The sequence below is a fragment of the Pseudomonas onubensis genome (assembly GCF_965653655.1).
Lineage (GTDB): Bacteria > Pseudomonadota > Gammaproteobacteria > Pseudomonadales > Pseudomonadaceae > Aquipseudomonas.
The window spans coordinates 57,672-115,342 of sequence record NZ_CBFHAZ010000004.1 but is presented as its reverse complement, the minus strand read 5'-3'; the positions used below and the strand labels follow the sequence as shown (position 1 = coordinate 115,342).

Annotated in this window: 47 protein-coding genes, 1 tRNA gene and 4 pseudogenes (2 of these 52 cut by a window edge); 32 read left to right on the top strand and 20 right to left on the bottom strand. The window is 59.8% G+C overall.

Annotated features, from left to right (window positions below; translation table 11 throughout):
- Both ACTD9P_RS02945 and ACTD9P_RS02940 read left to right on the top strand, forming a co-directional pair.
- A protein-coding gene (locus ACTD9P_RS02945; protein WP_438866618.1) for a transporter substrate-binding domain-containing protein crosses the window boundary here: on the top strand, window positions 1-2,652 show its 3' portion. 975 nt of this gene lie to the left of the window's left edge; only the last 2,652 of its 3,627 coding nucleotides appear in the window; its start codon lies off the left edge, out of view; it ends in the stop codon at window positions 2,650-2,652.
- 134 nt (window positions 2,653-2,786) lie between these two features.
- Window positions 2,787-3,209, top strand: a complete 423-nt coding sequence (locus ACTD9P_RS02940) for an ANTAR domain-containing protein (RefSeq protein ID WP_438866617.1) — start codon at window positions 2,787-2,789, stop codon at window positions 3,207-3,209.
- On the opposite strand, the gene dkgB is transcribed toward ACTD9P_RS02940, so the two are convergent.
- Window positions 3,206-4,024, bottom strand: a complete 819-nt coding sequence (gene dkgB / locus ACTD9P_RS02935) for a 2,5-didehydrogluconate reductase DkgB (protein WP_438866616.1) — start codon at window positions 4,022-4,024, stop codon at window positions 3,206-3,208. The two genes, ACTD9P_RS02940 and dkgB, sit on opposite strands and share 4 nt — an antisense overlap.
- 206 nt (window positions 4,025-4,230) lie before the next feature.
- On the opposite strand from dkgB, the gene ACTD9P_RS02930 reads away from it, so the two are divergent.
- Entirely contained in the window at window positions 4,231-4,626 is a 396-nt protein-coding gene (locus ACTD9P_RS02930) for a carboxymuconolactone decarboxylase family protein (protein WP_058420656.1), read from the top strand.
- A 6-nt stretch (window positions 4,627-4,632) separates the two neighbouring features.
- On the opposite strand, the gene ACTD9P_RS02925 is transcribed toward ACTD9P_RS02930, so the two are convergent.
- From ACTD9P_RS02925 to ACTD9P_RS02910, 4 genes are read right to left on the bottom strand one after another with little or no spacing between them, the layout of a single operon-like run.
- A complete protein-coding gene (locus ACTD9P_RS02925) occupies window positions 4,633-5,448 on the bottom strand; it encodes a PP2C family protein-serine/threonine phosphatase (protein WP_438866615.1) in 816 nt (271 codons plus the stop codon).
- Window positions 5,445-6,869 carry a serine/threonine-protein kinase gene (locus tag ACTD9P_RS02920; protein ID WP_438866614.1) on the bottom strand — a complete coding sequence of 475 codons (1,425 nt, stop codon included), beginning with the start codon at window positions 6,867-6,869 and terminating at the stop codon, window positions 5,445-5,447. Before ACTD9P_RS02920 ends, ACTD9P_RS02925 begins: the two co-directional genes overlap by 4 nt.
- Before the next feature lie 10 nt (window positions 6,870-6,879).
- Entirely contained in the window at window positions 6,880-7,758 is an 879-nt protein-coding gene (locus ACTD9P_RS02915) for a Tll0287-like and HAMP domain-containing protein (protein ID WP_438866613.1), read from the bottom strand.
- Window positions 7,759-7,788: 30 nt separating this feature from the next.
- Window positions 7,789-8,637 (bottom strand): FecR family protein, encoded by an 849-nt coding sequence (locus ACTD9P_RS02910; protein ID WP_438866612.1) that lies wholly within the window; start codon window positions 8,635-8,637, stop codon window positions 7,789-7,791.
- Between the two features lie 273 nt (window positions 8,638-8,910).
- Here ACTD9P_RS02910 and ACTD9P_RS02905 point away from each other — a divergent pair, with 273 nt between their 5' ends.
- The 3 genes from ACTD9P_RS02905 to ACTD9P_RS02895 all read left to right on the top strand — a co-directional run bounded on the left by ACTD9P_RS02905 (window position 8,911) and on the right by ACTD9P_RS02895 (window position 11,212).
- A complete protein-coding gene (locus tag ACTD9P_RS02905; protein WP_219268396.1) occupies window positions 8,911-9,609 on the top strand; it encodes a hypothetical protein in 699 nt (232 codons plus the stop codon).
- Between the two features lie 158 nt (window positions 9,610-9,767).
- Window positions 9,768-10,319: a DUF3455 domain-containing protein gene (locus ACTD9P_RS02900; protein ID WP_438866611.1), complete on the top strand. Its 552-nt coding sequence runs from the start codon at window positions 9,768-9,770 to the stop codon at window positions 10,317-10,319.
- Window positions 10,320-10,444: 125 nt separating this feature from the next.
- The gene (locus ACTD9P_RS02895) at window positions 10,445-11,212 is read left to right on the top strand and encodes an outer membrane protein (protein WP_438866610.1); all 768 of its coding nucleotides are present in this window, start codon (window positions 10,445-10,447) and stop codon (window positions 11,210-11,212) included.
- A gap of 15 nt (window positions 11,213-11,227) precedes the next feature.
- Here the strand turns inward: ACTD9P_RS02895 and ACTD9P_RS02890 are convergent, their stop codons facing one another.
- The 3 genes from ACTD9P_RS02890 to ACTD9P_RS02880 form a co-directional block, all read right to left on the bottom strand.
- On the bottom strand, window positions 11,228-12,055 hold the full coding sequence (locus ACTD9P_RS02890) for a hypothetical protein (protein WP_438866609.1): 828 nt from the start codon (window positions 12,053-12,055) through the stop codon (window positions 11,228-11,230).
- 310 nt (window positions 12,056-12,365) lie between these two features.
- Complete coding sequence (locus ACTD9P_RS02885) at window positions 12,366-12,944, bottom strand: cupin domain-containing protein (RefSeq protein WP_438866608.1); 579 nt, start codon at window positions 12,942-12,944, stop codon at window positions 12,366-12,368.
- Complete coding sequence (locus ACTD9P_RS02880; RefSeq protein ID WP_438866607.1) at window positions 12,932-14,887, bottom strand: oxidoreductase; 1,956 nt, start codon at window positions 14,885-14,887, stop codon at window positions 12,932-12,934. Before ACTD9P_RS02880 ends, ACTD9P_RS02885 begins: the two co-directional genes overlap by 13 nt.
- A gap of 132 nt (window positions 14,888-15,019) precedes the next feature.
- Between ACTD9P_RS02880 and ACTD9P_RS02875 the strand changes: the two genes are divergently transcribed.
- From ACTD9P_RS02875 to ACTD9P_RS02825, 11 genes are all read left to right on the top strand, one after another.
- Complete coding sequence (locus ACTD9P_RS02875; RefSeq protein WP_438866606.1) at window positions 15,020-15,778, top strand: class II aldolase/adducin family protein; 759 nt, start codon at window positions 15,020-15,022, stop codon at window positions 15,776-15,778.
- A gap of 41 nt (window positions 15,779-15,819) precedes the next feature.
- Window positions 15,820-16,458: a transcriptional regulator BetI gene (betI, locus tag ACTD9P_RS02870; RefSeq protein WP_438866605.1), complete on the top strand. Its 639-nt coding sequence runs from the start codon at window positions 15,820-15,822 to the stop codon at window positions 16,456-16,458.
- 150 nt (window positions 16,459-16,608) lie between these two features.
- Complete coding sequence (locus ACTD9P_RS02865) at window positions 16,609-17,400, top strand: enoyl-CoA hydratase/isomerase family protein (protein ID WP_438866604.1); 792 nt, start codon at window positions 16,609-16,611, stop codon at window positions 17,398-17,400.
- Between the two features lie 31 nt (window positions 17,401-17,431).
- Window positions 17,432-18,592: an acyl-CoA dehydrogenase family protein gene (locus ACTD9P_RS02860; protein ID WP_438866603.1), complete on the top strand. Its 1,161-nt coding sequence runs from the start codon at window positions 17,432-17,434 to the stop codon at window positions 18,590-18,592.
- Window positions 18,593-18,610: 18 nt separating this feature from the next.
- On the top strand, window positions 18,611-20,719 hold the full coding sequence (locus ACTD9P_RS02855; protein ID WP_438866602.1) for an acetate--CoA ligase family protein: 2,109 nt from the start codon (window positions 18,611-18,613) through the stop codon (window positions 20,717-20,719).
- A complete protein-coding gene (locus tag ACTD9P_RS02850; RefSeq protein WP_438866601.1) occupies window positions 20,709-22,316 on the top strand; it encodes a 5-guanidino-2-oxopentanoate decarboxylase in 1,608 nt (535 codons plus the stop codon). Before ACTD9P_RS02855 ends, ACTD9P_RS02850 begins: the two co-directional genes overlap by 11 nt.
- A 19-nt stretch (window positions 22,317-22,335) precedes the next feature.
- Complete coding sequence (locus ACTD9P_RS02845) at window positions 22,336-23,922, top strand: ABC transporter substrate-binding protein (RefSeq protein WP_438866600.1); 1,587 nt, start codon at window positions 22,336-22,338, stop codon at window positions 23,920-23,922.
- Between the two features lie 166 nt (window positions 23,923-24,088).
- Entirely contained in the window at window positions 24,089-25,048 is a 960-nt protein-coding gene (locus ACTD9P_RS02840; RefSeq protein WP_438866599.1) for an ABC transporter permease, read from the top strand.
- Between the two features lie 3 nt (window positions 25,049-25,051).
- On the top strand, window positions 25,052-25,879 hold the full coding sequence (locus ACTD9P_RS02835; protein ID WP_438866598.1) for an ABC transporter permease: 828 nt from the start codon (window positions 25,052-25,054) through the stop codon (window positions 25,877-25,879).
- A 2-nt stretch (window positions 25,880-25,881) separates the two neighbouring features.
- Entirely contained in the window at window positions 25,882-27,501 is a 1,620-nt protein-coding gene (locus tag ACTD9P_RS02830; RefSeq protein ID WP_438866597.1) for an ABC transporter ATP-binding protein, read from the top strand.
- A 9-nt stretch (window positions 27,502-27,510) separates the two neighbouring features.
- Window positions 27,511-28,212, top strand: a complete 702-nt coding sequence (locus ACTD9P_RS02825; protein WP_438866596.1) for an NAD(P)H-dependent oxidoreductase — start codon at window positions 27,511-27,513, stop codon at window positions 28,210-28,212.
- 122 nt (window positions 28,213-28,334) lie between these two features.
- Here the strand turns inward: ACTD9P_RS02825 and ACTD9P_RS02820 are convergent, their stop codons facing one another.
- Entirely contained in the window at window positions 28,335-29,414 is a 1,080-nt protein-coding gene (locus ACTD9P_RS02820; protein ID WP_438866595.1) for a 3-deoxy-7-phosphoheptulonate synthase, read from the bottom strand.
- Window positions 29,415-30,032: 618 nt separating this feature from the next.
- Between ACTD9P_RS02820 and ACTD9P_RS02815 the strand changes: the two genes are divergently transcribed.
- Window positions 30,033-30,782, top strand: coding sequence for a carbon-nitrogen hydrolase family protein (locus ACTD9P_RS02815; protein WP_438866594.1), 750 nt, complete (start codon window positions 30,033-30,035; stop codon window positions 30,780-30,782).
- A gap of 1 nt (window position 30,783) precedes the next feature.
- The gene (locus tag ACTD9P_RS02810; RefSeq protein WP_219268416.1) at window positions 30,784-31,230 is read left to right on the top strand and encodes a GNAT family N-acetyltransferase; all 447 of its coding nucleotides are present in this window, start codon (window positions 30,784-30,786) and stop codon (window positions 31,228-31,230) included.
- A 35-nt stretch (window positions 31,231-31,265) separates the two neighbouring features.
- On the opposite strand, the gene ACTD9P_RS02805 is transcribed toward ACTD9P_RS02810, so the two are convergent.
- A complete protein-coding gene (locus ACTD9P_RS02805) occupies window positions 31,266-31,505 on the bottom strand; it encodes a DNA-binding protein (RefSeq protein WP_438866593.1) in 240 nt (79 codons plus the stop codon).
- 81 nt (window positions 31,506-31,586) lie between these two features.
- Between ACTD9P_RS02805 and ACTD9P_RS02800 the strand changes: the two genes are divergently transcribed.
- From ACTD9P_RS02800 to ACTD9P_RS02775, 6 genes and pseudogenes are all read left to right on the top strand, one after another.
- Window positions 31,587-31,952 (top strand): helix-turn-helix domain-containing protein, encoded by a 366-nt coding sequence (locus ACTD9P_RS02800; protein ID WP_438866592.1) that lies wholly within the window; start codon window positions 31,587-31,589, stop codon window positions 31,950-31,952.
- Window positions 31,953-32,104: 152 nt separating this feature from the next.
- Window positions 32,105-32,746: a response regulator transcription factor GacA gene (gene gacA / locus ACTD9P_RS02795; protein ID WP_003190387.1), complete on the top strand. Its 642-nt coding sequence runs from the start codon at window positions 32,105-32,107 to the stop codon at window positions 32,744-32,746.
- Window position 32,747: 1 nt separating this feature from the next.
- Window positions 32,748-34,571 (top strand): excinuclease ABC subunit UvrC, encoded by a 1,824-nt coding sequence (gene uvrC / locus ACTD9P_RS02790; protein WP_138815548.1) that lies wholly within the window; start codon window positions 32,748-32,750, stop codon window positions 34,569-34,571.
- A gap of 32 nt (window positions 34,572-34,603) precedes the next feature.
- Window positions 34,604-35,164, top strand: a complete 561-nt coding sequence (pgsA, locus tag ACTD9P_RS02785; RefSeq protein WP_138815549.1) for a CDP-diacylglycerol--glycerol-3-phosphate 3-phosphatidyltransferase — start codon at window positions 34,604-34,606, stop codon at window positions 35,162-35,164.
- 63 nt (window positions 35,165-35,227) lie between these two features.
- Window positions 35,228-35,303 (top strand) — tRNA-Gly (locus ACTD9P_RS02780).
- Window positions 35,304-35,532: 229 nt separating this feature from the next.
- A pseudogene (locus tag ACTD9P_RS02775) lies at window positions 35,533-36,852 on the top strand (tyrosine-type recombinase/integrase); the annotation flags it as partial.
- Here the strand turns inward: ACTD9P_RS02775 and ACTD9P_RS02770 are convergent.
- Window positions 36,842-37,204 (bottom strand): conjugal transfer nickase/helicase domain-containing protein, encoded by a 363-nt coding sequence (locus tag ACTD9P_RS02770; RefSeq protein ID WP_438866627.1) that lies wholly within the window; start codon window positions 37,202-37,204, stop codon window positions 36,842-36,844. The pseudogene ACTD9P_RS02775 and the gene ACTD9P_RS02770 overlap by 11 nt on opposite strands.
- Window positions 37,205-37,228: 24 nt before the next feature.
- Window positions 37,229-37,654, bottom strand: a complete 426-nt coding sequence (locus ACTD9P_RS02765; RefSeq protein WP_219268432.1) for a LexA family protein — start codon at window positions 37,652-37,654, stop codon at window positions 37,229-37,231.
- Between the two features lie 474 nt (window positions 37,655-38,128).
- Between ACTD9P_RS02765 and ACTD9P_RS02760 the strand changes: the two genes are divergently transcribed.
- Together ACTD9P_RS02760 and ACTD9P_RS02755 are read left to right on the top strand one after the other, a co-directional pair.
- Window positions 38,129-38,461, top strand: a complete 333-nt coding sequence (locus tag ACTD9P_RS02760) for a hypothetical protein (protein WP_438866591.1) — start codon at window positions 38,129-38,131, stop codon at window positions 38,459-38,461.
- 136 nt (window positions 38,462-38,597) lie between these two features.
- On the top strand, window positions 38,598-39,509 hold the full coding sequence (locus ACTD9P_RS02755) for an ADP-ribosylglycohydrolase family protein (RefSeq protein ID WP_438866590.1): 912 nt from the start codon (window positions 38,598-38,600) through the stop codon (window positions 39,507-39,509).
- Between the two features lie 22 nt (window positions 39,510-39,531).
- On the opposite strand, the gene ACTD9P_RS02750 is transcribed toward ACTD9P_RS02755, so the two are convergent.
- The 5 genes and pseudogenes from ACTD9P_RS02750 to ACTD9P_RS02730 form a co-directional block, all read right to left on the bottom strand.
- Window positions 39,532-40,728 (bottom strand): hypothetical protein, encoded by a 1,197-nt coding sequence (locus ACTD9P_RS02750; protein ID WP_438866589.1) that lies wholly within the window; start codon window positions 40,726-40,728, stop codon window positions 39,532-39,534.
- Between the two features lie 13 nt (window positions 40,729-40,741).
- Window positions 40,742-41,629: a nitrilase family protein gene (locus ACTD9P_RS02745; protein ID WP_438866588.1), complete on the bottom strand. Its 888-nt coding sequence runs from the start codon at window positions 41,627-41,629 to the stop codon at window positions 40,742-40,744.
- 95 nt (window positions 41,630-41,724) lie between these two features.
- Window positions 41,725-43,686 (bottom strand): annotated as a pseudogene (locus ACTD9P_RS02740) (flavin monoamine oxidase family protein).
- A 135-nt stretch (window positions 43,687-43,821) separates the two neighbouring features.
- Window positions 43,822-44,124, bottom strand: a complete 303-nt coding sequence (locus ACTD9P_RS02735) for a type II toxin-antitoxin system RelE/ParE family toxin (protein ID WP_438866587.1) — start codon at window positions 44,122-44,124, stop codon at window positions 43,822-43,824.
- A complete protein-coding gene (locus tag ACTD9P_RS02730; protein WP_438866586.1) occupies window positions 44,121-44,432 on the bottom strand; it encodes a type II toxin-antitoxin system RelB/DinJ family antitoxin in 312 nt (103 codons plus the stop codon). The genes ACTD9P_RS02735 and ACTD9P_RS02730 overlap by 4 nt, the downstream gene beginning before the upstream one ends.
- Before the next feature lie 37 nt (window positions 44,433-44,469).
- Between ACTD9P_RS02730 and ACTD9P_RS02725 the strand changes: the two genes are divergently transcribed.
- Window positions 44,470-44,742 (top strand): hypothetical protein, encoded by a 273-nt coding sequence (locus ACTD9P_RS02725; protein ID WP_438866629.1) that lies wholly within the window; start codon window positions 44,470-44,472, stop codon window positions 44,740-44,742.
- Here ACTD9P_RS02725 and ACTD9P_RS02720 read toward each other — a convergent pair.
- From ACTD9P_RS02720 to ACTD9P_RS02710, 3 genes and pseudogenes are all read right to left on the bottom strand, one after another.
- Window positions 44,658-44,897, bottom strand: a pseudogene (locus ACTD9P_RS02720) (hypothetical protein). The gene ACTD9P_RS02725 and the pseudogene ACTD9P_RS02720 sit on opposite strands and share 85 nt — an antisense overlap.
- A gap of 291 nt (window positions 44,898-45,188) precedes the next feature.
- Window positions 45,189-46,175 (bottom strand): annotated as a pseudogene (locus tag ACTD9P_RS02715) (conjugal transfer nickase/helicase domain-containing protein); the annotation flags it as partial.
- Between the two features lie 100 nt (window positions 46,176-46,275).
- Entirely contained in the window at window positions 46,276-47,916 is a 1,641-nt protein-coding gene (locus tag ACTD9P_RS02710) for a methyl-accepting chemotaxis protein (protein WP_438866585.1), read from the bottom strand.
- Window positions 47,917-48,441: 525 nt separating this feature from the next.
- On the opposite strand from ACTD9P_RS02710, the gene ACTD9P_RS02705 reads away from it, so the two are divergent.
- From ACTD9P_RS02705 to ACTD9P_RS02690, 4 genes are all read left to right on the top strand, one after another.
- A complete protein-coding gene (locus ACTD9P_RS02705) occupies window positions 48,442-49,068 on the top strand; it encodes a response regulator (protein ID WP_438866584.1) in 627 nt (208 codons plus the stop codon).
- Window positions 49,068-52,724 carry a transporter substrate-binding domain-containing protein gene (locus tag ACTD9P_RS02700; RefSeq protein ID WP_438866583.1) on the top strand — a complete coding sequence of 1,219 codons (3,657 nt, stop codon included), beginning with the start codon at window positions 49,068-49,070 and terminating at the stop codon, window positions 52,722-52,724. The genes ACTD9P_RS02705 and ACTD9P_RS02700 overlap by 1 nt, the downstream gene beginning before the upstream one ends.
- Before the next feature lie 146 nt (window positions 52,725-52,870).
- Window positions 52,871-54,073, top strand: a complete 1,203-nt coding sequence (locus tag ACTD9P_RS02695) for an EAL domain-containing response regulator (protein ID WP_438866582.1) — start codon at window positions 52,871-52,873, stop codon at window positions 54,071-54,073.
- 342 nt (window positions 54,074-54,415) lie between these two features.
- Window positions 54,416-57,671 carry the 5' portion of a YadA-like family protein gene (locus tag ACTD9P_RS02690; RefSeq protein WP_438866581.1) on the top strand. The gene runs 2,693 nt beyond the window's last position, so 3,256 of the gene's 5,949 nt are visible here — the first part of the coding sequence; it begins with the start codon at window positions 54,416-54,418; the stop codon falls past the right edge of the window.

The following is a 57,671-nucleotide window of genomic DNA, read 5'->3' as shown; positions in this document are numbered from 1 at the left end:
CGATCAGAGGGTTTGAGTGCCGACGTTCTGACCCGGATCAGCCTGCGCACCGGTTTGAAGTTCGATGTAGTCCCAGGCGGCTCGATGCCCCAGCAAATCGAGACGGTCCGTTCGGGCAGGGCGGACATGATGGCGGTGGTTTCCCCTAGCATCGAGGGTTCTGATCAGGTGCGCTTTACACGGCCGTATCTGACCAATCCGCTGGTGCTGGTCACCCGCAGCGACGACCCAGGCACCCTGACCTTGGAGAATATGCTGGGCAAGCGTCTGGCGCTGCCCAGCGGCAACGCCCTGCGTGAGATCATCAACCGTGACTATCCCGGTATCCACTTCGTCGAGGCGAAGAACCCTACGGATGCCATGGCCCTGGTGGCTAACGGCAGCGCAGAGGGGGCCGTCAGTTCATTGATTTATGCGCGCTACCTGATCGCCTTTGAGTACCGCGACCGTTTGCAAGTGAGCAGCACCGTCGGCTCTGAACCCGTGCGTATGACGTTCGGGGTCAACCGGGGTCAGTTGGAGCTGTACTCGATACTGGACAAGGCGTTGCTGAGCATCCCGCCTCAGGAAATGGATGAGCTGGTCAGCCAATGGCGCACCGATGTCATCATCGAAGACCATTGGCTACGCCACCGCAGTGCGATTATCCAAGGGTTCGGCCTGGCGGTGATATTGCTGCTGATTACCCTGGGATGGGCGATTTACCTGCGCAGTCTGATCCGTAAGCGGGCTCAGGCGGAACGGGCGTTGAGCGACCAGATGCGCTTTATGGGCGTGCTGATCGACGGTACGCCGCACCCGATCTACGTGCGTGATCGCCAGGGCCGGCTGATGGCGTGCAACAGTGCGTACCTGGATGTCTTTGGCTTCAAGCTGGAAGCAGTGATCGGCAAGACGGTCATCGAAACCGATACCGGCAACCCGCCGCAGGCCCAGTCGTACCACGAGGATTACTTGCGGTTGATGGAGCGGGGCGAGCCGCAGATTCATGATCGGGTACTCAGGTTGCCCGCGGGCAAGGTGTTGACCATCTACCACTGGATGCTGCCGTACCGTGACGGCGACGAAAATGTCGTCGGCATGATTGCCGGTTGGGTCGATGTGAGCGAGCGCCAGCGGCTGTTGGGTCAGTTGCAGGAGGCCAAGGAAGACGCCGACGCCGCCAACCGCGCCAAGACCACGTTCCTGGCGACCATGAGCCACGAAATTCGCACCCCCATGAATGCGGTGATCGGCATGATCGAACTGGCGTTGGCCAATGCCGAACAGGGGCGTGCCGACCGCGATGCCCTGGAAGTAGCCTCAGTGGCCTCCCACGGCATGCTGGAATTGATCGGCGATATTCTGGATATTGCCCGGATCGAGTCCGGCCATCTGTCTTTGGCCCTGGAGCCCGCCAACCCCCATGAACTGTTGACGTCGGTGGCGCGGGTATTCGAAGGGCTGGCGCGGGCGAAGGGCCTGGCACTGCAGGTGAAGCTTGACCCGCAGATGGATTGCGCGGTGTTGATCGACCCGTTGCGATTCAAACAGGTGGTGTCCAACCTGCTGAGCAATGCCATCAAGTTTACCCATCAGGGCCAGGTACGCATGGGCGGGCGTTGTGGGCTGGGGTCGGATTCCAGCCAGTTGAACCTCAGTTTGTGGGTAGAAGACACTGGCATCGGCATCAGCGCTGAAGATCAGCAGCGGCTCTTCAACCCCTTTATCCAGGGCAGCAATACCGAGCAATCGGCGCGCAGTGGGTCGGGCCTGGGGCTGGTGATCAGCCGCACACTGTGCGAAATGATGGCGGGCAAGCTGCAATTGAGCAGTGCGTTGGGGCAGGGGACGCGCGTGGACGTGGCACTGACGCTGGCCAGGACGGCAGCAGTAGTGGACGAGGATTCGGCCACGCCGGCCCCCACCCGGCCCACACGAGTACTGGACATCCTGGTGGTGGATGACTACCCGGCCAATCGCCTGCTGCTGGCCCGGCAACTGAACTTCCTGGGGCATCGCATTATCACCGCCGAAGACGGTGCCCAAGGCTTTGAACGCTGGCAAACCCACCGGCCTGATGTGGTTATCACCGATTGCAATATGCCCCTCAAGGATGGCTATGCCTTGGCGCGTGAGATCCGCGCGCAAGAGCGTGAGCAAGGTTTGCACGCCTGCCTGCTGCTGGGATTTACCGCCAATGCCCAGCCGGAAGAAACCGAGCGCTGCCGGCAGGCGGGCATGGATGGCTGCCTGTTCAAGCCTGCCGGGCTTGAGGATTTGCGCTCGGCGCTGGGCGCCTATGCGCTCAGCCCGGGTTCAACCGCCGCTGAGCCGGGGTTTGATTTGAGAGCGTTGACCGTGGTGACGGGGGATGATCGCGCGGCGCTCAAGGAGCTGCTGAGCGCGTTGCTCGACAGCCTGGAGGTGGACCGCGCGATGCTGGCGTCGCTGCAACGCCAGCACAGTTTTGGTGAGTTGCACGACCTTGCACACCGCGTCAAAGGAGGGGCACGCATGGTCAAGGCCCAGACATTGATCGCCAGCTGCGAAACGCTGGAAGCGGTGTGTGAACGCCAGGAGCGCAGCGCATTGGCCGCCGCAGTTGTGGCGATAGACGTGGCGATTGGTGATTTGCATCAGCACATGGGTGAATATTACAAGCAGGCCTGACGGCAGTTGAGGGGCATTCGGTGGATTTGGGAGAACTCCTACATGAAGGGGGAACATGCCTGATTTTGTCTTCGGCATATGTCTGGAAAATGGACCAGGCTCACTGACGAGCGCTGCCAGCCCAGGGGTTCGCCATGCCGAACAAAGCACTGACTATCCTGATTGCCGATGAACAACACCTGCAACGACTGCACATCGAAAAAATGCTTAATCGGTTGGGTTACCACCGGATCGTGCCGGTGCAAACCTACCAGGAAGTCCAGATACTGACCGCTATCCCGGCCGAGCCCTTCGATGTGCTGATCATGAATGCGGGGCTGGCGGCGCAGGCCTGCGGGCCGCAGCCACAGGCGCGTCATGTGCTGCTCTATGACCATCAGGACCTGGGCAAGCCATGTGGCACAAAGCCTGGGGTGCTGGTGCGGTTGCCGGGCGTTCCGGACAACGTCAACCTCGAACACTTCATGGACATCATCGACCCACCCGAGGCCACGACGGGCCTGCGGGTGTTGCCATGGTTGCGGGAGTTATCGCGCAAACCGCTGACCGGGGTTTAGTCCCACTTCGGCGCGATGCCTTTTGGGCTGGTCAAACGATGGCCACGCTCCAGGGCGGCAATCTGCGCCATATCGGTGGTGCTTAAGGTCAGTTGCAGGGCCTTGAGATTGCTTTGCAGGTTGGCGCGTTTGGTCGACGACGGGATCACCGCGTAACCCAACTGCATGGCCCACGCCAGCGTGACCTGCGCCGGTGTGGCTTGATGGCGCTCGGCGATCTGCTGGATCACCGGGTCTTTGAGCACTTCGCCGTAGGCCAGGGTCATGTACGAAGTGATCTGGATGCCATGGGCGGTGGCGAAATCCACGACCTTCTGGTTTTGCAGATAGGGGTGCAGCTCGATCTGGTTGGTGGCGATGTTCTCGGCGCCTACCGCTGCAATGGCCTGCTTCATCAGGTCGATGGTGAAGTTGGAAATGCCGATCTGACGGGTCAGGCCCAGGCGCTTGGCTTCCAGCAACTGGCCCATGAATTCAGCAACCGGCACTTGGTCTTCCGGCGATGGCCAGTGGATCAATGTCAGGTCGAGGTAGTCGGTTTTGAGTTTGCGCAGGCTTTCGCGCAGGCTCGGGATCAACTGGCCTTCGGCGAAATTGGCGATCCAGATCTTGCTGGTGATAAACAGCTCATCACGCGCTACGCCGCTGGCGGTAATGGCTTGACCGACCTCGGCTTCGTTCTCGTAGATCTGTGCGGTGTCGATGACACGGTAGCCCAGCTCCAGGCCGGTGCTCACGGAGTCGATCACCACTTGGCCCTGCAGGCGGAAGGTGCCGAGGCCGAAGGCGGGGACGTTTTGGGTGGGGATAGACATCAGTAACTCCAGAGAGGGTGTGAACAATGGATTCGAGTATCCGCCCGTCGTTCACTCGGAAAAACCGTCGATTGCGAAAAGGACTCTTGACCACACGTCACGAATACCCCAAACCCTAAGCCTGTGGTTCTCGCTTACAGGCTTCACTTGCCAACAACAGGCGCGGCGCGGTATTCCAGAGGCTTTATGCCAGCCTTGGAACGACCATGACCCAACACCTCACCGAATACGCCGACGCCAGCCCTGAAGTGCGTGCGGTCTACGACGACATCATGCAAACGCGCAAGGTCGACCAGGTGAACAACTTCTGGAAATGCCTGGCCGCCCACCCGCCGACGTTGCGCCGCACCTGGGAAAGCCTCAAGGAAATCATGGCACCGGGAGCACTCGACCCGTTGACCAAGGAGCTGCTCTATGTGGCGGTCAGCGTGACCAACAATTGCCCGTACTGCATTGCTTCCCACACCGCCGCCGCACGCAAGGCCGGCATGACCGACGAGATGTTTGGTGAGCTGCAGGCTGTGGTTGGCATGGCCAACGAGACCAACCGCCTGGCCACCGGCTACCGCGTGCCGGTGGACGATATGTTCAAGTGGCCGTGAACACGCTCAGCGGTCGAACCAGGCCAGCAGCACAGTGACGTTATCGCGCCCGGCGTACTCGCGGGTGAGGCCCACCAGCCGTTGGCACGCGGTATCCAGCGTGTCGCGGCGGGCCAGGCTCAGCACCTGAACCATCTCCAGGTGTGGCACGCAACCGTGCAGGCCATCGCTGCACAGCATCAGCAGGTCGCCCGGCTGTGCCGGTTGCACACGCACTTGCGGCTCCACCTTGGGCCCTGGGCCAATGGCTTGCAGCAGCAGGTTGCGCGCCGGCAGCCGGTCGACCTTGCCGGCTTCGAGGGCTTGCTGGTACCAGGTCTGGTCGCGGGTCAGCAAGCTCAGTTCGCCGTCGCGATAGCGGTACAAACGGCTGTCGCCCACATGAAACACCAGCAGCGGCCCATCGGGTTGCGGGCGCCACACACCGGTGAGGGTGGTGCCCATGCCACTGCCTTCGCTCATATGGCGCGCCACATTCTGTTGGTAGACGCACTGGTTCACATGGTCGATGGCCGTGTGCAGCCTGCCAGCGGCTTGCATGGTCGGGTCCGTCAAGGTGGCGTCCGGATCGCTGTCGATGCCTGAAGGCTCGGCGCCAGCAGCCCTAAGGACCTGGCGCAGACTGATCAGCGCTTGCGCACTGGCCAGTGCACCGGCCTCGTGGCCGCCCATACCATCGGCCACGGCCAGCAGCCCGAGAGCAGGTTCCACGAGGAAATTGTCTTCATTACTCTGGCGCACCGAACCCACATCACTGATCCCGTAGGCAACCGCCGAGGCCAGACAATATGGCCCGCAGGCGCTGAGTGGGGAGTCGGTCATGGCAAGGGCTCAAAGCTTTGGAGGAATGCCAGGCGCTGGGCCTCGCTCTCGATATGCGCAGCCAGCAGGTGCAGGAACGGCGGATGCTGGGCGGTGGCGCGCAGGGCGCGGCTGACCACGATGCGGGCGATAGGGCCGATCAACACGGCCAGGCGGCGCTCGGCCATTTGCGCCAATTGCGTGTCGACCTGTGCCGGTGTGACTTCAGTCACCGCGGCGGGCGGCTCGATGGCCGTAGGTTCGGCGAGGGGCGCGGCTGTGGCCGGGTTGAGGCGCTGGAACAATGACTGGCTGGCGCTGGCGAACTGCTCCCGACCGCGTTCGGAAGGAATATGCGGCAACAGCGCCGCGCAAATCGCGTCGAAGTCATCGGTGCCAGTCAGGCTCTTGCGCACCAGAAAACGCGCCAGTGGCCCGATCTGATGGGACAGCAACGACTCCAGTTCAGGCATCACCGCCAGCTTCCAGGGCGTCAGGGTTTCCACCGCCTCGGTCATCGCGCCCGTGGCGGTTGGCAAGTGATTGACGCCACTGCTCAGCGGCTGGTTCGGGCGCATCAGTACGGTGCGGTCGTCGTCGATCTCGGCGTTGATCCAGGTGCCGATGGTGGTACCGAGCAAGGCCTCCAGGTCATCGAGAAACGCCTGGGCCGACGGGTAGCGTTCAGCCGGGCGCTTGGCCAGGGCGCGCACGATCACGGCATCGAGTGCCGGGTCGAGCGCCAGGTTCAGGCTCGACGGCGCCACTGGGGTCTGGTTGAGGATCTGTTGCATGACCATGGTCGCGGAGCCGGAGAACGGGCGCTCGCCCGTCAACAGTTGATACAGCACGATGCCGGCGGAGAACACGTCGGAACGGCCGTCGATCAATTCACCGCAAAATTGCTCCGGCGACATGTAGCTGGGCGTGCCGATCATCGAACCGGTCTGGGTGAGGGTCGACGAGTCGAGGCGGGCTACACCAAAATCGGTGACCTTGACCTGGCCTTCGGCGGTGATTAACAAGTTGGCCGGCTTGATATCGCGGTGTACCACCCCTTTGGAATGCGCATAGTTGAGTGCCGACAACAATTGACGCATCCAGCCGAGGCTGTGGTTCAGGTCGCGCGGTGTCTGCGCCGCGAGCACGGTATTGAGCGGCGTGCCTTCGACGAACTCCATGGCGATGTAGGCCGAGCCTTCGTCTTCGCCGTAGTCGTACACACCGACGATATTGGGATGCATCAGCCGGCCGGCGGCCTGGGCTTCGTTCTTGAAGCGGCTGACCAACTCGGCGTGCTGGCTGTCGCCAAACAGCTCCTTGCGGATGGTCTTGAGCGCCACGGTACGCGCGATATTCGGGTCGAATGCCTTGTACACCGTGCCCATGGCGCCTTTGCCCAGCACGCTGTCGATGCGGTACTTGCCCAGTTGTTCAAGCATGATCGCGGACCTATTCCTCAAGCATCTTCATGGCGCTGACCAGGCTGGTGCGCATGCGACCGAAGGATTGACCCAGGCGCGCCAGTTCATCCTTGCCGCTGATGTCCATCTCCGGTACATCGGTTTCTCCCAGGCTGACGCGGTCGGCCAGCGCCGACATTTGCCGCAGGCGGCGGGTGACAAACAGGTGCACGGCCACGTTCAAGGCCACGAACAACACCGCGAAAATGCCCAGCATCGACAGCATATAGCTGTGCAGTAAACTCCTGGCGCGTTGCATCGGCAGGTCGAGCGGCACCGTGACCAGCTGCGCGCCAATGGTATCGTTGAGTTTCCAGCCAAACCCGTTTACCGCACCGTAGATGTCGACCATGGTTTTCGGTGCCGCGTCCGGGGTGCTGTGGCACGCCAGGCAGGCACCGTCCTTGATCTGGATAGGCCGTGCGATGTACAGCGATGCGCCCTTGTCATCGCTGCGCTCACCGACCATCTCCGCACTTTGCGGTTGGCTGCGCAGGTTATTGATCAGGGATTTCTCCCAGTCATCGGCCAGGTCGCGCGGGTTGGTCGGGTTGAGCGTGGCTTCCTTGTAGGCGTAGTCCGGGTAGGACTTGAGCAATTCCTGCAGGTGCGAAATGGCGGCGAAGTCCGGCACCGACTGGGGCAGGAACTGGAATTTCAGGCGGTTCTCCAGCAACGGCACAATCTGCTCGGCAGTGTAGGTGCTGGCCGCAGACGCCGAGCGCATCAGCATGCGCGCGGTCTCCAGGGTTTCCCGGCGCGCGCTCTGTTGCAGCATGTAATGAGTGGACAGGCTGGTGGCAATAAAACCGACGATAAACACCGCCAGAAACACCACGTTGAATTTAACCGCGAGCGACAATTTCATAAGAACCTTCGGGCAACAGCGTGGGGAGGATCAGTGCGCATTTTTGCGCCGTTCCAGGCGCAGCAGTTCCAGTTCCCATGCCAGCACACCGCCACGGTTGGTTTTCACCGCCTGCAGGAACGCAGGGTCGTTCAGGCGCGGGGCAAAGCGGCTGGCAAGCATCGGCTGGCTGAGGTTGAGCGGGCTGACCACCCAGGGCGCGATGTCGTCGTAACTAACCTCACGCTCTTTTTTCGGCTCCTGGGCCTTGGGCGTTTTCTTGCCCAAGGGCACCAGCGGGTCGAGAAACTGCGGGGGCAGGGCGTCGATAAATGCTTGCTCGGGGCGCGCGACGATCTTCAGTGGGGCGTCGCCTTCGCGCTTGGCGAAGTCTTCGTGGCCCAAGGTGACGTTGCGATCAGCCTTGCCGTGGTTATCGATTTCACTGACGACTTGGCTGCCGTCTTCGACAAAGATTTCGGTCTGGCGCTTGCCCACGTGAATCACACTGGCGCTGTTGGTCAAGGTGAAAGCCAGGGCGCCGGTGGTCACCGCAAGGTTGGCGTGGCTGTTGCCGGCAACCGGTTGCAGTTTCAGCCAGCCATTGAGCAGGTTGATCTGCGCCGCCTTGCTGTTGGTGGCGATAAGGATGCGCGTGTCTGGCCCCAGTGCCAGGGTGGCCGCATTAAGACCTTCGATCTGAATGCCGGCGGCGCCGGTTTGCAGGATGTCGCCGCCTTGCAGTCGCGTGCCTGGCCCCACCGTGTACAGCGTGGTGGCGCGAATCAGCTTCAGCGGTTTTTCCGCGTAGGCGATCACGGCAATGTTGGTGGGCGCAGCCAATACCAGCGGTAACTGGAAGAGGCTGGCGAGCAATAGGGCTATCGAGAGTTTCTTCACGTGGGCGCCATCTGTCGAGCACTGGGGTCAGGCACCGATGCTGTGGTAACAGCCGGTGTTCGTGCATGCGCAAGGCATCGCAGGGCCGAAGGCTAACGGCTGAATGGGCGTAGGAAGAAGACAATTATCTGCATGGAAAACGCCGAATTCGATTAAGCGAAATCATGGAATAAAGCCGCGGGCACGGGTGTTCTTCTCATGGTTTCGCGTGATTCGAATGGCGTTAGCAGGGATTGGCATTGCGTCTACATCTTCCATCTGCCTGGAGCCTTTATGACTACCCAATGCATGAACGCGTTTTCGTCGACCAAGACCTTCCTGCAACAGAATTTCATGACCGCCAAGCGTATCCCCTCGGGATTAGTTGCCGGCCTGAACGTGTTCGACGTCAACGATCACAAGGCCGGCGGTTATCGCCTGGCCACCTTGGACAAACCGGGCGAACACGGCAAGGTCGAGCGCCCCCTGATGGGGCACTGGGTGCCACAGGGCAGTTTTTGCGATATCCCGGCCAACCCCGGCGCGACCGGGTATGTGTTCACCCCGGACTTCAGTGGCTGCTCAATCCTGATCGACCATATCGACGACACCACCTACCGGGTATTCCACGTTCAGGGCGGCAGTGACTACTTGAACAAGGAGTACCTCAGCCGTTTTGATGGGCACGGGTTGGGTTTCGCCACGGCCATGACCTTTGACGATTATGGTGAGGATGCCTACCCACGAGGCTTCGCCTTTATGAAATTCGAAGAAGGGCGCTGGTGGATCTATTTCCAGCGCCAGAACGGTGTGGGGCTGAACTTTGCCTACGGCAAGTTCCAAATGAACGGTGCGCAAACCGTGCGTGGCGGCGGGCGCATACCGGTGCCGAACCTCAAGCGCGAGTCACCGCGCCATGGTGTGGTGCACAGCGGCAAAGCGCTGCCAATGCCGGCCAGCCAACGTGCGCAACTCAAGGTTGAAGTCTGGTAAAAGCCGTGTTTTTACCCGACTTGAAAAATAGTCGGGAATAAACACTTCGGGTCGGTTGTTCCTCCTGCAGACGCTGATAACCAGCCATGTTCGACCACTGACGGACTTTTTTGATGATTAACCCGACCCTTCTCGACTCTCCTCTCGGCAGGCGCAAAATGAGTAATTCCGACCCTGAAACAGAGGCGCGCCGCAATCGCCTGGCGCTGCTGCTACTGCAGGTGATCGGTCTGATTGTGCTGGTGATCTGCGCAGCCGACGCACAGCGCGCTCAGGCCCAGGACTTGCCGGAACCGGCTGCGGGGGCGGCAACAAACATTCTGATGACGGTACAGGCCACGGGCGTGCAGATCTACATCTGCGCCAAGGACGCCAACGGCCAGTTGACCTGGCAGTTTCGCGAGCCGCTGGCGACGTTGATGATCAACGGCAAGACCGTGGGCCGCCATTTCGCCGGGCCTACCTGGCAACTGAATGACCGCAGCGCGGTCATGGGCAAGGTTATCGCCCAGGTGCCGGGGGCCAGCGCGAAAGATATCCCACTGCTGCGCCTCGACGTGACGGCGCACCAAGGCACTGGCGACTTGACGCAGGTGGTCGCGGTAGAGCGTCTGCATACCCTGGGCGGTGTATTCAGTGGCGGCTGCGAACAGGCCGGGCAATTACACCTCGAACCTTACAGCGCCGATTACCGTTTTATCGGCCAATAGCTTAAGCCCGAGCCATTCGGCTCGGCCGTAACACCCCCTTATTTGCCTGTTTGTCTCGCGCCGATGGCTATCGGCGTGCGGCAACGCCGTGTCTGCAACACCCCAAAAACCATAGGAGCTGTTACATGATCACTCGTTTACTCGCAGTTACCGCACTCACCGTCGTGGCATCGTCTGCTGCCCAGGCGGCAGGTGCCTATTCGTCCGAAGGCCCTACTGACTGGACTGGTGTCTACGGCGGCTTGAGTGCCGGCTACGGCTTTGGTGGCGATGGTGACGTCAACACCAAAGGCCAGGCTGCACCCAACATCGCCAACATCAATGGTGGTGCACGCCCTGGCCGGGTTGACCTGGACCGCAATGGCCTGCTCGGCGGTGCGCAGATTGGTTACAACTACCAATTCGGCCAATGGGTCGCCGGTGTCGAGGCCGATATCTCCCACACCGACCTGAACGACAGCCGCAATATCGGCACCTCGCAACTCAATACCCACCTGGCGCTGAACAATAAATTCGAATCGAAGATCAAGTACCTGGGCACCCTGCGTGGGCGCTTCGGGTATGCCTTCGACCATACCCTGATCTACGGCACTGCCGGTCTGGCCTACGGTGAAACCAGCCAGAGCGTCGACATGTTCGGCCCCACCGGTAATACCCAGTTCAGCGGCGATCAAAGCCACTTCAAAATGGGTTACACGGTGGGCGCGGGTATCGAACAGTCGCTTACCAAAAACCTGTCGTTCAAGACCGAGTACCTGTACTACGACCTGGGCCAGGACAAGCTGAACGTGGCAGTGATTCCAGGCAGCGGCGGCGCGGGCACCGGGTATGACTCCAAGTTCAAGAACGACGGGCAGATGCTGCGTGTGGGGTTGAACTGGAAGTTTGATTGACGCTGTTATGTGGCCTCATGCGCAGATGCGTGAGGCTTTGATCGGGCGCACAGCGCGGTGGTGATAGCACTGCCCCTGCTGCGCCTTTCGGCTTCTGCGGGACTGGGAACGGGACCATGTGGTGAAGTCAAAGCGAGTGGCTGATACGACGTGTTCCTGAATCAGCATGATGGGCAAGGGCTGGTCCCTGGTCGTGTAATGGGTGCTGAACGTGACTTCCAATGTGTCCTTGTCCCGGTAACCGCTGAGTATGGGCACCAGGGTGAACCCATGATCGACGCCTTCGGACTCCGTGGGTGTTCCGGCGAATAATACAATCCCGACATAGACCTTCCTGTCGCTCAAGCTGAACATGCACGGCGCGCACTTGACGATGGATTCCCTCAATAAAAACCTGAACGGTGTGCCCTCAAGAACGCCCAGCGAGAGTGTGTGATAGAGCTGCTCGTCGGTTTGCAGCTTGAGCATTTTCTTCTTTGTGCGCACATAAAGCTTTGCCCAAAAGAACGGAATCACCAACGCGGTGATGCCCGCCTGCAACAGAAAAACCCAAAGCGTGCCGTTCTTCTCATTGGCAATGTCGAGCTGTACCAATAGCGCACCCAGGTATTGGCTGTAGTCCACCGCGACTTCATGCCCGGCGATAACGACAGTTTGCTTTGACAACATCAGCAGGGCTGCACTCAAGATTGTAGCGACGGTCAGGCAGACCATTCCGAGCCTTGCTACCTGCAGGTAGAGCAGCTGCCCCTGGAACCGGTGCAATCGCAAGTAGAAAAACGTATGTCTGAGGCAGACCAGATAGCCGCTGACCAGTAACGGCACAATGATCAGCAGGCCCATGAATCGTCTGACTCCATTTTTTGTACTTGGCGCATCGCATCCTTGTAACCCTCGGAGGCGATAACCTCATCGATGTCCAAGCCAATGCCTCCCTGTACGACCTTCCAGGTTTTACGGGACTTGACGTCCCTGACTCGATCCCAATCATCTTGAGTGGGTTTGCCAAACAACAAGTGCAATAAAGACATGGCGACAACCTCGAAAAGAAGTAGCCATTTTTATAGCAAGCGGTTCGGCCCCTCACCACTGATGGCAAGCCGCGCCACTGTCGTCGGTTCCCGTAGGAAACGTCTGCATTTGCGCCAGCGGTCTAAAATGTCGGCGGTGTAATCACCCAGATCACCTCTGTATTCACCTTGCCTGGGTTGCCATACCGGTGCGGTTCGCTGCTGGCAAAGCTGAAGCTGTCGCCTGCAGCCAGCAGGAAATGCCGCTCACCAACCCACAGCTCAAACGTGCCGCTCAACACATAACCTGCTTCTTCGCCTTCATGGCTATAGCTTTGCTGGCTGTAGGCGCCGGGTGGAAAGCAGGCGTGCAGCATCTCAAGTTGGTGGTTGGGCAACGGCGTCAGCAGTTGGTCGACGATGCCATCTTCATAACGGATGCTTTGACGATTGTTTTTGCGTACCACATAGCCTTCATCCTCCGGGGCAGGGGCAGCCTCGCTGGCGAAAAACCACTGGATAGTCACGCCCAGGCTGCGGGCGATATTGAACAGCGCCGGGATCGATGGGTACGCCAGGTTGCGCTCCAACTGGCTGAGATAGCCGGCGGTCAGTTCACTCAGTTGCGCCAGTTCGGTCAGCGTCAAGCCGCGCGCCTTGCGCAGGCCGCGAATGCGCGTACCGAGGAACAGTGGCTGCGGTTCGTCGTTCAAAGTTTCCACGCTGTCTTGAGCCCTTCGTAGATCGCCTCTTCGGCGGTGCGCGGTGCCAGGCAGTCGCCGATGCGCTCAAAGGGCACCAGCCCCGCCAGCTCCGCGCCCAGAGTGTCCACCGACTGGTGGCCCTGGCACAACACCAGGCTGTCGATATTCTCCAGCAGCATCGGTTCGCCGCTGGCGCTGTGTTGCAGGTAAACCGTGCTGTCGTCGCAGCCATAGAGGCGGGCATAAGGGATGATGGGAATGCCCAGGCGGTGCAGCTCGCCCGCCAGTTGATCGCGCACATACAGCGGCAGGTTTTCCCCGCAGTGCGTGCCATTGACCGCCAGTTGTACGTGATGGCCGGCGCGTACCAGACGCTCGGCGATGCCGGGGCCGATCCAGTCGCAGCGCCAGTCGACCACCACCACCGAGCGCCCCAAGGTGACCTGGTTGCGCAACACCTGCCAGGCATCGACTACTTGCAGCTCGCCGCCTTGCTCGAATGCCGGCCAATAGGGTTCGGCGCCGGTGGCGATGATCACGTGATCAGGCTGCTGTTGTTCCACCAGGGCGCGGTCGACGCGGGTATTGCGCACCACGCGCACGCCTGCGAGCGTCATCTCCCGTTGCAGGTTGGTGCTGGCGCCGCCGAACTCGCTGCGCCGTGGCAGCAACTGCGCCAATAACACCTGCCCGCCCAGCTGTGCGCCGGCTTCAAACAGGGTCACGTCGTGACCGCGTTGCGCCGCCACGGCAGCGGCTTTCATACCGGCCGGGCCACCGCCGACCACCATGATGCGGCGGCGCTTCAACGTCGGTTGCAGCTTACCGAAGTGCAGCTCGCGCCCCGTCTCTGGGTGCTGGATGCAGGAGATCGGCAAGCCTTTGTGAAAGTGCCCGATACAGGCCTGATTGCAGGCGATGCACGCACGCACATCGTCGGCGCGGCCTTCGAGGGTCTTGGCCGGCATCAGCGGGTCGCAGATCAGTGCGCGGGTCATGCCGCACACATCGGCCTGGCCGCGCGCCAGGATCAGCTCGGCCTCCTGGGGCTGGTTGATCCGCCCGGTGACGAACAATGGAATCGACAGGCTGGCCTTGAACGTTGCGGCCGCATCGGCCAGGTACGCGGCGGCGATAGCCATGGGCGGCACGATATGCACCGCGCCACCGGTGGACGCCGAAGTGCCAGCGACGATATGCACATAGTCCAACTGTGCCTGCAGGCTTTTTACCGCCTCAAGGGATTCGCTTTCAGTGAGGCCTTCACTGTCGCGCTCATCGGCAGAAATGCGCAGGCCGATGATGAACTGGGCGTCGGTCGCGGCCCGCACGGCAGCAATAATTTCCCGCAGGAATCTCAGGCGTTGTTCAAGCGTACCGTTGTAGCCATCGGTGCGCCGGTTAACTCGCGGGTTGAGAAACTGCGCGGGCAGGTAGCCGTGGCTGGCGACCACTTCCACGCCATCAATGCCCGCCTGATGCAAGCGCCTGGCCGCCGCCGCGTAACCGCTGACGATCTCATCGATCATCGCCGGGTCAAGCGCCCGTGGCATTACTCGGAACCGCTCATTGGGCATCGCCGACGCTGAGTAAGCCACCGCCAGCAACCCGTCTGCCGACTCCATGATCTCGCGCCCCGGATGGAAGATTTGCGACAGCACCAGGGTGCCCTGGGCATGGCAAATATCGGCCAGCTCGCGATAGCCGTCGATGCAGGCATCGTCGGTGGCCATCAGCACGTGGGAGGTGTACCGCGCGCTGTCATGTACGCCCGCCACCTGCAGCACAATCAGCCCCACACCGCCTTCAGCGCGCGCACGGTGATAGGCGATCAACTGCGCATTGACACGGTTATCCGTCGGCATCGAGGTGTCATGCCCGCTGGACATGATGCGGTTCTTCAGGCGCTTGCCGCGCAGTACCAAGGGCTCGAACAGGTGGGGAAAGGCAGGGTGCGACATGGTGCGGATACTCCAGGCGCTGTTATTGTTATTTTTCTAGTAAGAGGCGAGCGCCAGTAAAAAATCAACTTGTTTTTTTACTGGTGACTGGCTTAGCGTCGCCCTCACCAATCCCGTGCCTGGAGAATAAAAATGACTCACTCCACCGAGCAGCAACTGCGCGAAGAACTCGCGGCCTGCTATCGATTGATCGCGCACTACCGCATGAGCGATCTGATCTTCACGCATATTTCGGTGCGTATTCCCGGGCCGGAACATCACTTTCTGATCAACCCTTATGGGCTGATGTTCGACGAAATCAGCGCCTCCAACCTGGTCAAGATCGGCCTGGACGGGCAGGGGGTCGAACCCTCTCCTTATGCCGTCAACCCGGCCGGTTTTGTTATTCACAGCGCCATCCATGGCGCTCGCGAAGACGCCCAGTGCGTACTGCATACCCACACCCGTGCCGGCTGTGCGGTGGCGGCGCTGGAGTGCGGTTTGTTGCCGGTCAACCAGATCTCGATGGAGTTCTACGGCAAGGTGGCCTACCACGACTACGAAGGCGTCGCCCTGGACCTGGGCGAGCAGCGCCGGCTGGTGCAGGACCTCGGCGACAAGCCGGTGCTGATGCTGCGCAACCACGGTTTGTTGACGCTGGGTGAGACGGTCGGTGAGGCGTTTCTGCGCATGTATTACCTGGACAAGGCCTGCGATATTCAGATCGCCGCCCAGGCCTGCGGCAAGCTGATCCTGCCGCCGGCTGAGGTCTGCGCTTACACCGAGCAGCAATTCAATAACCCCAACCGAGCGTTGGAGGAGGGCGAGTTGACCGATGTGAATGCCATGCAACTGGCATGGGCGGCATTGCTGCGGATGCTGGATCGGGTGTCGCCCGGTTACCGCGACTGAGGTAGAGTCGTGCAGCCGACTCAACCGAAGGACACCGCCCCATGACCCAGGAATCGCGTTTCTCCCGTATGGAGCCGCAATTGCGCAAGGCCAACCTGGTCCAGGCAACGCTGACGTGCCTCAAGCGTGACGGTTTCCAGGGCGCTTCGATCCGCAAGATCAGCGCCGAGGCCGGCGTGTCGGTCGGGCTGATCAGCCATCACTATTCGGGCAAGGATGAGCTGGTGGCCGAGGCCTATCGCACCATCACCGCCCAAGTCATGAGCCTGTTGCGCGAGACCATGGCCAAGGCGTCGCCCGAGCCGCGTGAGCGTTTGTCGGCGCTGTTTCGAGGCTCTTTTTCGGCGGAACTGCTCGACCCGCAACTGCTGGACGCCTGGCTGGTGTTCTGGGGCGCGGTCAAAACCGCGCCGGCGATCAACCAGGCCCACGAGCATTCCTATGGCGAGTACCGCACCATCATGCGTTCGGCGTTGGCGGACATGGCCAGGAAGGAAGGCTGGGAGCAATTCGATGCGGATTTGGCCGCCATCGGCTTGAGCGCGCTGCTCGATGGGCTGTGGCTGGAGTCGGGGCTCAACCCCGGCACGTTCACGCCGCAGCAGGGCATCCAGATCTGCGAAGCCTGGGTCGACGGCCTGCAAGGCAGCGGTCGCGTGCGCTACCAGCTCAAAGCCTGAGCCTTCCCTTCAGCGCCTGAACGCTCTATTCGGGCGTTTTTTTTCGCCCTGAAAATATTTGCAGTTTGCCGATTGCTTCCTTGCTGAACACTCGTTTAGTATCTCGCCATGTCGCACCCCTCACGCCAATTAAAATAATTCGAGGAAGCCATGACTACCGATTCGCCCGTGCTCACTCAGGTGCAAGCTGGCGTTGCCCGGATCACGCTTAACCGTGGCCCGCAGCGCAATGCACTCGACATCCCGACCCTCAAACACCTGCATGCCGTGCTCGACGCGTTCAACACCGACCCCAGTGTCCGCGTGGTGGTGCTGACCGGCAGTGGCCGCAGTTTCTGCGCCGGTGCCGACCTGGCTGAATGGGCCGACGCCGAGTCCCGTGGCGCTCTGGAAACCTACGGCTGGACCGAAACCGCTCACGCCCTGATGACCCGCCTGCACACCCTCGACAAACCTACGATTGCTGCGATCAACGGCACCGCCGTCGGCGCCGGCATGGACCTGAGCCTGTGCTGCGACCTGCGCATCGCCGCCCAGTCGGCGCGCTTCAAGGCCGGTTACACCAGCATGGCGTATGCGCCGGACGCTGGCGCCAGTTGGCACTTGCCGCGCTTGATCGGCAGCGAGCAAGCCAAGCGCCTGCTGTTCCTCGATGAGCTGTGGAGCGCCGAGCGCGCACTGGCCGCCGGGCTGGTGGGCGAAGTGGTCGCCGATGAACAGTTGCATGCCCACGCAAACGAGCTGGCCACGCGCCTCGCCAACGGGCCGACCTTTGCCTTCGCCCAGACCAAAACCCTGATCCGCGAAGGCGCCGGGCGCAGCCTGCCTGAACAGCTTGAGGCTGAACTGGCCGCCGGGCTGTTGTGCGGGCGCAGCGACGACGGCGCCGAAGCGCTGCGTGCCTCGATGGAAAAACGCCTGCCGGTTTTCTCCGGTCGCTAAGCCCACACAGGAAGCCCACACAGGTAGCGCCATGAATTTCCAACTCAGCCAAGAACAAGACATGTTGGTGGACGCCGTACGCAGTTTTGTTGCCAGGGAATTGCTGCCCCATGAGGGCGCGGTGGACCGTGCCGACGCGGTCTCGCCCGAGCTTGCCGCGCAGATTCGCGACAAGGCTGTCGCGGCCGGCTTCTATGCCTTCAACATGCCCGAAGAGGTGGGCGGTGGTGGCCTGGATTACCTGTCCCAGGCGCTGATCGAGCGTGAGCTGTCCAAAGTCTCGTGGGCGCTGCATGTGTTTGTCGCGCGCCCGTCGAAGATCCTCATGGCCTGCACCGGCGCGCAGGTCGAGGACTACCTGTTGCCGTGCGTGCAAGGCAAGAAAATCGACTGTTTTGCGCTGACCGAACCCGGCGCCGGCTCGGATGCCAATGCGATCAAGACCCGCGCCGTGCGCAGTGGCGATGACTTCGTCATCAACGGCAGCAAGCACTTCATCAGCCACGCCGGCCACGCCGATTTTGCCATCGTGTTTGCCGTCACCGACACCTACGAACACAACGGCCGCCAGCGCAATGCGGTGACCTCATTCCTGGTCGATCGCGGCACGCCCGGAATGACCATCCGCCGTGGCCCCAAGTGTGTGAGCAACCGCGGTTATCACACCTATGAAATGTTCTTCGACGACTGCCGCGTGCCCGCCTCCAAAGTGCTCGGCGAAGTCGGTAAGGGTTGGGAAGTCGCCAACGCCTGGCTCACCGCTGGCCGGGTGATGGTTGCTGCCAATTGTGTCGGCCAGGCCCAGCGTGCGCTGGATGTATCGCTGCAATGGGCAGCGGACCGAAAGCAGTTCGGCCAGCCGATCGGCACCTATCAGGGCGTGAGTTTCAAGCTGGCCGACATGGCCACGCAGATTCGCGCCGCCGAGCTTTTGACCCTGCACACCGCCTGGAAGATGGACCAGGGCAGCATGACCGACGGCGAGGCCGGCATGGCCAAGCTGTTTGCCAGTGAAACCCTGGGCAAGGTGGCCGATGAAGCCGTGCAGATCTTCGGTGGCATGGGCTTGATGGACGAGGGGCCGGTGGAGCGCATCTGGCGTAACGCGCGGATCGAACGGATCTGGGAAGGCACCTCGGAAATCCAGCGGCACATTATTGCCCGTGAACTGTTGCGGCCGTTGTTGCGCTGATCGGCGCGGAGAACGCTTATGTCCCAGGCTATTCGCGACAACCTCAAGCGCCTGCTGGCGCCCCGGCACTTGGCTTTTGTCGGCGGGCGCAGCATGGCCCGTGCCCTCAAGCGCTGCGCCGACGGCGGTTTTGCCGGGCAGATGTGGCTGGTCAACCCGCAGCATGACAGCCTCGACGGCATCCCCTGTGTCCATCGGGTTGCCGATTTGCCTTACGGCCCGGATGCGGTGTTTATCGCGACTAACCGTGAGCTGACCCTGGCCTGCGTTGCCGAACTCGCCGCCATCGGCACCGGCGGCGCCATTTGTTATGCCTCCGGGTTTGCCGAAACCGGTGCCAATGGTGCGGCCTTGCAACAGCAGCTTATTTCAGCGGCGGGCGACATGGCCTTGCTCGGCCCCAACTGCTACGGCCTGCTGGACTACTTGCACAGCGCCGCGCTGTGGCCGGTGGCCCACGGCGGCAAGGCGGTAGAGAAGGGCGTGGCGGTGCTCACCCAGAGCGGCAACTTCGCCTACAACCTGTCGATGAGCGACCGCTCGCTGCCCATTGCTTATATGGCGTCGGTGGGCAACCAGGCGCAGTTGGGGGTTGCCGAGTTGATGGACGTGCTGCTCGATGAGCCGCGCGTGACCGCCATCGGCCTGCACCTGGAAGGCTTGAAGAATGTGCCGGGGTTTGCCCGCGCGGCGCACAAGGCGCTGGAAAAAGGCATCCCGATTATCGCGCTGAAAACCGGTGTGTCGCAGATCGGCGCCGAGTTGGCCTTGAGTCACACCAGTTCGCTGTCCGGTTCCGATGCGCTGTACGACAGCCTGTTTGCGCGGCTGGGCGTGATCCGCGTGAGCGGACCGGTGAGTTTTGTCGAAACCTTGAAAGCCGCGGCCTGCGGCAATCTACCTGGCGGCAATTGCCTGATCGCACTGGCCTGTTCCGGTGGCGACGCGGGGCTGATTGCCGACTACGCCGAGCGCAACCAACTGGCTTTGCCGAAGCTCGACCAAGGCCAGCGTGCCGAGCTGGCGCAGGTGCTGCCCAGCTACGCCAACCTGGTCAACCCTTTGGACTTTACCACCGCCATCTGGGGCGACCGTGAAGCGCTCGAGCGCATGCTCGAGACGGCCCTGCGCACCGACGCCGATGCGGCGATGCTGGTGCTGGATTACCCGGCTGAATTCACCGGCGAGCGCAAGGAGTGCGACCTGTTGCTGGAGCTGTTTTGCGCTGCGCTCAGTCGCCATGGCAAAACCGGTTTTGTCACCTCGGCCTTTCCTGAATTACTCCCGGCCCATGCCCGCGAACGCCTGCATGCGCACGGCATTGCCGCGCTGCAAGGCGTGGAAGATGCACTCGCTGCCTGGGGGCGGATCGCCGACTATCAAAACCATCGTCGTGTGTTGCTGGAGCGGGGCGAGTCGATCCTTGCCCCGCTGTGCCCTCAGCCTCTTGCGGGCCATGGCCTGGCGCTGGATGAATGGGCGTCCAAACAGGCCTTGCGCGCCTTTGGCTTGAGCACGCCTGCGGCGGTGCTGAGCACTCCAGGGCGCGCGATCGCCGACGCCAAACTGTTGGGCTACCCGTTGGTGCTCAAGGCCGTCAGCGCCGACCTGCCGCATAAAACCGAAGCCGGGGCCGTAGCGCTGAACCTGCAGGATGGCTTCGCCCTGACCGCCGCGATTGTGCAAATGCGCGGGCAAATCGCTGCGTATGCGCCGGGCGTGGTCTTCGATCAATTGCTGCTGGAGGCCATGGCTACCAAGCCCTTGGCCGAGTTGATCGTGGGCATAAAGCGTGAAAACGACTTCGGCCTCGCCCTGGTGATTGGCGCCGGTGGCATCCTCGTGGAGTTGCTCAAAGACAGCCGCAGCCTGCTGCTACCCACCACCGATGAGGCGATTCGCAACGCCGTGCTCAGCCTGCGCAGTGCGGCCTTGCTGCAAGGTTTTCGCGGCCGTGAAGTGGCGGATATGGATGCGCTGGTGGCGGCCATTCGCGCTGTGGCCGATTACGCCTGCGCCAACGCCGGGCAGTTGCTGGAGCTGGATGTGAACCCATTGCTGGTCAGTGCCCACGGCACGCTGGCGGTGGATGCATTGATTCGCCTAGGAGATGAACATGCAAGATAAGACCCTGACCGGCGGCCAGGCCCTGGTGCGGTTGCTGGCCAACTATGGCGTCGACACCGTGTTCGGCATTCCCGGCGTACATACCCTGGAGCTGTATCGCGGCTTGCCCGGCAGCGGCATTCGCCATGTGCTGACGCGCCACGAGCAGGGCGCCGGTTTTATGGCCGACGGCTATGCACGGGTCAGCGGCAAGCCGGGCGTGTGTTTTGTGATCACCGGGCCTGGCGTCACCAACGCCGCAACCGCGATTGGCCAGGCCTACGCCGACTCGATCCCGATGCTGGTGATCTCCAGCGTCAACCCCACCGCCAGCCTCGGCAAAGGCTGGGGCAGCCTGCACGAAACCCAGGACCAGCGCGCAATCACAGCGCCCATTACCGCGTTTTCGGCGGTAGCCTTGAGTGCCGAGGATTTGCCCGAGTTGATCGCCCGCGCTTATGCGGTGTTCGACAGCGAGCGGCCACGGCCGGTGCATATTTCGGTGCCGCTGGATGTGTTGGCAGCGCCGATCAAGCGTGACTGGAGCCATGAGGTCGTGCGCCGCCCAGGACGCGGCCTGCCATCGGCCGAGGCGCTTGAGCAGGCCGTGGCCAAGCTCGCGGTGGCCCAGCGGCCCATGATCATTGCCGGTGGTGGCGCGCTGGCGGCGGGAGAGGCGTTGCAACGCTTGAGCACGCTGTTGGCGGCACCGTTTTTCAGCAGCGTGGCCGGCAAGGGCTTGCTGGCGATCAATGACCCGCTCAATGCCGGTGCCACCCTGTGCGTGGAACCCGGTTGGCAGTTGATCAGCCAGGCGGATGTGGTGCTGGCCGTCGGCACGGAAATGGCCGATACCGATTACTGGCGCGAACGCTTGCCCATCACCGGGGAACTGCTGCGCATCGATATCGACCCACGCAAGTTCAACGATTTCTACCCTTGCGCCGTGGCGCTCAAAGGCGATGCCCAACAGACCTTGCTGGCCTTGCTCGAAGGTTTGCCGCCTGCTCCGCGCAACGCCGGTGCGGCACGCCAACAGGTCGCGACATTACTTGAGGCGGTCGAGCTGGGGCACGGCCCTTTGCAGTCCATTCACCAAGCCATTCTTGACCGTATCGAGGCCGAGCTGCCTGCTAACGCGTTTATCAGCAGCGACATGACCCAGCTGGCCTACACCGGCAACTACGCCTACCGCAGTCGCGCCCCGCGCAGTTGGCTGCACCCCACCGGCTACGGCACCTTGGGCTATGGCTTGCCTGCCGGCATTGGCGCCAAGTTCGGCGCGCCGCTGCGTCCGGGGCTGGTGCTGGTGGGCGATGGCGGCTTTCTCTACACCGCCCAGGAACTGGCCACCGCCGTCGAAGAGCTGGACAGCCCATTGGTGGTGCTGCTGTGGAACAACGACGCCCTCGGCCAGATCCGCGACGACATGCTCAGCCTGGACATCGAGCCCATCGGCGTGCTGCCACGCAACCCGGACTTTGCGCTGTTCGCCCAGGCGTTCGGCTGCACCGTGAACCAGCCCAACAACCTGGATGAGTTGCAGACGGACTTGCGCAACGGTTTCAAACGCAACGGCGTGACCTTGATCGAGCTCAAACATGCCTGTGCCTGTTGACCTTTAGAGGAGCAAGACCATGAGCGAAAACAACAACAAAATGACTCAAGCAATGCACCGACGGGACTTCCTCAAACACAGCGCCGTGGCAGGTGCGGTGGCGGCGGCGTTGTCCATGGGCCTGCCGCTGCACGCGTTTGCCGAAGAGGCAACCCCCAAAGCCGGCGGCGTGCTGCGCCTGGGCCTGGCCGGCGGCAGCACCACCGATTCGCGCGACCCCGGCTCCTGGGTCGACACCTTTACCTTCGTCGGCTTCTCGGCGGTGTACAACACGTTGACTGAAATCGCCGTGGATGGCAGCGCGATCCCGGAACTGGCCGAACGCTTTGAGTCCACGCCGGATGCGCGCGTGTGGACCTTTCACTTGCGCCAGGGCGTGACCTTCCACAACGGCAAAAGCCTCAGCGCCGACGACGTGGTGGCGTCGATCAACCATCACTTGAGCAAAGACTCCACCTCAGCGGCCAAGACCGTGCTTGGCGACGTCGCCAGTGTCAGCGCCAAGGGCAGCGACGCGGTGGTGTTCGAACTGCATTCCGGCAATGCCGACTTCGCCTATGTGGTCGCCGATTACCATTTGGTGATCATGCCCGCCAAGGACGGCGCCGCCGATTGGCAGGCCGGTGTGGGCACCAGCGGTTACCGCCTGAAAAGCTTCGAGCCGGGCGTGCGCATGGACCTGGAACGCAACCCCGATTACTGGAAACCCGGCCGCGCGCACTTCGCCAGCGCAGAACTGCTGGCCATCGCCGACGGCGCGGCGCGGGTCAATGCGCTGGTGACCGGGCAAGTGGACGTGATCAACAAGGTCGACCTGAAAACCGTGGCCTTGCTCAAGCGCAACCCGAGCCTTGTGATTGAAGAAACCAAGGGCGCCCAGCACTACACCTTCCCGATGCTGTGCGACAGCAATGAGTTCAAGAACAACGACATCCGCATGGCGATGAAGCACGCGATCAACCGCGAAACCTTGCTGGCTTCGGTGTTGCACGGTTACGGCCTGGTCGGCAATGACCACCCGATCCAGCCCGGCAGCCGCTTTATCAACGCGGCGCTGGAGCAGCGCGCTTACGACCCGGACAAGTCACGCTTTTATCTGCGCAAAGCCGGTGTGGAGTCACTCAAGGTGCGCCTGCAAGCCTCCGATGCCGCCTACACCGGTGCGGTGGACGCCTCGGTGCTGTTCAAGGAGCAGGCGCGTCAGGCCGGCATTGACATCGACGTGGTGCGCGAACCGGCCGACGGGTTCTTTTCCAATGTGTGGATGAAGCAGCCATTCACCACCTCGTTCTGGTACAGCAGCCTGACCGCCGACCGCATGTTCAGCATCGGCTATGCCAAGGGCGCGGCCTGGAACGAAACCCATTGGGACAACCCACGCTTCAACCAACTGCTCACCGCCGCCCGTGGCGAGATGAACGCGCCGCTGCGCCAAGAGATGTACAACGAAATGCAGGCCCTGTGCCGCGATGACGGCGGCGCGATTGTGCCGCTGTTCGCCAGCTCCGTGGCGGCGCGCTCGAACCGCGTGAGTCATGGGCCGCTGACGGCACCGTATGGCGAGCTGGATGGGTTGCGGTTGATTGAGCGGTGGTGGCAGGCATGAAAATTTCAGAAACGCCGCAAATCAAAATGTGGGAGCGGGCTTGCTCGCGAATGCGCTTGATCAGTCTGTATTTGTGTTGACTGACACGCCGCATTCGCGAGCAAGCCCGCTCCCACATTGGTCGTGTGTGGCCTTCAGGAAAATGCCCAGCCCATGGGAACCGAATATGAATAGTCTGTTGAAACTGGTCCTTCAGAGATTGGCCCTCGGCGTTCTGTCGCTGTTCGCCGTCTCGGTGATCATCTTCCTGGCCGTCGGCCTGCTGCCCGGCGATATCGCCCAGGCCATGCTCGGGCAGTCCGCCACGCCGGAAACCATCGCCGCGTTTCGCGCGCAGCTGGGCCTGGATTTGCCGCCGCTGACGCGCTTTGCGCACTGGCTGCTGCGCCTGTTACAGGGGGATCTGGGCGCGTCACTGGCCAACCAGCGGCCCATCGCTGAGCTGATCGGTGCGCGCCTGGGCAACACGCTGAGCCTGGCCGCCCTGGCGGCGTTGGTGTCGGTGCCCACCGCACTGGTGCTGGGCATGCTCGCGGCGTTGTACCGCAACTGCTGGTTCGATCGCCTGCTCAACACCACAGCATTGAGCGCGGTGTCATTCCCGGAGTTCTTTGTCGCGTACCTGCTGATCCTGGTGTTCTCGGTGAAGCTCGGCTGGTTTCCCAGCCTGTCCAACCTGGCGCCGGACGCCACGTTCGGCACGCTCCTGGAGCGCTCGGTGCTGCCGGTGGCCACCCTGAGTCTGGTGGTGATCGCGCAGATGATGCGCATGACCCGCGCCTCCTTGATCAACCTGTTGGCCAGCCCGTATATCGAGATGGCCCGGCTCAAGGGCATCAGCCAATCGCGGATTATCTGGAAGCACGCGCTGCCCAACGCGCTGGCGCCAATCGTCAATGTGGTGGCGCTGAACCTCGCGTACCTGGTGGTTGGGGTGGTGGTGGTCGAGGTGGTGTTTGTCTATCCAGGTCTCGGCCAGTTGCTGGTGGACTCGGTGTCCAAGCGCGACATCCCGGTGGTGCAGGCGTGCAGCCTGATTTTTGCCGCCACCTACATCCTGCTCAATACCGGGGCTGACGTGCTGTCCATCGCCAGCAACCCACGCCTGATGCATCCCAAGGGGTAAGCCATGAGCCTGTTGAGCCAAGTGGCCCGGGCGCCGTTGAGCGCCAAGTTCGGCCTGCTGATTATTCTGTTATACGTCGCGGTGGCGCTGTTGGCGCCGCTGCTGGCGCCCTATGGCGAAACCCAGGTGGTGGGCGAAAGCTTCGCGCCCTGGAGCGGCCAGTTTCTGCTGGGCACCGATAACCTGGGGCGCGACATGTTCAGCCGCCTGGTGTACGGCGCGCGCAATACCTTGGGGATTGCCTTTCTGACGACCACGCTGGCGTTTCTGCTCGGAGGCTTGAGCGGTTTGGTCGCGGCGATCAAGGGCGGCTGGGTCGACCAGGGGTTGTCGCGGGTGGTGGATATCCTCATGGCGATCCCGCAGCTGATTTTTGCCTTGTTGATTCTCAGCGTGGTCGGCACCAACGCCACCTCGCTGGTGCTGGTGATTGCGCTGCTGGATTCGACGCGGGTGTTTCGCTTGGCCCGCGCGGTGGCCATGACTGTGGTGGTGCAGGATTTTGTCGAAGCCGCCCGCCTGCGCGGCGAAGGCTTATGGTGGCTGGTCACCCGCGAAGTGTTGCCCAACGCTGCCGCGCCGCTGATTGCCGAGTTCGGCCTGCGTTTTTGCTTTGTGTTCCTGTTTATCAGCGCACTGTCGTTCCTTGGCCTGGGCATCCAACCGCCTACCGCCGATTGGGGCAGCATGGTGCGCGACAACGCGGTGCTGATCACCTTCGGCGATATCAGCCCATTGCTGCCGGCGTTGGCGGTGGCGTTGATCACCGTCAGTGTGAATTTTGTCGTCGACTGGATGCTGCATAAATCCAGCGGCCTGAAGGAGTGTTGAGGATGGACAGGCCACTGCTGGAAATCCGCAACTTGCAGGTGGAAGGGCATTACGAGGATGCCTGGCACCCATTGATCAAGGGCATCGACCTGACTTTGCAGCGCGGTGAGGTGTTGGGGCTGATCGGTGAGTCCGGAGCGGGTAAATCCACCCTCGGGCTGGCGGCGATGGGCTATGCGCGCGACGGTTGCCGCATCATCGGCGGCTCGGTGTGTTTTGATGGCATTGAGTTGCTGCAAGCCAAGCCCGAGGCCTTGCGCAAGCTGCGCGGCTTGCGCATCGCCTATGTGGCGCAAAGCGCGGCGGCGTCCTTCAACCCGGCGCATCGCCTGATCGACCAGCATGTGGAAACGGCCGTGATCAACGGCGGCATCAGCCGCGCCCAGGCCGAGCGTGAGGCGGTGGAGCTGTTTCGTGTGTTGCGTTTGCCCAACCCCGAAACCATTGGCCAACGCTACCCGCATCAAGTCTCGGGCGGGCAGTTGCAGCGGGTAATGACGGCCATGGCCATGGCCTGCCATCCGGACCTGATTATCTTCGACGAACCCACCACCGCCCTCGACGTCACCACTCAGATCGACGTGCTGGCGGCGATCCGCGACGCGGTGAAGACCTTCGGCAGCGCCGCCTTGTATATCAGCCACGATCTCGCCGTGGTCGCGCAGATGGCCGACCGCATCATGGTGCTGCGCCATGGCAAGTGGGTGGAGGAGGCCGACACTCGCAGCATGCTCAGCCAGCCGCAGCAGGACTACACCAAATCGCTGTGGGCGGTGCGCAGCTTTCGCACCGAGCCCAAGGCGTGCCCGCTGGCGCAGGTGCCGTTGCTGGAGGTGCGCCGGGCCTGCGCCAGCTACGGGCAGCAGCCGGTGCTGCATGAGGTGTCGATGCAGCTGTATCGCGGCCAGACCCTGGCGGTGATCGGCGAGTCCGGGAGTGGCAAAAGCTCCACCGCGCGCGTGATTGCCGGGCTGCTGCCGGCCACGGCGGGGCAGGTGCTGTATGACGGCGAGGCGCTGCCGGTGGATTTTCGACGGCGCAGCAAGGAGCAACTGCGGCGCATCCAGATGATCTACCAGATCCCCGACACGGCGCTGAACCCGCGCCAGCGCATCGTCGACATCATCGGCCGGCCACTCACGTTTTACCTGGGCCTAAAAGGCAAGGCGATGCGTGCACGGGTCGCCGAGTTGCTGGAGATGATTGAGCTGGACCCGGCGCAGTTCATGGAGCGCCAACCCCGTGAATTATCCGGCGGGCAAAAGCAACGTATCTGCATCGCCCGTGCGCTGGCGGCCGACCCTCAGTTGATCATCTGCGATGAAGTCACCTCGGCCCTTGATCAGCTGGTGGCCGAGGGCGTGCTGAAACTGCTCAACCGCCTGCAGCAACAACTGGGTGTGGCTTACCTGTTTATCACTCACGACGTGGCCACCGTGCGCGCGATTGCCGATGAGGTGCTGGTGATGCAGCGGGGCAGGGTGGTGGACCACGGCAGCCGCAGCGCGATTTTTACCCCGCCGTACCAGGCTTACACCGGCCTGTTGTTTTCATCGGAGCCGGAAATGGACCCAGACTGGCTCGACCATTTGCTGGCCCAACGGGCCGCGCCCACTGTTTGAGGAATGCACATGAAGGTGTTGATTGTTCACGCTCACCCTGAGCCTCAGTCGTTTACCGCCGCGCTGCGCGATCAGGCGCTCAGCACATTGCAAAACCAGGGCCACGAAGTGCAGGTCAGCGACCTGTACGCCATGCAGTGGAACCCGGTGGCGTCGGCCGCTGACTTTGCCACGCGGGAGAATCCGGATTATCTGGTGTATGCCCTGGAGCAGCGGCTGGGCGTAAAAAAGCAGTCTATCGCGGCGGACATCCAGGGCGAACTGGACAAGCTGCTGTGGGCCGACCTGCTGATCCTCAACTTCCCGATCTTCTGGTTCTCGGCACCGGCCATGCTCAAGGGCTGGATCGACCGGGTGCTGGTGTCCGGCGTGTGTTACGGCGGCAAGCGTTTTTACGATCAGGGCGGGCTGGCGGGCAAACGCGCGCTGGTCACGGTGACCTTGGGCGGGCGCGAGCATATGTTTGGTGAGGGCGCGATTCACGGGCCATTGGAGGAGATGCTGCGGCCGATTCTGCGCGGCACCCTGGCATATGTCGGGTACGAAGTGCTGGCGCCGTTTGTGGCGTGGCATGTGCCGTATATCAGTGCCGAGGCGCGGCAGGATTTTTTGCTGGGATATGAGCAACGGCTGCAAGGGCTGGCGGATGAGCAGCCCTTGGTGTTTCCGAAGCTGGCGCAGTTTGATGAGGCGTTGTATCCACTCTCTTGAGGCTGGCACAGTCCAAATGTGGGAGCGGGCTTGCTCGCGAAAGCGGTGGGTCAGTCAGAAAACCTGGTACTGACAGACCGCATTCGCGAGCAAGCCCGCTCCCACATTTTGATCTGCATGGATCAGTTGGCTTTGTGCTGTGCCCGCAACCGCTCGGCCGCGCTGCGCAGCAATTGCTCGGTGCCGTTCCAGCCCAGGCAACCATCGGTCACCGACACCCCGTACTTTATCGACGCGCTCAACGGTTGGCAGCCTTCGAACAGGTGGCTTTCGAGCATCATGCCGATCAGCGACGTGTCGCCCTGCAGGCGCTGTTCGAGCACGTCGTTGAACACTGCCGGTTGACGCAGCGGGTCTTTGCCACTGTTGGCGTGGCTGCAATCGACCATGATGCGCGCCGCGACCTTGGACTTGGCCAGGTCGTGTTTCACCTGCGCCACGCTTTGCGCATCGTAGTTCGGCCCACGATGACCGCCGCGCAATACCAGGTGCGTGTCGGGGTTGCCCGGTGTCTGGATGATCGCCGGATGGCCTTGGCTGTCCACCCCGAAGTGGCGATGCGGGTGGGACGCCGAGCGCATCGCATCACAGGCAATCGCGACGCCACCGTCGGTGCCATTTTTGAAGCCGACCGGCATGCCCAGGCCGCTGGCCATTTCGCGGTGGATCTGCGATTCGGTGGTGCGTGCGCCGATGGCGACCCAACTGAGCAGGTCATCGAAGTAGCCGGCGGCCATGGGTTGCAGCAGCTCGGTGGCGACCGGCAAGCCCAGGCGCAACATCTCGCGCATCAGTTCGCGCGACAGCGTAAGGCCGGCGGCCATGTCGTCGCTGCCATCCAGGTGCGGATCGTAGGCCAGACCTTTCCAGCCGACGGTGGTGCGCGGTTTTTCGACGTAGGCGCGAATCACCAGCAGCATCTGGTCGCTGACTTCCAGCGCGAGCTTCTTGAGGTTGCGCGCGTATTCCATGGCCGACTCGGGGTCGTGGATCGAGCACGGGCCGACAATCACCAGCAAACGCGAGTCTTCGCCATTGAGGATGGCGCGCACGGCTTGGCGATGGGCGTGGATCTGTTCATTCAGGAACGGGCTTAGAGGCAGCTGATGCTTTAGCTCAAGAGAGCTGGGCAGGCGCTGGGTCAGGGCCTCATTGGCGCTGGACAGGTTGGCAACAGGCAGTGCAGCGGTGGCAGAGTTCATATTCAAGGCTTCCTGGGCAAGCGGCGGGCTGTTCCCGCACGCTCTGCCCTACTGGGGTGTTCGACAATTGGCCGTATTGGCTACGTGTGTTGGCTTGCCACCAATAGGTGACCGATCGGAGGCGGCAGGCTGTCCCGAACGGAGCTTGCTAAATCGCCATGCAGTCGAAGTGTCGTAACGGTAATAAGCGGCGTAGTTCATGTCGGAGTCCTTTTAGTGTTCGGTGTGAAGCAAAATAATTAGGGCCTGAAAAAACAAAACCCCCGGTCGGGGAGCCGACCGGGGGTTAGATTTCTCTGGTAGGCGACCCCTTGAGTAGTGGGCGCCGATTTCAGGTATCAGGCGCGCCAGTGGCTAAACCAATACCCAAAATAAAAGCTGACCAGTGCGCTCAAACCGCTCACACGGGCAGCCGACACCGAGCGCGGGGCGCTGGCAGCAGGGCAAACCTGAGTGTGGGTGAGTTGCAACATGGTATGTCTCCAAATGATGGGGGGAGCTTACTCGAGGCACGCGGGTGGATTCAATCAGTAATTTCTATGGCGTGACCTACTTACGGCTATGGGGTGAGTGCCGATATGCTGGTAACACATTAATAATGATTGCCAGGACGCGACCATGACTGCCTTGACCCTTGCCGCAGCTCAAACAATATCCCTTGCCGGCGACCTGCCGGCCAACCTCCAGCGGCATTTGGCGTTTATGCAGGCGGCGGCGGAGCGGGGCGTGCAGTTACTGGTGTTTCCTGAACTGTCGTTGACCGGCTATGAGCCAACCCTGGCCGCCCAATTGGCGATTGCACCCGAGGACGCGCTGCTGGCGCCGCTGCGTGAAATGGCGCAGGAACTGCGGTTGACGGCGGTGGTGGGCATGCCGATTCGCCTGGCACCCGAGGCGGGTGTATCGATCGGTGCGCTGGTGCTGGGCGCGGACGGCTCGCTGGCGGTCTATACCAAGCAACATCTGCACCCAGGCGAAGAGCTGGCGTTTGTTGCAGGGCAGGGTGGTGCAGCACTCGAATGGGGGGATGACCGGATTGCACTGTCGGTCTGTGCGGACTTTTCCCACGCCAGTCATCCGCGTCTGGCGGCAGAGGCTGGCGCTACGGTGTACGCCGCCGGTGTGCTGATCAGCGAAGGCGGATACGCGACCGACAGCGCGCTGCTTCAGGGGTACGCCGCCGAGCATCGCATGCTGGTATTGATGGCCAACCATGTTGGCCCGTCCGGCGGTTATACCTGTGCGGGGCGCAGCGCTATCTGGAGCGCTGATGGAACTCTGCTTGCCGACGTACCGGGCACTGGCGAGGCCTTGGTGATTGCCCACCGCAACGGCCAGCACTGGGCTGGCCAAGTGGTAGCCCTCTGAAATGGCTTTTCACCTGCGCGCGGCGACGGACCGCGACCTGCCATTCGCGCGAACGCTGACCCATGAAGCCATGAATCGCTACTACCTGCAGTACGATTTACTGTGGTCTGACCATGGCTTTGACGTCGCCTGGGCTTCGCGGGAAAACTGGCTGATTTGCCAGGATGAAACCGTGATGGGGTTTATCAGCGTAAATCGTGACAGCCAGGCACTCTATATTCGCGAATTACACCTGCTTGAGCGCTCTCGTAAACAGGGCGCTGGCAGTTGGGTATTGCAGCAGATGGTGCTTAAAGCGCGGGCACAGGGCTTGGGCCTTTTACGCTTGACCGTGTTCAAGACCAACCCGGCGAAGCGCCTGTATCAGCGCCAAGGGTTGAGCATTGTCGGGGAGGAGGACTGCTTTTGGCGCATGGAGCGCGAGTGTCGGGCTGGCGCTGTGGACTAAATCAGGCACGCCGTAGGAATAAGCGCATACTGCGCTCAAGACACGCTGCTTGGGTCGCGGTGTTGAGCGTCAGGCTCATCCACGATAATCCCTTCTTTCATGCCCAGCAGGACCGCTACTTTATGGGCTTCCCCACGCCGTCCCTTTTTACGCCCAGCGAGCACTTGATACGTAGTGGCCGGATCAACGCCATGTTCACGTGCGAACGCTTGAACTGACTTTCCTTGATGTTCCAGCCAAGCCTTGGCTTGTGCAGCGGTACGGATTCCGGGCATAGTTCAAAACCGTTCAAGTTTGTGTAAAACGAGATGAGTGTGTCACCTCTTGGGGTGTGCCAGATAGGATCATACATCCAAATGAGTGGAATCGGTTCGCGTTTACGGCAAGAAAGAGAGCGACTTGGCCTGTCGCAGAAAGTTTTTGGTGAAATTGGAGGCGTTGAAGCCAATGCCCAAGGCAAATATGAGAACGGTGGGCGTGCGCCTAAAGCCGACTACCTGTCACGGGTAGCCGCAAAAGGGGTGGACATCCTGTACGTGTTGACCGGCGTTGCCACGCCGATCCAATTGGAAAACCTCAGCCAGATCGAAGAGAAAGTCCTCGGTGATTACCGCGCCATGTTCAAGGAAGACCAGGATGCAATCCGCCGCCTGACATCCACCCTGGCCGAACATTCAGCTGCGTCGAATGGGAAAATCAAACCGCAACCCCAGGATTCCTGACCTTTTACCCAGGAAAACAGCGCTGCTCGTCATCCGGCTGGCAGCTTAATCGTGTTGAAACTCTATATATATGACGCTTGCAGCTAGGTCTGCGCCTTGGTTTTTTGCTAAGGTGTTCAGCAACCTATAAGACCATATCGCGAGGTGTCTGCTTGATTAGGGTGCTAGTAGTCGATGACCATGATCTCGTTCGTACGGGCATTACACGAATGCTGGCTGACATCGATGGCCTGCAAGTAGTCGGCCAGGCCGAATCGGGAGAGGAATCCCTGATCAAGGCCCGGGAATTGAAACCCGATGTGGTGCTGATGGACGTCAAGATGCCTGGGATTGGCGGTCTTGGTGCCACGACCAAATTGTTGCGCAGCCATCCGGACATCAAGGTCGTGGTGGTCACCGTGTGCGAGGAAGACCCATTTCCTACTCGCCTTCTGCAAGCCGGAGCGGCGGGTTACCTGACCAAGGGCGCGGGCCTGGCCGAGATGGTGCAAGCCATTCGCCTGGTATTTGCCGGCCAGCGCTATATCAGCCCGCAGATTGCCCAGCAGTTGGCGATCAAATCGTTCCAACCTACCAGCGACTCGCCGTTTGATGCGTTGTCGGAGCGGGAAATACAGATCGCCTTGATGATCGTCGGCTGCCAGAAGGTGCAGACGATCTCCGACAAGCTGTGCCTGTCGCCTAAAACCGTTAACACCTACCGCTATCGTATTTTCGAGAAGCTCGCCATCAGCAGTGATGTTGAATTGACCCTGCTCGCGGTGCGCCACGGCATGGTGGACGCCAGCGCCTGACATGACCACACCGTTTGATCCAAGTGCCTTTCTCTCAACCTGCAGTGGCCGCCCTGGCGTGTACCGCATGTTCGACAGCGAGGCGCGCCTGCTTTACGTAGGCAAAGCCAAAAACCTGAAGAACCGCCTGGCGAGTTACTTTCGCAAGACCGGGCTGGCGCCGAAAACCGCCGCTCTGGTGGCGCGTATCGCCCAGGTTGAAACCACCATCACCGCCAATGAAACCGAGGCGCTGCTTTTAGAGCAGACGCTGATCAAGGAATGGCGGCCGCCCTACAACATCCTGCTGCGTGACGATAAATCCTACCCCTACGTGTATTTGTCCGACGGTGACTTCCCACGCCTGAGCATTCATCGTGGGGCGAAGAAGGCCAAGGGCAAGTACTTCGGCCCGTACCCGAGCGCCGGCGCGATCCGCGAAAGCCTGAGCCTGCTGCAAAAGACCTTTTTTGTGCGCCAGTGCGAAGACAGCTTCTACAAAAACCGTACGCGGCCATGCCTGCAATACCAGATCAAGCGTTGCAAGGCGCCTTGTGTCGGCCTGGTTGAGCCTGCGGAATACGCCGAAGATGTGCGCCATTCGGTGATGTTCCTCGAAGGACGCAGCAATGCCCTCACCGATGAGCTCTCCGGCGCCATGGAGCAGGCCGCCAGCACCCTGGATTTCGAACGGGCGGCCGAGCTGCGCGACCAAATCTCGCTGCTGCGCCGCGTGCAGGACCAGCAAAGCATGGAAGGTGGCACCGGCGACGTCGATGTGATCGCTGCCTTCGTCAACCCCGGCGGCGCCTGTGTGCACCTGATCAGCGTGCGGGGCGGACGAGTGCTGGGCAGCAAGAACTTCTTCCCGCAGACCGGTATCGACGAGGAAGTGGCCGAAGTCATGGCCGCCTTCCTTGGCCAGTACTACGTGAGTAGCCCTGAGCGCGACTTGCCGTCCGAACTGATCGTCAACGTGGTGCACGAGGACTTCCCCACGCTCATCGAGGCGATCCACGAACTGCGCGGCCGTGAGCTGGACATCAGCCACCGTGTACGCGGCACCCGCGCGCGCTGGCAGCAACTGGCGGTGACCAACGCCGAGCAGGCATTGGGCGCACGCCTGGCCAATCGTCAGCACGTTGCCGCACGTTTCGATGCCCTGGCCGAAGTCCTTAACCTCGACGAGCCGCCCCAGCGCCTGGAGTGCTACGACATCAGCCACTCCAGCGGCGAAGCCACCGTGGCCTCCTGTGTGGTATTCGGGCCGGAAGGGCCGATCAAATCCGATTACCGGCGCTACAACATCGAAGGCGTCACCGCCGGCGATGACTACGCCGCCATGCACCAGGCCCTGACGCGGCGCTTCAGCAAACTCAAGGACGGCGAGGGCAAGCTCCCCGATATCCTGCTGGTGGACGGCGGCAAGGGTCAGTTGTCCATGGCCCGTGACGTGCTCAACGAACTGGCGGTGCCTGACCTGATCCTGCTCGGCGTGGCCAAGGGCGCCACACGCAAGGCCGGTTTCGAGACGTTGTACTTGAATGATGCCGCCCATGAGTTCACTTTGAAGGGCGACTCGCCTGCATTGCACCTGATCCAACAGATTCGCGACGAAGCCCACCGTTTCGCCATTACCGGCCACCGCGCCCGCCGTGGCAAAACCCGGCGAACCTCAACCCTGGAAGGGGTGGCAGGCGTAGGCCCGACCCGCCGTCGCGACCTGCTTAAACATTTTGGTGGCTTGCAGGAGCTATCCCGTGCCAGCATTGACGAAATAGCCAAAGCACCCGGTATCAGTAAAAAGCTCGCAGAATTGATTTATGCAAGTCTGCACAGCGAATAGAATGCCTTCTCACCTCGTAGCCAGTTGTGCCGATGAATATCCCTAATCTGATCACCGTTCTACGCGTCCTGCTTATCCCGATTTTCATTTTGTTGTTCTATTTGCCCTACGAATGGAGCTACGCCGCCTCCAGCTCGGTATTTGCCTTTGCCGCCGCGACCGACTGGCTCGACGGCTACCTGGCACGCCGCCTGGAACAGAGCACGCCGTTCGGCGCGTTCCTCGACCCGGTGGCCGACAAGCTCATGGTTGCCGTCGCCCTGGTCCTGCTGGTGCAGGAACATGGCAACCTGTGGCTGACCCTGCCGGCCGCCGTGATCATAGGCCGCGAGATCGTCGTCTCGGCCTTGCGCGAATGGATGGCCGAAATCGGCGCCCGCGCCCACGTGGCCGTCTCCAACATGGGCAAATGGAAAACCGCCGCGCAAATGCTCGCGCTGGTGATTTTACTGGCCAACCCATCGGACTTCTCGGTATGGGTGCTGATTGGCTACGCCTTGCTGCTGATCGCCGCGGGCCTGACCCTGTGGTCCATGCTTCAGTATTTACGCGCCGCCTGGCCGCACCTGCGCACCACCGTTGAAAAGAAATAAAACTTTTTTGAATCAAAGGGTTGACGGGGGTTCTGGATTCTATAGAATGCACACCACCAAGACGCGGGAATAGCTCAGTTGGTAGAGCACGACCTTGCCAAGGTCGGGGTCGCGAGTTCGAGTCTCGTTTCCCGCTCCAAACATCGATCTGCAGAGTTCCATGGAAGTCTGTAAGTCACTGAAAATAGACGCCTAGGCGTCTTTTTTCGTTCCGTCAGCATCCATCGAAAGCCATGGGTATCTGGACGTTTTTAGTCCAGAATCTAGTCCATAAACATGACGGGCTTCGAGATCGGATTGTTGCAGGAGCCCGACGAGTCATTTGCTGAACATCTAGCCCTGAATTCCACCTTCAGGAGGCTAAAAGCATGGCTCTTTCAGATGCTGCCGTCCGGCAGGCCAAACCCACCGGCAAAGACTACACCCTCGGCGATATTGACGGCTTATCTCTAGCGGTGACGGCCTCGGGCGGGCGTTCGTGGCATTTCCGTTACTGCTGGAGCGGCAAGCAAAAGCGCATGTCGCTGGGGACCTATCCGCAAGTCAGCTTGCGTGAGGCGCGCTCCCTTCGGGATGAAGCGCGCAAATTGTTGGCTCAAGGGGTCAGTCCCCAGGCGCATCGCCGGCACACTCGTGAAGCCGACCGGCAAGCAGAAGAAAACACGTTTAAGAGTACGTTCGACCACTGGATCGAGCATCGGTCGCTCTCCCTCAAGGAAGGCCGTCAAAGCACGCTGTCTCAGATTCGGCGGATCTTTGGCAAGGACGTGCTGCCCACGCTGGGCCTGTGTTCTATCGGGGAGGTGCGCCGCCCCGATCTGTTGGCGGTGTTGGCGCGGATCGAGCAGCGCGGCGCGTTCACTACTGCCGAAAAGTGCCGGACCTGGTTCAATCAGTTGTTTCGTTTTGCCATGGTCAAGGTTCCGGATCTCGAGCAGAACCCTGCCTCGGACCTGGATGTGGTAGCAATGCCCAAGCCGCCGGTGGTCCATCAACCCTTCCTGCGTATGGCCGAGCTTCCGGCCTTGTTGCACACCTTGCGTGACTACGGCGGGATGGCGCAAACGCGGCTGGGCATACGCCTGCTGCTGTTGACCGGGGTCCGCACGGGCGAACTGCGCTGGGCGACGCCGGCTCAGTTTGATCTTGAGCGCGGGCTGTGGACCATACCGTCCGAGGTGGTCAAGCAGTTGCAACTGAAAATGCGCAAGAAGAGCAAGCGTTTACAGGACATCCCTCCTTACATAGTGCCGCTGTCGACCCAGGCGGTGGAGGTGGTGCGCCAACTGTTGAAGCAGGTGCGTCCCGCGCAACGTCATTTGCTGTCCCATCGCAGTAATCTAGGGCAGCGGATCAGTGAAAACACCCTCAATGGCGCCCTGCGTCGGATGGGCTATGTCGATCAACTGACGGGCCATGGTATCCGGGCCACGCTATCTACTGCATTGCATGAGATCGGCTATCCCAAGCCATGGATTGACGCCCAGCTTTCCCACGCGGATCCGGACAAGACCAGTGCCACCTACAACCACGCCGAGTACGTGGAGTTGCGTCGACACATGATGCAGGACTGGGCCAATCGGCTGGATCTACTGGAGGGGGGCAATCTGAAGGCCGCCAGCACACGCCTGATCATTCGTCTGGAGGGTGTGCCCCAGTTGGGCGAGGGCGTAGCTCTCAATCCTCCGGTTGCTTTGTCTGTGCATGCGGGATAGCGCCTTGAATCAAGCGCAGGTAAGGGTTATCGAACGTGGCCGACGGCATCACTGCCATTGGGGCGCGTAACAAGTAGCCGTGCAGGCGCTTGCCTCGCCGCGGGCCGCACACCTCGCAGGTCCATAGGTTGAGGTCGTCGGCGCGTTTGCGGTGTTGACCTAGCCGTTCGAACTGTTTTTGCAGCCATTGCCAGTCGGCCACGCCTTCGGGTTTGGCCGTGGTGATTGATTCGGGGTGTTCCTGCAGGTAGCGCCGAAAGATGCCAGGGCTGACCAGAAACAGGGTGCCGTCCACGGTGTGAAGCAACGCCGTGGCGTCGTTGATGGCCAGACGAAGACGGGAGTCTGCTTAGACATGGCTGCGCACGGTGCTGGTGATGACGCCCCAGATAGATAGTTCGTCGCCCTCAAGGATGTAACGGGCAGGGTATTTAGGGTTGTCAGACAGCAGGATGATTTCCTTGCCGCGTTTGCACAGGCGTTTGCAGATGGGCTCGTTGTTGAGTACCGCAACGACGATGTGGCCGTGTGCGGGTTCGATTGAGCGATCGACAATACCGATGTCACCCTCGAAGATGCCGGCGCCTTGCATGCTTTCGCCGGTGATGGTGATCAGGTAGACGTGGGGCGCGCGGATGTTGAGGACTTCATCCATCGAGATGTGCTGCTCGATATGATCGGCAGCCGGAGAGGGGAAGCCGGCGGGTAAATGGAATGAGTAAAAGGGCAAGGTTGCGCCGCCCTCTGCGATGGGGCCTCGTATGATGATGCTCATGGTGTGGCCCTTTTACAAATGCTGTACGTATGTACAGTTAACTGTGTAGTCCACGTGTGGTCAATTTTTCTGTGGGAAATTTCGACAGACGGAGCGGGAGGGCGTTGGCGTTGTCTATCGGTACCATTAAGGAAATCAGGGCATGTACGGCCACTATAGAGCTGGTTTCAGGTCGCTCAATTGAGCTTGCGTTTGAGGTAAGCAGTCGAAGAGGGCAACGTATAATTTCTGTCGGTGCGTATACCGGGCCATTATTCGTTCTTTTGTTAACGTCGATGAAAATTTTGGAGAGGACTTTTAATGTTGGTCGGTCTACGAACTGCAGATCGCCGAAAGCTGCCTATCAGCAAAGTTAACAGACCGCATACACAGGCCATCAACTGCTGTATACCGCACAATTTCTAATAATCACCTCTACCGCGGCCATACTGGCGCGGACGTTCATACATCCCTATAGACCCTCTGAGAAACACTATGAAAACCGAACTAACTGAAGAAGAAATGCGGCAGGCACTGTTCGGCGTATCTGACCCCGTTGTACCAGCAGTTGTTGAAGATCAAACCGACTCGGCCCCGGAAGTTGTGATCCCGCCCAAGGTGTTGCCAAAAAAAGCACAAAAAACCTCAAAAGGCTTCACTCCCAGACTCCGGGTTACGCTGCGAGTGGGTAATGAATTCGAAGGACAGATGCACGAAATAACTCATGAGGCTGATACCCTCAGTTCCCTCGTCGCCGAGCAAGAAGCCACTAAGGCCGCCAGGAAAAAGTTTCGCTTTGTTGAGGTGGTCTCGGTCAAGTCAATGTAGTGAGCGATGGTCGTGTCTCGACCGTATTGCGGTGATTCTGTACGTCGTACGAATGAGTCAGTTGCATCCTACAGACTGAGTAGGGTGGGAACTGGAATAGTGCAGTGACCTAAATATCTCCATGAGCGAATCACAAATGCTTATTTCTTTGTCGGATCGTTTTCGTGGGTGCTTGCTAGGCCTGGCCTGTGGCGATGCCGTTGGCACCTCTGTTGAGTTTATGCCGCGTGGCTCGTTCCCAGCCGTCACAGACATGACCGGCGGCGGTCCTTTCAGTCTTCAGCCTGGCCAGTGGACCGACGACACATCCATGGCGCTGTGCTTGGCGGAGAGTTTGGTGCAGAAGGGCGGTTTTGATCCGGTCGATCAGATGCAGCGCTATCTGAGCTGGTGGACATCGGGCTATCTGAGCGCTACCGGGGAGTGCTTCGATATAGGCCTGACGGTGCGCCAGGCGTTGGCTGACTTTCAAAGCAACGGCGATCCCTACGCGGGCTCCACGGACCGTTACTCGGCCGGCAACGGTTCACTCATGCGGCTTGCTCCCGTCGTTCTGTTCTACTTTCCTGATACCCATCGAATCCACACCTTTTCGGCTGATAGCTCTCGCACGACACACGCCGCTCAAGAGGCAGTTGAATGCTGTTTGGTGCTAGCGGCTGTGATTTCCAACGCGTTACGTGGTGAGTCAAAAGCGCAGGTGCTGGGAGTGGAAAGCTGCGATTTAACTGAACCCAAAGTGATTGCGATTGCTCAAGGGACCTACCGGGAAAAGGTCTGCGCTGACATTGTTGGCTCAGGTTATGTCGTCGCTTCGCTGGAGGCCGCACTTTGGTGTTTCCACCAGACGGATAGCTTTGCCGAGGCTGTGTTAATGGCTGCGAATCTGGGGGATGACTCGGACACTACCGCGGCAATCGTTGGCCAGGTTGCCGGTGCCTATTATGGCGTGCAAGGTATTCCAGAGGATTGGTTAGACAAGGTGTGGATGCGTAAGCGCATCCAGGCCACTGCCGATGCGTTGTTGCAGATGGACGAGCCTCACTAAGACACTCGCCCATCGCCCCGGATCAATCCGCGATCAGTAAGCCGATGGCAGGAACAATCAACAGTGTACTGATTGCCATCGACAGCACATTCCCAATATACGGATGCAGGTAACTCGGCAACCGGCCAGCAATCGCGCACGCCAACGGCGGCGCAATCAGCGCGCCCAGCACCGCGCTGAGCACAATGACCGACATGCTACCGCCATAGGTCAGCACCGCCGCCGGTACCACCGACACCAAGGGCACATAGGTCGGGTACCAACCCCGTTTTCGCCATTGCTGTCGCCACAGCAGAATGCCCAGCAGAGAGGTGAGCGCCTGGCCTGCCACCAGGTGCAGTACCCAGCCCGACCCATAGGCGGGGCTTAGGGGATTGAGCGAGTAAGCCAGTAACACTCCCGCGAGCAAACCCAGACTTGCCCACTCATTGCCGAAAAAAGGCGCTTCGGAAAAGTCTGCCAGTACACGACGTAACGTCCAGCGTAAGCCGTAATCGGGAGTTTTCAGAGGCGCGGCGGGAGGGTCGCTGGTGTTGGCTTCAGGTGCACGACTAACCAGCACAGGCACTGCACGACACAGTAAAAACGCCACGACGCTACCTAGGGCCATGCCCAATACATTGCCAATCACCACCGGCAATCCCAACGGTATGCATAAGAAGTTGACTATCAACAAGCAGCTTGGCGTCACCAGCAGCGCGCCGAGCAGGGCACCATTGAGCGTGACCTTCCAGCCTCCACCAAACAGCAGCACCATCGCGGCCGGCAGTGACACAAAGGCGGCGAACGTCGGTTGCCAAGTGTCGGCGGTCAAGGTCCAGCCCCAGAGTGCATTGCTCAGTAACAGCCCCAGCAATGAGCTGGTCACCAGCCAAGGCCAAAGCCCCGTGCCGTAGGCGATGCTGAAGCCTTGCCAGCCTTGGGCATAGCGACTGGTCCAGTAACCGAAAGCGCCACCGAGCAGCAAGCCGATTGACGCGAACTCGTGTTTATAAAACGCCACTTCACTGATATCGCCGACCACCCAGCGCAACCACGCGGTCGGCGCAGGCAGGCTGGCCATCATGTCGTTGTAGCTGGGCCAGAGCACCTGCGTCGAAGTGGAGTAAGCCACTGACAATCCTGTGAGTGACACGACCAGGGTAAGTGAGGCCAGGATCAGGATGACAAGGTGGCGAACCGATGAGTCAGACGACGTTTTTGTTGGTATGAAGTCCATATTCCCACCCCCATCAGCGTGGCAGGCACGGATGATGGCGATAGCCGAGCATGCCGTCGTAGAGGTCCGCCCGACGATCGCGCTGCAGGTCGTTCAGGCTGTTCCAGATCGGTGCGCTGCGGGCGCTGGAGAGGTCGATGTCCGCGTAAATAATCGCTTGCTCGTTGGGTGAGGCGACATTGCCGATAGGCCAGCCATTGGTGCCGGCAATCAACGAGCAACCGAGGTAACGCGCGTCCTGTTCTTCGCCGATGCGGTTGGCGGCCGCAATAAACACGTTGTTGACGTGGGCGGCAGTCATGGTCAGGTACGAGGCCATGCATTTGCCGGCTTCGTCGAACAACGGCGGTGGCGTCCACACCCAGTTGTTCAGGCTGCAAATGATATCGGCACCTTGTTGGGTCAAGATGCGCGGGACTTCGGGGAACCAGATGTCCCAGCAGATCAGCAAACCAATGCGGCCGATGGGCGTTTCGAATACCGGAAAGCCCAGGTTGCCGGGGGTGAACCAGAGTTTTTCCTTATTCCAGAGATGGGCCTTGCGGTACTTGCCAATCAGGCCCTCTGGCCCTAACAGCACAGCCGTATCGAACAGTTGCATGCCGTCACGTTCAGCCAGACCGGCCACGAGATACACCTGGTGAAACTGGGCGAAATCCATCCAGGCGCGGATGCTGGGACCGTCTGGAACGGGTTCGGAATGGAGATAGGCATCCTGGCGATTGTTGAATAGATACCCGGTGTTGGCCAACTCGGGCAGCACAATCAGGTTGGCGCCATTGTTCACCGCCTGCAGCGCAAGGCTGAGGCTGGTCTCCAAGTTGGCGGGGCGGTTTTGTGTACCGACTTGCGGATCGAATTGCACAACGGCGACGCGGACGGGACTCGTAGAGTCGTTCATGTTCTAGACCTCTTTTTATTGTTATGAGCCCACCTGTAGGGGTGGGCGTTTAATAGGAAGTCTTTTTTGCTTGTGCGTCAGTAGGGTGTTTCCGTTTAAAGCGTAGGCTGTTGCTGTATTGGCGATTGCCCTTGATAGCGCGGGTAATCATCCAGGGTAAACCCTCCGTTGAAGGTGGCCTGGGTCGTGTGGCAGAGGTTGATCACCGCGTCGACAGCGCCGCGCAGGCAGGGTTCGGTCCAGCCGGCATCCACGGAAAAGGATTCGCCCGCCAGATACAGCCCGGAAACAGGGCTGTAGTCGCGGTTGTACTGCATCAAGCTAACCGCGTCGTAGTAAGTACCTGCTCGATACAGCTTGGCGCAGCCCAGCGCGTTCTTGTCAGTCATCCAGCGTTGAACGACGGCGTTTTCTGTGTCGATATAGGGCGATATCGGCGTTTTGATATTGGCGCTGCGCGACAAGATACGGTCCAGTTCCGTGACGCATTTATTGACCAGCGCTCGATCGTCAAAGGCGGCGAGTTTGGTGGCGTCATCCTCCCAGGTGTAACTGAGCAAAATGCAGTCATAGGGATAGGCGTCGTGGTAGCGGTAGGTGTACACATCGTGGATAAAACTGTCGGTGACCATAATCTGCGGAATCTTTTTGTTTTTTGACAGGAAGCTCTTTTTCAACGGTGCGTAGACCTTGCAGCTGGTTTCCCAGTGAGCAGTTTTATAAGCGTTGGTGACGGTGTACGGAAGCATGGCCAGGTTGAAATTCTCCAACTGAATGTGGGTTTCGATGATCCAGGACGGTAGCGTCATGATCACGGCATCGAAGTCTTCATGGCGTTCGGTTTTGCCGGTGGCGCTGCTGGCGTGCCAGTCGTAAACCACACGGATTTGGCCGTTTTCCAGCTTGGTCAGTCGTGTCACCGAGCTGTCGGTGAGAAAACCTGCGCCGCGTTGCCGGCTGTGATCATAAAAGGACTGGCCGTCGACCTTGGTTTCCATAAACAGCAGACACTCATCCAGCGCTGCCAGGCCGAGATAACGTGGCGCGTCGAACGCCAGGTCATTGCAGTCTTTGAGAGTGGTTTCCCCCAAGTACGGAGACGGCGCGGGGTTGCCGTTAATGCCCACGCGCCCGTGCACCAGTTGCAGTTGGCTGCTGAAGCCGAAAATGGCCGTGCGTAACGGATAGAGGCAGCACACGTCATAAAACGCGCCCCAACTGCCATCGCCGATACCGATGGAATAGAAAAGGGTGGACTCTTCCGAGGTCATGCCGAGCCCGCCGAAATCGCCGGGATTCGATGGCTTCCACGCAATACTTGCCAGCGTCACCAAGTCACGAAAGGACAGTTTCTAGTAACGAGTGACGATGGCGGACCATAGGGATTCCCACAGTGGCGTGCCATAGCTCTGCGCGACTTGTCGGGTCATCTGGTCAGCGAATTGGCGCCACTTCGCATACACCTGCTGCAATTTTTCTGTGGGTGGTGGTGTGTGGTCTTGCGGGTTTTTCCAGATCAGCATTTGCGGCTCAGGCTGTCCCTCAAGCAACCCTTCACGCAGGTAGATGCCGGTGCTGCGTACATGGGGTGTGCCTGGGTTGGGGAAATCGGATAGCCGCAGTTCAAAGAGTTTGCAGTAGTAAGCCAGCAGGGATTGGCCGTCTAAAGGAGATTCACCTACCCGGTTGAAAAGTGGCATGCGCATGGCGCCCATCTCAAAAGGTGTCTGCCCCAACAGGGGGGATTGGCCTAAGTTGAGCGCCGATAGATGGCGCCCACCAATGCGATGCGACTGTTCCAGTAAAGTGACGTTAGTGAACCCGCAGCGAAGCAACTCACGCGCAGCAGTTAATCCGGTTACGCCAGCGCCGACGATGCAGATCTTGTAGTCGGGTTGGATCGCTTTGGCGATGCCGAATTCCTGCTCGACCAATTTCCGGTAGTTGAAGCACAAGTCCGGCGGGCTGGGGAAACGGCCTCGCCAAGAGGATGTGTCTTGTGCTGGAAGGTGATTGGCGGCGAAGGCGGGGTAGTCGTAGGTGGATCCGATGGTCATGGTTCACGCTCCAGAGTCTGCTCGGTCGGGTGAAGGGACCGTTGGCAATGGCGGGTGAATGTAGTGATGCGAGGAGGAGGTGGGGTGGTAGATCTTTGTGGTGGAGGGGATAACTTACTTAGGTTTACAGGCCGATCATGGGTCGATTTGTATTGGTAGTTCTTCCGGCCAGTTTTGCGCCTCATGAAGTATGCGCAAGATTCGCACGCAATCGTTGTGAGTGCTGTAGGCGGCAATATAGGGCGTACGATCAATGACTAGCTCGAGTGTCCCTTCGCACCTTCCCATGCGACCGCTTTCGGGGAACAGCTGTAGACGTTGGGTTTGCTCTGAAATCCGGGTATCTATTTCGATGGCCGCACGGGGATTGTCCTGCTCGATGAAATCGAAGATTGCATCACGATCTTTCAGCGCCCAGGGCGACCATTCCAACTTCATCCTTTAATGCCTTCCGACAGCTTGCGCTTTGCCGTGGCGCGGCGTTCGGCGAAGTGAGCTTCGACATCTTCAGCAGCGATTGCCGGGCGTGGGTCGTCCAGCGCTTCTTGTACTTTGGCGCGAAACCAGGCGTCGTAGGTGGCGGGGTCAGTGGCGAAGCCAAGGGGCAACGCACCTTCGTTAGCGACGCGGGTGAGTAGGATACGCACGGCGTCGGAGACTGTTAGTCCCAGGTTGTTCAAAACCACCGTAGCGCGATCTTTCACATCTGGGTCTATGCGGGTCTGGATCAGGGCATTACTGGCCATGATAGGTATTCCTACGAAGGGGTTTGAGTCGAATGTAATGCAGTTGAATGACAAAAACCATGTCCGTCGGTCTGCTGCTACCGATCGGGTTGATATCCAAAACGATGGATCATATCTCGACAAAATGGATGGCTGCGTTCAGGGGGGAATGCAGCTTGGGCAGGCGGGGCGGGGGAAGCTATCCGATTGGATGGTCCCCCGCAGAGAAAAAAACGCGATTAGTGATTATTGCATCAGCTTCATAACGCCAATCAGCACACCAACGGCGGCCGATAACATGAAGCCCAAGCGCAACGTGAGTTTTGACTAAAGCTGTGCAATCTGAGTTTGCAAGTTCGCGATATCTACCTTGGTAGCGAGAAATGTATTCAAGTCGGCCTCCATCGCATCGATTACAGCATTGGCTTTCTGCTCGGGTACGTTGATTGAGGTCAACGCCTGGTACAGAGCAATTTCGAGTTTCATATGACCTCCAAAGTAGCAAAGGCCGACCCCATACGGGAAGGCCCGTAAGGGGTGGGGGATAAACGGCTTCCATCGACCTGAAGTCGAATGATCGCACTACCGGAAGCGGAGCGATCATGGGCGGGACCTCTGCGGTGAACCGCAGCGCAGCCTGAAGATCCTGGCTGCTGGCATGTGGCTGAAAGGCTCAGCCGGACACAGGGGCCAATGTGAAAGCGATTGGCAATCTCGTCAATTCAGAAGGGGCACCGCGCGTTGACGGATTGTTCGCTAAGCGTTGTGTGTAAATTCCTACTGCATGCTGGTGGTGATGAGCTGCAGGTAAGGATTGTTCAGAGCCAGTTCGTCGAGCAGGTTGCCGGGATCGGTCAGCAGGTAGCCGTGCAGTTGGCTGCGTTTGCGCGGGCCTTGCACGTTGCAGGTCCAGATATTCAGGTCATTGGGCTGTTTGCGGTGTTGTCTCGGGTGCTCAAAGTGCTTTTGCGCCCATTCCCAGTCGGGGAGCTTGTCCTGCTTGGCCAGGCGGGCGAGGTAGGGATGTTCTTGGGCGTAGCGTTGAAACAGGCCTGGGGTGACCAGAAACACAGTGTTGTCCACGGTATGGACCAGGGCTTTGGCGTCATTCATTCGCAGGCTGTGGTTGCGCACGCCTCGTGCCAACCACGCCATAAAGTGCTGGCCTGGTGAAGGTTGATTGTCTGCGTCTTCGGTCATCCTTGGGGGCGGCGCTTCTTCGAGGAGCGTGAAGTCCCATAGCCCCTCAGGTGGATCGGTTTGCGTCAAATCCTCATTCGGTGGGGCAGGGCTTTGGGTCGAGGTTTCCACAGTAACCGTGCCTGCAAAGGAGGGTGGTCGTGTGTCGGCCTCCCAGATCAGGGCAGGTGCCAGCTTGAGCAAGGTGAAACGGTGCGACCAGCCGTTGTCCCCGGTGACAGTGGCGACCCAGATAGCCTTGCCCTCCGGGTTGGCCTGGGCGATGCCGTGTTCCTGCAACACATTGAACACTGCCGTATTGCTCTGCGGGATGCCATCGATGCCTTGAGCGAGCAAGTGGGCGCGCAGTTTGTCGCACACGGTTTTGCTCACCAGCCACAGGGCGTCCTCAGGATGCCAGGTACGTCCGTTGGTGTATTCCACGCGCAGGTCGGCAGCGATTTTACCCAGGTCGTGGAGTAAGGCGGCGTAGGTCACGGCGGCAGTCCAGGCTTCAGATTGAGCGGCCTGGGTTTCCGGGGCGGCGCCGCAGGGGAGCAGGTGGGATTGGCGCAGTTCGATTGCGTTTCTCGAGGAGGCGACGCAAAGGGCGTCTACCGTTACCCAAACAGCCACTCAATAGCGTGGCTGTTTTTTCTGCGGTTTTGGTCCGGTGCATTCGAGCCTAGAGCTTGAACCGTGCCACCAGCTCGTTGAACGACACGGCCAACCGCGCCAGCTCCTGGCTCGAGGCGCTGGTTTGATGGGCGCCTGCGGCCGTTTGTGTGGACAGGTCCTGGATGTTGACCAGGTTGCGATCCACTTCGCGGGCCACGTTGGCTTGTTCTTCCGAAGCGCTGGCGATCACCAGGTTACGGTCGTTGATTTCTGAGACGTTATGCGCAATGCGCTCAAGCGATTGCCCGGTAGCTTCTGCCAAGCGTTGTGTTTTTACGGTCGTGGACTGGCTGTTGGTCATCGCACGTACTGCCTGCTCGGCCGCGTTGCGCACGGTACCGATCATCGATTCAATTTCCACGGTCGAGGCTTGGGTTCTCGCTGCCAGTGCTCGCACCTCGTCGGCCACCACGGCGAACCCTCGACCTTGCTCGCCGGCACGGGCGGCTTCGATGGCCGCGTTGAGGGCCAGCAGGTTGGTCTGGTCGGCAATGGAGCGGATCACTTCCATCACCTTGCCGATTTCGCGTACCTGGCCCGCCAAGTCTTCAACCATCAGGCTGGAGGCGCTGATTTCGCAGTTGACGTTATTGATGGCGGTAACGGCTTCCTGGGCCTGATCACGACCACTTATGGCCAGGGCGTTGGCGGCTTCCGAGGCTTGTGACGTCGAGATGGCGTTACGCGCAACCTCTTCAACGGCGGCCGACATCTGCGTAACGGCGGTGGCGGCTTGCTGGATTTCGTCATGTTGACGGCCCAGGCCACGGCCGCTTTCCTCGGTGACGGCATTGAGTTCCTCTGCCGAGCGCGCCACCTGGTTTGAGGCATTGGCAATTTGCTCAATGGTGTCTTTCAGGCTGCCTTGCATGTTGCCCAGCGCTTTGAGCAACTGGCCTGTTTCGTCGCTGCTGCCCGGCTGGATACGTTGGGTCAGGTCACCCGAAGCAATGCGCTGCGCGCTGTCGACCGCCGCATTGATCGGCGCACTGATCAAGCGTGTGATCCACAGGCCCAGGGCAATGGCGGCCATAAACGCAAACACAACGCCGCACAGCAGATAGAGGTTGGCAGTATGTTCTTGAACATCGGCGTCGGCGGCACCTTCGCCGATCTGGCGATTGTTGGAGCCCACCATGATGTTCAGTTCTTCCAGCAGCACTTCATAGCCACGTTGCAGTTCGTTGGTCAACAGAACCTGGGCCCCCTCGATATCGCCGGACTGCAGCGTGGCCAGAAAGTGATTCACATTGGCTTGATAGGCTGGCCAGTCTTTGTCCATCTGCTCGCCGGCGACACGTTCGTCATTGGCCAGCGGGGTGGCGCGGTAGACAGCATAGGCGCGTTCGCTGATGACCTGATTGTCTTTAAGCGAGCGCAACACTTCACGCTTGGCGTCATCCGAACCGTTATGCGTCCACAGGTCCAGAAGGCGGAACAGGTCACGGTTCTGAGCGATGGTGGCGGTCTTGGTTTCGTTGGTCTTGGACACGGACAACAAGTTGTTGGTGTACACCCGCTTCAGGCTGTCCGATAGCAGATTGATGCCCCTGCTGCCCAGGCCCCCCACAGCTAATGTAATGAGGGCGCAAAGTATGAACGTCGAAATAAGTTTGGTTGAAAGTTTTGCATCGAGAAAACGGTTCATTGAATGTCCGGGACGAAGTTTACTGAAGGTCAGTGTTGGCAGTGACCTTGACGTGTAAGTCGCACTCATATCGCGTCGTAGTGATGACGATTAATCAATGCGTCAGGGCTGGTTATTCAGGCTGAGTATTGTGCGGTAGTGGCAAAGCGAAATCACACAAGCACTTCCTAAAAGGATGTAGGAAAATTCCTACCGATCTTGTTCGGGGTCTGTATGGGTTTGGGTGCAGATAATCGGGCTTGCCATCGTTGGCCGGCGGTTAAGCCCACGGGCGGCTTAATAGCCATATAAAATAAATGGTTTAATAATGTGTGATTTGGTTCGTGAGTGTTCAGGTTTGCGCAGGTTATATTTCAGGGTGGGCTCAATATTTCAATTTAATGAAATAAGTTTCCGCTTGGCTTAATGTAAGGTGGTTTTGCGCCGATATCAGAGGGAACTATTCGTGTAAGTATGCACTGAGCGAAGTTTTCGCAGGGCAGGACGCCAATGACTTACATTCTCATGCAGTGTCTGGAGGTCTAAATGTATAAAGCCGTTATCGTGGATGACCACCCGTTCATTCGTTCAACCGTCAAAATGATCCTTAAACAGGAAGAGTTTGTGATCGCTGCAGAAGCGGATAACGGCGCGGATGCGATTCAACTGGTGCGTGAGCATTTGCCCGATTTGCTGGTACTGGATATCGCCATGCCGAAGCTGGATGGGCTGGATGTGCTGGGGCGGATCGCCGATCTGGAAATACCGGTAAAGGTGCTGGTGCTGACCTCGCAATTGCCTGAGTTTTTTTCGATGCGCTGCATGAAGGCGGGGGCGGCGGGCTATGTCTCCAAAGTGGATGACCTGAGTGAATTGATCCGGGCCGTCAAAGCCGTCATGGCGGGCTATACGTTCTTTCCGAACCTGACGGTCAACTCTGTGCGCAGAAACGATGTGGAAGCCACCGAGCGCGCACTGATACAGCATTTGTCCGACCGTGAGCTGACCATCCTGCAGCAATTGGCCAGTGGGTTGAGCAATAAGCAGATCGGCGATGCAATGCTGCTGAGCAACAAGACCATCAGCACCTATAAGGCCCGCCTGATCGAGAAACTGAACGTGAACTCGCTTGTTCACCTCTCCGAGTTTGCCAAACGCAACGAGCTTATTTAATGAATACCTATGTAAGACTCGGCTTGGTGCTGGGCTGTTTGAGTAGCCTGGTGTCGGTGCCGTTGCAGGTGATGGCTGCCCCCCACACCCTGCAGCTTTTGAGCCGCACGGCTGGGGAGGACCACGCGGTGAACCTCAGTGAGGTTGACCGGGCTTGGTTGCAGCACAAGAAAACCCTGATCCTTGGGGTTTCCGAGCCCGATTATGCGCCGTTCGAGATCATGAATACCGGCGACGACCTGGAGGGGATTACCGGCGATTTTACCGCGATGCTGTCGAGCCGGTTAAAGGTGGATGTCGAGGTTAAACACTATGCCTCGCGCACTGATGCGATTGGTGCACTGAAGCAGGGTGCCGTCGACATGCTCGGCACGTCCAGCCGTTTCGAGCGTGCCCATCCCGGGCTCGTGCAGTCACGGGCTTACCTGCGGGATCAGTCGATACTGGTGGTACGCGAGAATGACCAAAGCGTCCTGGCGCCTGATCTGGCGGGTAAGCGTGTCGCCATGTTCGACCATTACCTGCCGCTGGATGCCGTCCAGGCTTTATATCCGCGCGCTAACGTGCAGTTATACCCCACACACCTGGCTGCGATCGGTGCGGTCGCCTTTGGCAAGGCTGACGTTTATCTGGGCGACTACATCAGCGCCAATTACCTGATCAACAAAAACTACTTGAACAATGTGCATCTGGCGGGTTTTTCCCGTGTGGAGGCCAGCCAGTTCTCGTTTGCAATGAGCGCCGATAATCCAACGCTGGCGCGCATCATCAACACGGTGCTGGACACGATCTCAGTCAATGACCGCGCCAGTATCCTGCGGCGCTGGAGCGCGGGCGCAGGCAACATGCAAGCCCGTCGTCAATTGCAATTGAGCGAAGGTGAGCGTGACTGGATCGAACAGCATCCGGTGGTCAAGGTACTGGTCAATGACGACCTGCCACCTTTGTCTTTCGTGGATGAAAACGGAAATTTCCGTGGGATCACGGCGGATGTCCTGGCCAGGGTCAGCCTGCTGAGCGGGCTTAAGTTTGATCTGCAGCGTGGCAATGCGCCCGGCCGCATGCTGGATGAGGTGAAGGCCGGCAACGCCGATGCGTTGGCGGCGTTCATTCCCAACATTGAACGCGGCAATGAATTGCTGTTTACCCGGCCTTACCTGACCACGCCGCTGGTATTGATAAGCCCTGGCACGCCACAAGAAGTGCCGACGCTCGACGTTCTGGCGGGAAAAAAGATTGCGGTGGTGCACAACAACCTGCAGGTACAACGTTTTATCACCGAGCATTTTCCAAGCGTGCAGGTAGTGCCTGGGGAGGCCTCAACCGCTGTGCTGGGTATGACGGCAAAGGGCACTGTCGATGCGGCAATTGTTCCGCTGATCAGCGCTCGTTACCTGCTGGCGCGTGATTATTCCGGGAAAATGAGCATCAGCTCCACAGTCGGCAGCGAGCCTGCACGGGTTGCATTCGGTATCAACCCTGGGTCACCTCAACTGCATTCGATCATCGACAAGGCGCTGTTGAGTATTGCGCCGGATGAAATGGATGAGTTGACCAACCGTTGGCGCAACGAAGTGCTGACCAACAGTGCCTACTGGTTTGAACACCGCGCCACGATTCTTCAGGGCCTGGCGGCGTCCGCGCTGTTGCTGCTGCTGGCACTCTGGTGGATCGCACGGCAACGCCGCTTGATCAATCGCCTTGAGGTGGCTGAAACCGCATTGTCCGATCAGCTTGAGTTCCAGAATGTATTGGTTGATGGCACGCCGCATCCGATTTATGTGCGCAATCGGGAAGGGCGGATGGTGTCCTGCAATCAAAGCTATCTGGATTTTTTCAAGTTCGTGCCGGACGACGTGATTGGCAAGACCATCGTCGAGATGAAAGACGTCGATCCTGTGGTAGGTCGGGCCTACCACGACGAGTGTATGGCGGTGATGGAGTCGGGCCAGCCATTGGTCAGGGACCGTCGGCTCATCACGCTGTTGGGGGATGAAATATCGATCTATCACTGGTTGCTGCCTTACCGCGGCAGTGATGGCAATGTCGTCGGCATCGTTTCCGGCTGGCTGGATATCAGCGAGCGCGAGCGCTTGCTTGAGCAAGCACACGAAGCCAGAGGCGCGGCAGAAGAAGCCAACCGTGCCAAAACCAGGTTCTTTGCCACCCTGAGCCATGAGATTCGCACGCCGATGAATGCGGTGATCGGTATGTTGGAACTGGCGATGAAGAAGGCCGACCAAGGCATCCTGGATCGTGTGGCTATCGATGTTGCGTCGGATGCCGCACATAACCTGCTGGAGTTGATCGGCGATATTCTTGACGTGGCGCGCATGGAGTCCGGCCGTATGGCGCTGGCGCCTGAGCGTATCAACCTGCGCGTCCAGGTCGAATGTCTGTTGAGCATTTTCGAGGGCATGGCCCAGCGACAGCAACTGGTGCTGATTCCGCATATTTCAGCCGATGCCGATTGCGATGTCTTACTCGACACCCTGCGCTTCAAGCAAATCATGTCCAATATTCTCAGCAACGCCATCAAGTTCACCACCGAAGGCGAGATTCGCTTGATCGTCGACGCCCATGCCAACTATGAGCGCGACCTTCTTAAGGTGCGCCTGCTGGTTGAGGACACCGGTTCGGGTATTTCCATAGAAGATCAGGAACGCCTGTTCCACCCCTTTGCCCAGGGCAGCAACAACGTCCAGTCGGGTCGGGGGGGCTCGGGCCTGGGCCTGGTGATCAGCCGCAATTTGTGCGAAATGATGGGGGGCGAGTTGCGCCTCAACAGTGAGTTGGGCAAGGGCACGCAAATCGAAATGCTCTTCGAGCTGCCGATCCTGGCGCCGATTGAAGTGGCGGATATTCAGGCTGATGAACTGGTCGAACAGCTACGCATATTGAATGTGCTGGTGGTGGATGATTACCCCGCGAACCGCATGGTAATGACGCAGCAATTGGCTTACCTGGGGCATCGCAGTGAGGATGCACCGGACGGTTCACGAGGTTTGAGTGCCTGGCGCAGTGGGCGCTTCGACGTGATTATCACGGACTGCAATATGCCGGTTGTGGACGGCTATGACATGACCCGTGCGATTCGTCACGAAGAAGCAAAACTGGGCCTGGAGCCTTGTCTGATTCTCGGTTTTACCGCCAGTGTCGATGCTGATGAGCAGCAGCGTTGCCTGGAAGCCGGCATGAACGACTGCCTGACCAAACCCATCTCGCTCAAGGAGCTGAGTAAGCGTCTTGCACAGGTTGAGCCGGGCAACTATACGGCTTGCGCCTCAGGCTTCGGCGAAGAGATGCCGCAAGGGCGTATTGATCTGTCCAACCTGTCACTGTTGACACGTGGCGATGCACAGACTTTGAACGGGTTGCTGGCGGACTTGGCCAGCAGCAATACCGACGATATGGCGCAACTCGCTACTTCGTATGTCGATCAAGACTTGCAGGGCCTTGAGGACCTGGCCCATCGGGTCAAGGGCGGCGCACGTATTATCAAGGCCAAGTGGCTGATCGAGGCGTGTGAACAGCTCGAACTGGCTTGCCGCGCCGATGTTGAAGCCGAGCCGGAGGCGCTGGAGCAATCCGTCACCCATCTGGCGCGAGAAATGATGGCCATCGCTGATGCGCTGAAGGCACGCAGCGAGATGTGACTACCAGCCAGCAACTGTTAAGTCTGTAGGACTCAGCGCTGAAAATTACTCTTGGGAAATTTCCTACATTCTCAGGGGCGGTTTCCTCGGTGCTGGGTTCACATAATCCATCAATATGATCACCAGCGACCACTGAGTATCATTTGATGTCCACTTACCCCCTGCGTGTCATTGTCCTTGAGGATCACCGCTTTCAGCGTGCCATCGCGGTGACGATGCTGCAGAAAATGGGGTGTGCGCAGGTGTTTCAAGCCAGCAATGGTGTTCAGGCGCTGGCGTTGCTCAAAAAGGTAGGGCCGGTTGATGTGGCGTTGTGCGATTTGTGCATGGACGGCATGGACGGGCTCGAGTTTTTGCAGCAGGCCGATGAGTTGGGCCTGGTCCGCTCAGTGATTATCAGCAGCTCGCTGCCCATGGACCTGCGTCGCACGGCGCGGCAACTGGTGGTGCTGCTGAAGATCCAGTTTTTGGGTGACGTCGGCAAGCCGTTGCATTACGCCGCGCTGGAAATGCTGCTGAAAAAGCACACGACCCAGGCGGTGGTTGAAAAGCCTGCCCACTGGACAATCGCGCCGCCCAGTGTCGCCGAGGTTCGGCGTGCCATGACCGATCAAGAGTTTCATCCCTACTTTCAGCCCAAGTTCATGTTACAGACCGGTGAGGTCAATGGCGTGGAGGTCTTGACCCGTTGGCATCATCCGGTACATGGCGTGTTGACGCCGGCGTACTTTATGTCTGCGCTGGAGGAGGGTGGCTTGATGGATGAGTTGCTAATGGATCAGCTGCGTCAAAGCCTGTTCTTGCAGCGTCAGGCGAACAAGAAAGGGCATGGGTTGAACATTGCTTTTAATGTACTGGCGACCCAGTTGGCGAATGAGCGTCTGGTCCGCAAGATCAAGGCGTTGCTCACAAAGTTTAACCTGTCGGGTTCGGGGTTGACGTTTGAATTGACTGAAAGCGGCCTGCTGCAAGCAACACCCAGCAGCCTTAAGAGTCTTGTACAACTGCGCATGATCGGCTGCAAGTTATCGATCGATGATTTCGGTGCAGGTTATTCCTCTTTACAACGGTTATGCCAGTTGCCGTTTAACGAAATAAAGTTGGATGGGATGTTTGCCCAGAACTTCCTTGAAGAACCGCGTAGTTGCGCGATTATCAGCAGCACGCTGGCGTTGGGCAAAGCACTGGGCATGTCGGTGGTCATAGAAGGCATCGAGACCCAGGAACAACGCGAACAGTTGATCGCATTGGGATGTACTGAGGGCCAGGGGTTCATCTTTGCCCGCCCCATGAGCAGTGTTCACCTGATGCAATGGCTGGATGAGCGGCGTGTATCGACGGTGGAGTGATCGCACCGTACCGAGCCGTTGTGAAATATAACGTTATGCCTGCCGAGTGCGCTGTGCACAACGATTGCCTGCACTCATCCAAACGGTGCGGGCGAAAACTGACTCGCTCAGAGGCGAGGCGTTATTTGTTAAATGGTGATGTCCAGAAGGGAGTCGGGTGCCTATGCGAAAACAATCTTGCGTGCATACGTTAAACATACTTCAGCGGCTCAATTGTGCAGCGTATTGCCGGCTTTGGCCGTCGTAGTGAATGAAGGGTTTGCTGAAAACTAATTATTAAAAATACAGAGTTTCGAATGTTCGAAGTTCTTTGTTTGAGGTTGGCGTTCGCCAATAAAAAAGATGAATAAGATTTTTTCGATTGTATGGAATGCTTCTTTGGGTGGCTGGGTAGTGGCTTCCGAGTTTGCCTGCAAAAAAACTAAAAGCGGTCCTTCCAAGGGCATGAAAAAAGCCGCGGCGATGACCGCAGGCCTGTCGTTGGGGTTGGTGTCCGCTTTCGCGATGGCCGGCACCTCGGTGCAGCTTGACCAGGTCGGCAATGGTACGGCCAACGGTACCGGAAGCACCGCGCCGGCGATCTCCGATGCTTTTTCGATTGCCATCGGCGCCGGCGGCGGGTCTACGGCCACCGGTTCCAGCGTCGCGATCGGTAACGCCTCGATAGCCACAGGCGGAAATACGACAGCGCTAGGGACCAACGCCCAGGCAACTGGGTTTAATGCTATGGCGCTGGGTGGGGCGAGCCGTGCCTACGGCACTAACAACGTAGCCTTGGGGCCAAACGCAGTCGCGGGCGTGTCGGGGTCGGCGACTGTCACAGGTGCCACCGCCTTGGGCTCGGGTGCCTTGGCAACTGCCCTCACCGCTTCTTCTTTTGGTACTTCAAGCGTGGCCAGTGGTGAAGCGTCCACTGCGTTGGGTGTCAGCAGTAAGGCCACCGCCGCCGGCGCCAGCTCGCTTGGTCAGAACTCCGTCGCAAGTGGTGTTGCTGCAACATCGCTTGGCTATGCGACCACGGCTTCGGGTCGTAACGCAGTGGCAATCGGTAATAGTACTCAGACCACGGGTAATAACTCGATCGCTGCGGGCTCCGGCGCCGTGGCTTCGGGCGATGGTGCGGTCTCGCTGGGTAATGTCTCGGTGGCTGATAGCGACGGTGCAGTTGCCTTGGGTGTGCTGGCTCACGCCACTGGCGGCCGTTCGGTCGCTATGGGGGCCGAGACCACCGCCAACGGTCAAGGCGCAGTGGCGTTGGGCAACACCAGTATCGCGACAGGGCAGGGCTCGGTGGCGTTGGGCAATACATCGCAAGCCAACAATGCCGGTTCCGTGGCCTTGGGCGACACCGCCACCGTTTCTGCGGCAGCGGCTAAAGGCCTTGCACTGGGTTCGGGAGCCATCTCCAGCAATGCCGGTGCGGTAGCCCTGGGTGCCAACAGCACCACGGCAGCCGCCAACGCAACCACCGGGGCAACCATCGGCGGTACGGCGTACACCTTCGCCGGTGCGGCGCCAAGCAGTGTGGTAAGCGTGGGCAGCGCAGGCACCGAACGTCAAATCACCAACGTAGCGGCAGGCCAACTGAGCGCCGCCAGCACGGATGCGATAAACGGCTCGCAACTCAGTGCAACCAACCAGCAGGTCACCACCAACTCAAGTAATATCGCCACAAACACCACCAACATCGCCACCAATACCGCTAATATTGCGACTAACACCAGTAATATTGCCGGTAATACCACCGCCATTAACAACATCGTCACCAATGGCACCGGCATCAAATTTTTCCACACCAATTCGACCCAGGCAGACAGCTCCGCTACCGGCACCGACAGCGTTGCAGTCGGCCCGGCATCCAGCGCCACGGCCACCAACGCGATGGCCTTGGGCAATGGCGCTACCGCCGGCACGGCCAACTCGGTCGCCCTGGGTAGCGGCGCGACCACCGCCGCGGCCAACGCCACCACCAGCACCGTCATCAATGGCACGACTTACACCTTTGCGGGCGGGGCGCCGGTAGGCGTACTCAGCCTGGGTTCGGTCAGCAGCGAGCGGCAGATCAGCAACGTTGCGGCCGGCCAGGTTTCGGCGGCCAGCACCGATGCCGTCAACGGCAGCCAACTGTTCGCGACCAACACTTCGGTGAACAGCCTGGGCACGGCCATCGCCAACATTAGCAGCGGTGTAGGGATTAAATATTTCCATGCCAATTCAACTTTGGCTGACGCGTCGGCGACGGGCTTGAACTCAACGGCAGTAGGGCCAAATGCTCAGGCCTTGAACACTGCGGACACGGCGATTGGCTTGAATGCCCAGGCCAGCGGCAGTGGTTCGTTTGCGGGCGGCACTTCTTCGCTGGCATCAGGTAATTCCGCACTCGCTTTGGGTTCTGGTAACACGGCATCCGGTCAGCATGCATCGGCTATCGGCTATCAAAGTCAGGCTGCTGGCGCTGAGTCGATCGCCTTGGGTGTCTTGGCCAATGCCAGTGCCGAAGGCGCCAGTGCTCTTGGTCAGAACGCCACGGCGGGCGGTGTCGCTTCGACGGCGCTCGGATTCGGGACCTCCGCAGCGGGGCGTAACTCCGTGGCTATCGGCAATAGTACGCAGACCATGGGAAATAACTCGGTCGCTGCGGGCTCCGGCGCTGTGGCTTCGGGTGACGGTACGGTCTCGTTTGGTAATGTTTCTGTGGCTGATAGCGACGGCGCCGTTGCCTTGGGTGTACTGGCGCACGCCACTGGCGGACGGTCTGTCGCCATTGGTGCCCAGACCACCGCCAATGGGCAAGGCGCTGTAGCGTTGGGCAACACCAACGTTGCCACGGGGCAGGGCGCGGTGGCCTTGGGCAATACGTCGCAAGCCAACACTGCCGGCTCGGTCGCATTGGGCGACACCGCCACCGTCTCTGTGGCGGCCACTCAAGGTCTCGCGCTGGGCTCGGGAGCCACTTCCAGCAATGCCGGTGCAGTAGCGCTCGGTGCCAATAGCACCACGGCGGCCGCCAATGCAACCTCCGGTGCAACCATCGGCGGTACGGCGTACACCTTCGCCGGTGCAACCCCAACCAGCGTGGTAAGTGTGGGCAGCGCAGGCGCTGAACGTCAGATCACCAACGTGGCGGCCGGCCAGCTGAGCGCCACTAGCACCGACGCGGTGAACGGCTCGCAACTTAACGCGACCAACCAACAGGTCACCACCAACTCAACCAATATCGCTACCAACACCACCAATATCGCGGGTAACACCTCGGCGATAAACAACATCATCACCAACGGTGCGGGGATCAAGTATTTCCACGCCAACTCTACTTTGGGCGACAGCGTCGCAACAGGTGTTGACAGTGTGGCGATAGGGCCGGCGGCTCAGGCAACGGCCGCTAGTGCGATTGCAATGGGTAATTTGGCTGATGCCGGCGGTGTAAAGTCTGTTGCCATCGGCGACTCGGCCAATGCATTTACGGATTACGATATTGCAATTGGCAGAAGTGCCACCACCAACGGCCCCGTCGGATTTGGCGGGTCAGTTGCTATTGGCGATCACTCTACTACGACGGGTCACGGAGCTACTGCTATAGGCAATGCCTCGACGGCCA

Excerpts from the sequence above, each read along its gene's own strand:
- ACTD9P_RS02695 (WP_438866582.1), top strand. The coding sequence starts at position 52,871 with ATGTCCACTTACCCCCTGCGTGTCATTGTCCTTGAGGATCACCGCTTT.
- uvrC (WP_138815548.1), top strand. The coding sequence starts at position 32,748 with ATGACCACACCGTTTGATCCAAGTGCCTTTCTCTCAACCTGCAGTGGC.
- betI (WP_438866605.1), top strand. The coding sequence starts at position 15,820 with ATGACCCAGGAATCGCGTTTCTCCCGTATGGAGCCGCAATTGCGCAAG.
- ACTD9P_RS02820 (WP_438866595.1), bottom strand. The coding sequence starts at position 29,414 with ATGAACTCTGCCACCGCTGCACTGCCTGTTGCCAACCTGTCCAGCGCC.
- ACTD9P_RS02860 (WP_438866603.1), top strand. The coding sequence starts at position 17,432 with ATGAATTTCCAACTCAGCCAAGAACAAGACATGTTGGTGGACGCCGTA.
- ACTD9P_RS02930 (WP_058420656.1), top strand. The coding sequence starts at position 4,231 with ATGACCCAACACCTCACCGAATACGCCGACGCCAGCCCTGAAGTGCGT.
- ACTD9P_RS02700 (WP_438866583.1), top strand. The coding sequence starts at position 49,068 with ATGAATACCTATGTAAGACTCGGCTTGGTGCTGGGCTGTTTGAGTAGC.
- ACTD9P_RS02875 (WP_438866606.1), top strand. The coding sequence starts at position 15,020 with ATGACTCACTCCACCGAGCAGCAACTGCGCGAAGAACTCGCGGCCTGC.
- ACTD9P_RS02760 (WP_438866591.1), top strand. The coding sequence starts at position 38,129 with ATGAAAACCGAACTAACTGAAGAAGAAATGCGGCAGGCACTGTTCGGC.
- ACTD9P_RS02705 (WP_438866584.1), top strand. The coding sequence starts at position 48,442 with ATGTATAAAGCCGTTATCGTGGATGACCACCCGTTCATTCGTTCAACC.
- ACTD9P_RS02845 (WP_438866600.1), top strand. The coding sequence starts at position 22,336 with ATGAGCGAAAACAACAACAAAATGACTCAAGCAATGCACCGACGGGAC.
- ACTD9P_RS02915 (WP_438866613.1), bottom strand. The coding sequence starts at position 7,758 with ATGAAATTGTCGCTCGCGGTTAAATTCAACGTGGTGTTTCTGGCGGTG.
- ACTD9P_RS02835 (WP_438866598.1), top strand. The coding sequence starts at position 25,052 with ATGAGCCTGTTGAGCCAAGTGGCCCGGGCGCCGTTGAGCGCCAAGTTC.
- ACTD9P_RS02800 (WP_438866592.1), top strand. The coding sequence starts at position 31,587 with ATGAGTGGAATCGGTTCGCGTTTACGGCAAGAAAGAGAGCGACTTGGC.
- ACTD9P_RS02730 (WP_438866586.1), bottom strand. The coding sequence starts at position 44,432 with ATGGCCAGTAATGCCCTGATCCAGACCCGCATAGACCCAGATGTGAAA.
- ACTD9P_RS02940 (WP_438866617.1), top strand. The coding sequence starts at position 2,787 with ATGCCGAACAAAGCACTGACTATCCTGATTGCCGATGAACAACACCTG.
- ACTD9P_RS02865 (WP_438866604.1), top strand. The coding sequence starts at position 16,609 with ATGACTACCGATTCGCCCGTGCTCACTCAGGTGCAAGCTGGCGTTGCC.
- ACTD9P_RS02850 (WP_438866601.1), top strand. The coding sequence starts at position 20,709 with ATGCAAGATAAGACCCTGACCGGCGGCCAGGCCCTGGTGCGGTTGCTG.
- ACTD9P_RS02735 (WP_438866587.1), bottom strand. The coding sequence starts at position 44,124 with ATGAAGTTGGAATGGTCGCCCTGGGCGCTGAAAGATCGTGATGCAATC.
- ACTD9P_RS02710 (WP_438866585.1), bottom strand. The coding sequence starts at position 47,916 with ATGAACCGTTTTCTCGATGCAAAACTTTCAACCAAACTTATTTCGACG.
- ACTD9P_RS02890 (WP_438866609.1), bottom strand. The coding sequence starts at position 12,055 with ATGGGCCTGCTGATCATTGTGCCGTTACTGGTCAGCGGCTATCTGGTC.
- ACTD9P_RS02765 (WP_219268432.1), bottom strand. The coding sequence starts at position 37,654 with ATGAGCATCATCATACGAGGCCCCATCGCAGAGGGCGGCGCAACCTTG.
- ACTD9P_RS02855 (WP_438866602.1), top strand. The coding sequence starts at position 18,611 with ATGTCCCAGGCTATTCGCGACAACCTCAAGCGCCTGCTGGCGCCCCGG.
- ACTD9P_RS02925 (WP_438866615.1), bottom strand. The coding sequence starts at position 5,448 with ATGACCGACTCCCCACTCAGCGCCTGCGGGCCATATTGTCTGGCCTCG.
- ACTD9P_RS02905 (WP_219268396.1), top strand. The coding sequence starts at position 8,911 with ATGACTACCCAATGCATGAACGCGTTTTCGTCGACCAAGACCTTCCTG.
- ACTD9P_RS02815 (WP_438866594.1), top strand. The coding sequence starts at position 30,033 with ATGACTGCCTTGACCCTTGCCGCAGCTCAAACAATATCCCTTGCCGGC.
- ACTD9P_RS02745 (WP_438866588.1), bottom strand. The coding sequence starts at position 41,629 with ATGAACGACTCTACGAGTCCCGTCCGCGTCGCCGTTGTGCAATTCGAT.
- ACTD9P_RS02825 (WP_438866596.1), top strand. The coding sequence starts at position 27,511 with ATGAAGGTGTTGATTGTTCACGCTCACCCTGAGCCTCAGTCGTTTACC.
- ACTD9P_RS02840 (WP_438866599.1), top strand. The coding sequence starts at position 24,089 with ATGAATAGTCTGTTGAAACTGGTCCTTCAGAGATTGGCCCTCGGCGTT.
- ACTD9P_RS02810 (WP_219268416.1), top strand. The coding sequence starts at position 30,784 with ATGGCTTTTCACCTGCGCGCGGCGACGGACCGCGACCTGCCATTCGCG.
- ACTD9P_RS02900 (WP_438866611.1), top strand. The coding sequence starts at position 9,768 with ATGAGTAATTCCGACCCTGAAACAGAGGCGCGCCGCAATCGCCTGGCG.
- ACTD9P_RS02725 (WP_438866629.1), top strand. The coding sequence starts at position 44,470 with ATGCAGTTGAATGACAAAAACCATGTCCGTCGGTCTGCTGCTACCGAT.
- pgsA (WP_138815549.1), top strand. The coding sequence starts at position 34,604 with ATGAATATCCCTAATCTGATCACCGTTCTACGCGTCCTGCTTATCCCG.
- ACTD9P_RS02805 (WP_438866593.1), bottom strand. The coding sequence starts at position 31,505 with ATGCCCGGAATCCGTACCGCTGCACAAGCCAAGGCTTGGCTGGAACAT.
- ACTD9P_RS02750 (WP_438866589.1), bottom strand. The coding sequence starts at position 40,728 with ATGGACTTCATACCAACAAAAACGTCGTCTGACTCATCGGTTCGCCAC.
- ACTD9P_RS02920 (WP_438866614.1), bottom strand. The coding sequence starts at position 6,869 with ATGCTTGAACAACTGGGCAAGTACCGCATCGACAGCGTGCTGGGCAAA.
- ACTD9P_RS02830 (WP_438866597.1), top strand. The coding sequence starts at position 25,882 with ATGGACAGGCCACTGCTGGAAATCCGCAACTTGCAGGTGGAAGGGCAT.
- ACTD9P_RS02895 (WP_438866610.1), top strand. The coding sequence starts at position 10,445 with ATGATCACTCGTTTACTCGCAGTTACCGCACTCACCGTCGTGGCATCG.
- ACTD9P_RS02755 (WP_438866590.1), top strand. The coding sequence starts at position 38,598 with ATGCTTATTTCTTTGTCGGATCGTTTTCGTGGGTGCTTGCTAGGCCTG.
- dkgB (WP_438866616.1), bottom strand. The coding sequence starts at position 4,024 with ATGTCTATCCCCACCCAAAACGTCCCCGCCTTCGGCCTCGGCACCTTC.
- ACTD9P_RS02880 (WP_438866607.1), bottom strand. The coding sequence starts at position 14,887 with ATGTCGCACCCTGCCTTTCCCCACCTGTTCGAGCCCTTGGTACTGCGC.